Here is a 57671-nt window from a genome sequence, read left to right as displayed (position 1 = left end):
GGAACTTAGTAAGACGCTTCTTTTTCGAGTACGAGTGCGTTGTAACGCTCGAAGCCAGCTTCAAGATCGGCAATGAGATCTTCAACATCTTCAAGACCGATGTGCAGGCGGACAAGTGTCCCTTCGAAGTTCGGATTCGCCACTGTGCGCAAACTATTAAAGCTCTTTGGCTCATTAGCTAAAATCAAACTCTCAAAACCACCCCATGAGTAACCCATACTGAAGTGTTTCATGCCATCCAAGAATGCTGTGGTTGCTTTCGGGTACGAGCTTTTCAATACGAATGAGAACAAGCCATTACCACCGGTAAAGTCGCGCTTAAAGAACTCATGACCAGGGCAGCTTTCTAGGGCAGGGTGACGAACGTGATCGACTTCAGGGCGGCTTGCCAGCCACTGCGCGACTTTCAGGCTGTTCTCTGCATGCTGGCGTAAGCGAACATCCAAAGTACGAATACCGCGCAGGCCAAGGTATGCATCGTCAGGAGAAACGCATTGACCCATCAGGTAGCTTTGCTCACGTAATTGGTCCCAGTATTTCTCAGAAGCAACCGCTGTTCCCAACATCACATCAGAGTGACCAACAATGTACTTGGTTGCTGCCTGGATAGAGATATCGACGCCGTGATCAAATGGGGAGAAGTTCACGCCCGCGCCCCAAGTATTATCCAGCATCACGATGATTTCACGCTCATGGGCGATGCTTGCCATCGTTGGCACGTCCATCACTTCCATTGTGATTGAGCCAGGAGACTCTAGGAAAAGGATTTTGGTATTCGGTTGAATAAGATCGCGAATACCTTCACCAATCATAGGATCAAAGTAAGTCGTTTCGACGCCCATCTTCTTCATGATGGTGTCGCAGAAGTCGCGGGTCGGTTCGTAACAGGTATCAACCATCAAGATGTGATCGCCCGTCTCAATAAAAGACAGGATCGCATTAGAAATTGCAGCGGTACCACATGGGTAAAGGGCACAGCCCGCACCGCCTTCCACTTCAACCATGGCATCTTGAAAGGCAAAGTGTGTGTTTGTGCCGCGACGCCCGTAGAACAGAGTTTTGTTGGTGCGATTGATCATCGCTTGGTTTTTTTCTGCAACGGTATCAAACACGATGGTGGAAGCTCGCTGAACTGGTGGGTTAACCACACCGTTAGTCCACTTCTTGTCACGACCAGCGGTGACGAGTTTGGTCTTTTTGCCTTCTGACATAAAAATTCCCTGTCTAAATTACGATTTTCAATATTTAAAACATGGAGCAAGGGTGGTTTGCAAGGGAAAAATAGAAATGAAACGACTTGTCCGAGCATCACTCAAAAAACAGTGGTATAGGGCGTAAAAAAGAAAACCGACAGCATGAATCTGTCGGTTTTATTGAGATTTAGCGGCTTTATCTTATTTATTACAGTAATGGGTTAAATAGATAGAAAACGCGCTCTAAAAAGCGGGAGAAGATACTGCGCTTTGCCCACTCTTCTTTGTCGACTGTATGTGACTGTTGGACGTAAGCGTCTTGTAGTGATGACATTTGTTTGGTGAACTCTTCATCATCTACCGCAAGCGTCACTTCAAAGTTCAGCCATAAACTGCGCATATCCATGTTTACCGTGCCAACCAAACAGAATTGCTCATCAATAACGACGGACTTAGTGTGCAGCAAGCCACCATAGAACTCATAGATTTTCACACCCGCTGCCATCAGCTCACTGTAGAAGGCACGTGATGCCCATTGCACCATCATGGAGTCGTTTTTATGAGGAATGATAAGCTCTACATCAATGCCTCGTTGTGCGGTCATCTTCAATGTTTCAAGTAGGTCAGAACTTGGAACAAAGTAAGGTGTCGTGATCCTCACAGAACGATTCGCTTGGTTGATTGCCAAGGTTAACACTTGGTAAATCAAGTACTCCGGCATACCCGGACCTGATGGTACGACTTGAATCGGGTGTTGAAATTCATCATTATCGACTCGGCATTCAGGGTGAGTCGGTAGCTGGCGCTCGCCAGTTTCTACTTCCCAATCCCAACAGTGGATAGCACTCAATACGTTCACTGTCGGGCCAGTAATACGCACCATGATATCAATCCACTGACCGACTCCGCTGCTTTGTTTAAAGAAAGCAGGATCGACCAAGTTCATAGAACCTGTATAGGCTATCTCGTCATCAATAACGATGATCTTACGATGCTGACGCAAGTCCAAACGGCGCAGGAAAATACGCCACATCTTTACTTCTAATGCTTGCACCACATCGATGCCCGCATCTTTCATCATCTTGTACCAAGGACTGCGGAAGAAGCGCGGGCTACCAGCTGAGTCGAGCAGCAGCTTAACATCCACGCCACGCTTTGCAGCTTGAATCAATGCAGAAGCAACAGAATCGGCTAAGCCGCCCGGATGCCAAATGTAGAACACCATGCGGATGCTGTGTTGCGCGTTTTCGATGTCTTTAATAATGGAGTGAAGGATCTCATCCGGTGACTGTTGAAGCGAAAGCGTGTTGCCACTCAGAGCTGGAAGGCCCAAACGGTTGTTACACAATTCATCAATGCGGTAGATATGACGCCCCATTGCTTCTGGAACATGTGCGTTACAATCATTTAACTGAGTGAACCATTGTTGGAACGGTGTGAACATCACTTTGGCCCGTTCTGCACGTTTTCGGCCAAGGTTAAGCTCGCCAAATAAGAAATAACAGGCAACACCTAGCACTGGCAGGATGTAGATGATCATCAGCCATGCAAGTGAGACGCTAACAGCACGACGCTTTAAAACGACGCGAATAGTAACACCAGCAACGAGAAACCAGTAAAGCCCGATGCCAGCGAGGGTGATAAAGTGATAGAACTTGTCCATATACGCCAAAAGTAATAAGCCCAATATGGATATTAAGCGTAAATGCCGGAACGGGAAACTATTTTCATACCATCACGGATAAGTGATTTTGTGTTGTGAAATGAATTTTATAACGGGGGTTTGTGTTACTGAGGTGTGAAAAGTTGGATGAAACTTTAACTTTTGCGCAAAAAAGCAGCATTTAGCGTGAACAATGATACATTTGTGCGATAAATGTGCTGATCGGGGTTCCAATTTTAAATTGAAACTGCTTTACTTGCCATACATAGAGCGTCATACAAACATCTTATAAAGTGTACATTATTTTTTACACGAACATATTCTAGACGCCTATCTCTATGCAAACACAACAATACATTTTGGAGAAAAAGCGTGGCTACAAATACAGCAGCACCACGTGATACGTGGGGGTCTAAACTAGGCTTCGTAATGGCAGCAGCGGGTTCCGCTGTCGGTTTAGGCAATATATGGAAATTCCCTTACACAGCTGGTGAGAGCGGCGGCGGTGCGTTCGTTGCAATCTACCTTCTATTTGTTATTTTTATCGGCTTTAGCGTAATGCTTACTGAATTCGCTATTGGTCGTAAGACAGGTCTTTCAGCAGTAGGTGCTTTCAAATCTACTGACCGTCGTTGGACATTTACGGGTGTTATCGGCGTACTAAGTGGTCTACTGATCATGGGTTTCTACCCTGTAGTAGGTGGCTGGGCGCTAGCGTACATCTTTAAAGTAGGTGGTGGCCTACTAAATGCTCCTGAAGCCATTGGTGACAGCTTCGGCGGATTCATTTCTGATCCAGTTCAACCGCTAATGTGGATGGGTGTTTACCTGTTCCTAAACATCGTTATCGTAATGAAGGGTATTTCTGGCGGTATCGAGAAAGCGGGTAAAATCCTAATGCCTCTTCTATTCCTTATCCTGATCGTTGTATCAGTGAAAGGTTTGATGCTACCGGGCGCAATGGCAGGTCTTGAGTTCCTATTCATGCCAGACTTCTCGAAAGTAGACAGCAATGTCGTTCTAGCGGCGCTAGGTCAGGCATTCTTCTCTCTAAGCCTAGGTATGGGTTGTATGATGACTTACGGTTCTTACCTGAAGAAGAAAGAGAACCTAGTTCAAACAACTGGTATGGTTACGGCAATGGACACGGGTGTTGCAATCCTAGCGGGTGTAGCAATGTTCCCAGCAATGTTCGCATTCGGTATGGAGCCAGCAGCAGGTCCAGGTCTGGTATTCGTAGTTGTACCTCAACTGTTTGCTGAAATGGGCGGCGTAATTGGTCTTCTATTTGCTCTGATGTTCTTCATCGGTCTAACAGTAGCGGCACTGACGTCTTCAGTATCTCTACTCGAGGTTGTGGTTTCTTACCTAATCGATGAGAAAGGTCTGAAGCGTTCAACAGCGGTTATCTCTGCAAGTGTTGTAATGGCGACACTGTGTGTGTTCGCATCGCTATCACTGGGTGGTGTTGGTCCAACACTATTCGGTACGGGCGCATTTGATATCTTCGACCTACTAACGGATAAGATCTTCCTAGCAGTTGGCGGTATGTTGGTATGTATCTTCGCAGGCTGGCGTCTAAACCGTGCTGACCTTGAGAAAGAGATCACGAACGACGGTAAAGTATCGTTCCCACTATTTGGTCTTTGGTACAACCTAGTGAAATACGTAATCCCAGTTGCTATCGCTATCGTAGCCTTCATGGGTATCAAGTCTGGTTTCGACAGCGGTAAGGGCGAAATCATGCTACTAGGTATCGGCATCATTGCTCTAGCGGGTATCTTCTCTAAGAAGCTATAAGCGAACAGCAATCAGCCAAATTCGAAAATTAATAAGCGGGAGTCTTCATAGACTCCCGCTTTTTTATATTCATTATTTATAGGATTGATGGAATTAATATCAATAATGGGTATTAATTGTGAGATAGCTCGCAGGGTGAGGTGGATCACAAAAGTTTGTACTCAAGTTGCATAAGTTCGTTCCGATAACCCTTACAAAGCATGTGTAAATATGTGGATTAACTAAGTTAGAAATAAGAAATCAGAGTAAGGAAGGTTATTAGTGACAATGTCTGTTCGTAAAAAACTGTACGCGAGTTTTGGTGCCATTTTGGCAATCATGCTAGTGATGACCGGGATTATCATGCTAGAGGTATTAAACTCGCACGAAGTGGCTGACGAGGTGAGAACGGACGACGCTCCTGAAACAGTGCAGTATCTTATTTTGATCGATGAAGCTGGCGATGTTTATCGCGATGCGTTGGGTAGTATCGTTGGTGTTGCAGGGGCCCAAGCTGAGTATCAAGTTAATAAAAAGGAGTTTTCTGCCGCTATTGCCGAAGTTAAACGCTTAGAAACGGTGGGTGGTGAAGATTACCGTAACGTTGAAAAAGCCGAGCGTTACATGAGTAACTTTACCCGTGACTTTGAATCACAAGTTCTGACCAACCTCGGTTTGGAAAATGCTGAGGAGAACGTTGCTCGCCTTCGCTCACTTTATGATGCGAATCTAGCACCACTTGAATCCATTCTGGATGCCGCATCACTCGATGGTCGCCAAAGCACCAGTGAGGCATTACTCGATCTTTCTGATTCGTTTAACAGTATTGAGCTGACGATTTCTGTGTTGGGTTCGATCGCTTTGATTGCAACAGGTGTGATTGCGTACTTATTGTCGAACTCAATCACCAACCGTTTGAGTAAGTTAGATGAATTAGCACAGCGCGTTGCAGAGGGGGATTTAACCGTCGATCCGATTGAGGATAAATCGGGTGATGAGCTGGCTAACCTCGCGACGTCACTAAATAAGATGCAAGCGTCTTTGACGAGTCTTATTGGTTCGATTTCGCTCGTGTCAGAAGAGGTGAAATCTGTTACCGGTGAGCTTTCCGTTGTGAGCCAAGATATTGTGTCTGGTGCTAGCAGCCAATCTGATAAAGCAAACTTGATTGCGACTGCGGCAGAAGAGCTGAGCTTGACCATTTCTCAAGTTGCCGAGCAAGGTGCTGCGACGTTTGAAGAAGCACGCAAGTCGGAATCAACCGCTGAACAAGGTCGCACCGTGATTGTAGAGATGGTGGAAAGCATTCAACAGGTATCTCAGCAGATGTCGGATATGTCGGTGCAGATGAACAGTCTAGGCTCTCATGGTGAGAAGATCGGCGCGGTTATCAAAGTGATTGAAGATATCGCAGAGCAGACAAACTTGTTGGCATTGAACGCGGCGATTGAAGCAGCACGTGCAGGTGAGTTTGGTCGTGGTTTTGCTGTGGTTGCAGATGAAGTACGCGCTCTGGCTGAACGCACAACAAAGGCAACACAAGAAGTTGGTGAGATCATCCAAGCTATTCAAGTCGGTACTCAAGAGGCCGTGACTTACACGGAAGATGGCTGTCGTTTGGTTGAAATTGGCGTGAGTCAAAGCTCGGGTGCGGTGAACTCATTGGAAGAAATCGTTTCTGGTGCGGCGCATGTTCAAAGCATGGTGAACTCAATCGCGACGGCAGCGGAAGAGCAAACTGCAGTGACGAAAGAAATTGCGGCTGACATTACTTCGATCAGCGATATCTCAAACCGTTCATTACAATTGGCGAATGACAGCTCGCAAAGCGTAGAAGGTCTGAACCGTAAAGTTCAAGAGCTGGAAGCGCTAGTGGGCAAGTTTAAGCTCGCCTAATTGCTTAGAATCGGTATACTTCTGGCTCCAAACGTGGAGCCAGTTTTTTATGTTCGACATTCTACACACCCATCCAGATTTTCTGATCATCAATAAACATCCCAACGTCTCAGTACATAAGGACGATGGTGATACCATGTTGCTGCAAGAAGTAGCGAAACAGAGTGGTGATGAGCAGTTGTATCTTATCCACCGTCTCGACAAAATGACGTCTGGAATTTTGCTTTTGGGTCGCAACGCAAAAGCAGCAAGTGCGTTGTCGCAAGCATTTGCAGATCGTGAAGTTGAGAAGTTCTACCTTGCGATTGGTTCGAAAAAGCCTAAGAAGAAGCAAGGACTGGTAGTGGGTGACATGGAACGCTCGCGCCGTTCTTCATGGAAGCTGGTTAACAGCAAAACGAATCCTGCGATTACTCAATTCTTCTCCCTCGCAGCAGAGCCGGGAGAGCGCCTGTTTTTATGTAAGCCACACACTGGCAAAACGCACCAAATTCGCGTGGCATTAAAGTCAGTGGGTTCAGGTATCGTTGGCGATCCTATTTATAACTCGGGCAATGAGGCCGACCGTGGCTACTTGCATGCATTTTCGCTGTGTTTTCCGTATCAAGATGAGATACATTGCTATGTTTGCGACCCGCGTGAACACAAAGCACTTGGCAGCAAATGGCACAATGAAACGGTATCCCAAGGTATCGACACTTGGCTCTCTCCGTGGGAGCTGAACTGGCCTACGATTAAATAACCATCACAAGAAAACGAATAAGAGAATTCGATGCAAGCATCACAACTTCCGCTGTTTTTTCAGCATTTAGAAGCCGAGCTAACACAAGCTCCCAACGAAATCCGCCGACTGTTTCACGGTCGCGGTCGCCGCTTCGAAGGTTTAGAGCAAATCACGTGTGATTGGTTACAAGGTCAGTTGATCATCAACCTATTTAAAGAAGTGGATGAGACGTTTCTTAGCGAATTAAAAGCAGGATTGAACGCGCTTGCTGAATCTGATCTGTGGGCAGAGAAACAGGGGCGTACGATCGTGATTCAACACCGTTATGCTGACGGCGCACCTTCAGAAATTCTGTTGGGTGAGCTAGATGCTCGACCTGTGGTTGAAGAAAGTGGCTTAAAGTACCAGTTAGACATCGGTCGTAACCAGAACTTCGGTCTGTTCCTTGATATGCGCTACGGTCGTGACTGGGTACGTGAAAATGCGAAGCACAAAAACGTACTTAACCTGTTTGCTTACACGTGTGGCTTCTCGGTTGCTGCAATTGCTGGTGGCGCAGATAAAGTGGTTAACGTGGATATGGCGAGAGCATCGCTATCTAAAGGCCGTGAGAACCATAAGCTGAATGGTCATAACATCAACCAAGTGAGCTTTATGGGACACGACATATTTAAGTCGTGGGGCAAGATTAAGAAGTCCGGTCAGTACGATATGATCATCATTGATCCGCCGTCATTCCAGAAAGGCAGTTTCGCGTTAACCAAAGACTACAAAAAGATTCTACGCCGTTTGCCAGATTTGTTGGCAGAAGGTGGCCAGGTGTTAGCATGTGTTAACTCGCCATCAGTGACCAGTGATTTCTTGATTGAAAGCATGAAGGAAGAAGCTCCTGAGCTGACATTCCGCGAGCGTTTGGATAACCCGCCAGAGTTTATGGATGTGGATAGCGAAGCTGCACTGAAGGTTTTGTTGTTTAGCTGAGTTTAGATAAAGAAACTTCTGAGTTTAATAACATTTTTTTATAAACAAAAAGCGCCAGTACGGCGCTTTTTTAATGTTCGTAACAACGGCTTTAACCAATCTGAACTTCAAGATCGGATTCAATCGTCGAAGAGCAGGCGAGTACATAGCCTTGCTCAATTTCTTCTGGGGTCAATGTCTCTAGGCTGGTTGAAGAAACGCTGCCTTTGCGAACCTTACACTTACAAGAGCCACAAATGCCGCTTCGACAAGCGACGATCAACGGTAATCCAGCACCTTCCAACACATCGGCAAGGACTTGGCCTTTTTGCGCATCGATCGTTTGGGCAAAGTCTGGAACTGACACACTGGCCGTTTCATCTGACACTTCAGTTTCTTCACTGGCTGCAGGAGTAAAGCTTTCTTGGAAGAAGTTCGCCATATCAAAGCCAAGTGCACTCAAGTAGCCTTGAACATCAAGCATAAACTGGTTTGGACCGCAGAGATAAACCGTGCGCTGTTTAAAATCGGGCACCAGTTCTTTTAACCACTCGGTATTCAAACGACCTTCTGGATAAAGCGTTTCACCACGGTTTTTCAGTAGCAGTTTCAAATTGAAATCTGGATAAACCGAATGGTAGGTCTCCAGCAAATCAAAGTAGATGGTTTCCGGCTTAGAACGGGCAATGTGCAGGAACTCAATATCAACACCAGCGTCGTTGCCTAGCCATTCTTTTGCCATCGCGAATACAGGCGTAATGCCACAGCCCGCACTAATGAGCAGTGCTTTCTTTCTACCGTTGACCTCGATTGGTGGATGATCAATGCAGTTGAAATCACCCGTTGGTGGAAGCGCTTGAACCGTATCGCCAATGAGAAGCTTATCGATGATGTAGTTGGATACCTTACCGCCTTCGACACGCTTTATCGTCAGTTGCAGGCAACCGTCACCAGAAAGAGAGCTGAGAGAGTAAGCACGAAACTCCATCTTGCCATTGATTTCAACGCCAAGGTTGATGAACTGACCGGCTTTAAATTCAAACAAGAGCGACTCTGACAGGTCTGCCAACTTGAGGCTCACTGCATCAGCAGTTTCATGGTATTTGTCTACACAACGTAATGTGACAGGTTGACTGCCTTGCCATTCAAAAAACATAACAATCTCTTTGGTTATCGAGTACTCAATAGATAGAAGCGCCCCCAATTAAGGAGGCGCGTGATAAGCGAGGCGATTACGCTGCTAGGATGGTTTTAAGATCATCCTGAACATTACCAATGCTACGCATATCGAATTTCTCTTGGATAATCGCAATCAAGTTTGGCGTTAGAAATGCAGGTGCTGTTGGGCCTGTGTAGATGCCTTTCACACCTAGTGCGAATAGCGTAAGTAGGATCACAATCGCTTTTTGCTCGAACCAAGACAGAACAAGCGTTAGAGGAAGCTCGTTGATATCGCAATCGAACTCTTTCGCAAGCGCCAGTGCAAGCTGGATTGCTGAGTACGCATCGTTACATTGGCCTACATCCAATAGACGAGGGATGCCATTGATATCGCCAAATGTGTTCTTGTTGAATCGGTATTTACCACAAGCCAGTGTTAGGATTAGCGTATCTTCTGGCGCTTCTGCAGTGAAGTCGGTGTAGTAGCTACGTTCTGCTTTGTCACCATCACAACCACCTACTAGGAAGAAGTGTTTGATGTTACCTTGCTTCACTTGGTCGATAACCGCTGGTGCTGCGTTCATTAGTGCGTTGCGACCGAAACCAACAGTGATGTTGTGTTCGATTTCGTCATGCTGGAAGCCTTCTTGCGCTAATGCACATTCAACGACTTGGCTAAAATCATCACCTTCTAGGTGAGCGACACCCGGCCAGCCAACAATGCTACGAGTGAATAGACGGTCTGCGTATTGGCCAACATTCGGGTTCAATAGGCAGTTTGATGTCATCACAATCGCGCCAGGGAAGTTAGCGAACTCTTTCTGTTGGTTCTGCCAAGCGCTACCGTAGTTACCCACTAGGTGAGGGTATTTCTTCAGCTCTGGGTAACCGTGTGCAGGCAGCATTTCACCGTTGGTGTAAACGTTAATGCCTTTGCATTCAGTCTGTTGCAGGATTTTTTCTAGGTCGTGAAGGTCATGACCAGAAACAAGAATACATTTGCCTTTCACTGGCTTAACGTTAACAGTGGTTGGTTCTGGGTGACCGAACGTTGCTGTTTCACCATGATCCAGCATTTCCATCACTTTGTAGTTCATAAGACCGATGCGCATTGAGCAATCTAGCAGTTCGCCTAGATCTTCTGGGTCAGTACCTAACCAAGCCATGATTTCGTGGTATTCGGCGAAGATGTCATTGTTGGTTTGCTCTAATACTCGTGCGTGCTCCATGTACGCTGCAGCACCTTTTAGACCGTACAGGCAAAGTAGGCGCAGGCCGATGACGTCTTCGTGTACTTGGTCCTTACCACGGTTTACTGCCACTTGAGGAGCAAATGCTAGGATTTCTTCTGCACTGTTTGGCAGCTCGAAGTTCGCAACGTTAGGTACGTTCAATACGACTTCGTCAGCAAGTGTTGCGGCAGACATGACTTGGTCTTTTAGCAGTGCTTTGTATGTTGCTGCTTGAGAAGTTAGCTCAAGGATACGCTCAGGATCGAAGTTTACGTTAGTCAACGTAGAGAAGAATGCTCTTGGAGCCCATTGGTTGATTTCATCATTGATGATGTTGAATTCAAGCGCGCGTGCTGCCCAAAAAGAAACCCCTTGCAGAGTGTAAACCAACACGTCTTGTAGATCGGATACCTCTGAAGTTTTGCCGCACATACCTTGTGCGAAAGAACAGCCTTTTACAGCTGGGGTTTGGATTGTCTGTTCACATTGAATACAGAACATATTGGGTTCTCCAGTGATTGTAGTAATAGTCGTTTTGTTTTTCCTTCTACAGCAGAATGCGTGCCAATTGTTATGTTATTGATTTTAAATGATTTTGCTTCTTTTGAAGTGCGTGATTGATGTGATTGTGACAACACGAATGATGTGCAAATGACAACGAAAATACAGATGTGATGAGAAAAGCAACGCGCGAGAAACGTTTTAACGGGCGATAGTGGAAGTGCTTGTTAAACAGGAGAAAAGTTAGTGTGGTTTTGTGTAGGCAAGAGATTCCCGATTGAGCTCTTTCGTCGGCTCACTCTGCTTCGGGCTAGGAGTCATTCCGGACAAGCCTAAGCGAGCCATCCGGAATCTATCTTTTTAAGACGTAAGTTTCTGTCCCTTCAAGAGAAGAGAGCGAAGTAGTGGCTTCTATTTGCTAATGCCGAGCTTTTTACCCATGCGATATAAGTTGCCTCGATCCATTTGTAAAAACTCCGCTGCTTTTGCCCAAACCCCACCGGTTTGACTTAAAGCGTGTTCAATTAAGTCACGCTGATAGTTCTCTACTAGCTCTCGCATTGGCTGACTCTCTTTCGGCAAGTAATGTGATGTGTTTTTTACATCATCCAGTGCCAGTGAAGTATCAAAATGACTGAGCATAATAGTGCTCGCGCCTTGTTGAATGGCATGTAACGCCGCGCGCGTTAAGGTGTGCTCAAGCTCACGAACATTACCGTACCAAGGCAGAGATTCTAGTTGAGTCAGTACCTTAGGGTGCACGTGAAGGTTTGGCGCGTTAAATTGCTGGCGTACTTTTTCCAACAAATACCCTGCAAGTACTGGAATGTCGCCATCACGAGCACGCAATGGTGGTACTTTAATTGGGAATACGTTTAAGCGATGGAACAAATCTGCTCGGAATGTACCTGATTCCACTTCTTTATCTAATTGGCGGTTGGTGGCAGCAATGATGCGAACATTGACCATTAAATGTTGGTCGCTGCCCACTCGTTGCAACTCGCCCTGCTGGATAACACGCAGTAGTTTTGCCTGTAAAATCAATGGCAATTCACCGACTTCATCGAGGAATATTGTACCTCCGTCAGCTAGCTCAAACTTACCTGCACGATGACTATTGGCTCCTGTAAAAGCGCCCTTTACGTGGCCAAACAGCTCGCTTTCCGCCAGACCTTCGGGTAGGGCTGCGCAGTTTACGTAAATCATCGGTTTATCATTACGGTGAGATTGAGCATGGACGGAGTGAGCAACAAGCTCTTTACCCGCTCCTGTTTCTCCTGTTACTAATACTGCGTAATCCGACTGAGCAACGGTCGCAATGTTGTTTCGTAATTGATTGATTTGTGGGCTTAAGCCAACCATGTCACCGTGTTGTGAGCGTGCCTGTTGGATCAGGGTTTGCGTGACGCTCTTTTGCTTCTGGTTCTGCGCTTTAAGGGCTTTTAATTGCGCAATGTTACGTAGTGTTGCCGCCGTTAGTGCCGCGAAGGTTTCGATAGCTACTGGGTCGATATGATCAAACGCGCCAACAGCAAGCGCATCCATGGTTAACGCGCCAACAAGTTGTCCTTCGACGTACAAGCTAAAGCCCATGCAGTCATGGACATCAATGCATTGATCTTCGGTCAATAATGTCCCGTCAAATGGGTCGGGTAGGGCGCAGTCGGCATCGAAGCGAACGGGCTCACGACTGTGGATAATGGCGTCTAAGCGTGGATGAGCTTTAGGAAAGTAACGGCGACCGAGTACTGAGCTCGACAGGCCTTTTACTGCGACTGGCGTCAGGAAGCCATCTTCATCGAAGATAAACAAACAGCTTGCATCACAAGGGAACACTTATGCTACCCCATCAATCAGGTTTTGGTATTGCTGCTCATGAGAGCGATTTGAGCTCAAGTTGAGTGCGATATTGAGAAGTACATGGTCGACAGTAGGAGTCATAACAAGCCCAGAGTTATCTTGAATGGGCTCATGCTAGCAACCTGATGTCATTTGAACATCAAAAGGTGCGAGAGATTGATGTTCCATTGACGACGATCAAACTCGATACAGAAAGAAACGCGCAAGCCTATGAGTAAGTAACGTATGCTTGCGCGGATTAGCCATTGTTGAACCAAAACAGCAAACCAACAGAGCGGACGAATCGTGCTCTACTCAGCGAGGAACAACCCTTGCGTCATTACCAGACATGTTAATTTGGACGGCTTGCCCTGGCTGGAAAATCATATTTGGGTTTGCTTCTTGAACGACAGATATGATCTTTCCATCCTCTAAGCGAATAGTCAGGTTCACACCATTTCTTTTTGCGGTTGCTTCGGCGGCTTTACTACCTGCGTAACCACCTAACAAACCACCACCAATGGCTGCGATATCCGAGCCGGAACCACCCCCAATTTTCGACCCCAAAATACCACCCACAGCGGCGCCCGCGATTGTGCCGATGGCGTTGGATTGGGTAGAGGCATCAATGGTCACTGGTTCAACTTTTTCTACCGTTCCGTAGTAAACCTGCTGAACTTTACGAGTGTCGGACGAGCCGTATGCATCTCCGTATGGGTTAGGTGAACTACAGCCGCCAAGTACGACCGCACAAGAAATGCTGAGTAACATGCCTAGCTTAATGTATTGTTTCATATAGCCTCCGAAAAAGAGTATATACCTCAATTTTGCATGTGCTTTGATGCGTTGAGAAACAGTGGCTTAGTGATGTTCTCCCTCTAGAAAACGTAGATTTTTGATCGATGTTAACGGTTTTTGAGTGTATGAAACCCGGAATAAATACGCGTCAACGTGGTAAACCAACACGCCGCACCAAAGATATACGCAATCAAAGCAAAGTGTTGTGGGAATAAACAGAATAAAACGAAACAACCGATGGTCTCTGTGCCTTCGGTTAGGCCACTCATGTAGTAAAGCGACTTGTGTTTGTAGACCGGGTTATCGATACCACGTTTACCCGCCATGATCGCAAATGCTAAGAAGCTGCTTCCTGTACCAATAAACGAGAAGATCAAGAACGCGCCCGCAACGGCGTTCTGTTCTGGGTTTACTAGTACAAAGCCAAATGGAATCAGAGAATAGAACAAGAAGTCTAAGCTAATATCAAGGAAGCCACCCGCATCGGTGATGCCTTGAATTCTTGCCAACGCACCATCTAATCCATCACAAATTCGGTTTAGCAGAATAAACGCTAATGCAAGCGTGTATTGCTCTGCTACCAAGGCAGGAAGCGCAAAGCAGCCAAGGGCGAAGCCAAACAAGGTGGTTTGGTTAGCTGTCACGCCACATTTATCAATCAATTTCGCACTCTGTGCCAATGGCCACTTAATGATTTTGATACTCAGGCTATCAAGCATGACTTGTCTCCCAAGGCCAGTTCAGGCAGCGACTGCCTTCTGGAATATCGTCTTCATCGTGAGTCACCATTAAAGCAGGAATATTGGCTTGTTGAAGCTGCTCCACGACCCAGTTACGAAACTGTACGCGAAGATCTTTATCCAGCTTGCTGTATGGCTCATCGAGCAATGCAACTTTCGGTTTCGCTAACAACATGCGAGTGAGAGCGATACGCGCGCGCTGGCCGCCTGAGATTTGGTCAGGGAAAGACTCTGCAAGTTTAGTTAGCGAGATGTGCTTCAAAGCCTGCATCGCGCGCTCTTTACGCTCAGCCCCTTTGATTGAATTGGGTAGTGCGAACGCAAGGTTTTCCCACACGGTAAGGTGCGGGAAGAGCAAGTCATCTTGGAATAGGATACCCACCTGACGTTTGTGCGCAGGTAAAGCATCCAGCTTTTCATTATCGAGTGTGATTGAGCCTGAATAGTCGAACTCGGAAGACAGGTGACCAGCAATGGCATCCAACAAGGTGGATTTGCCACAGCCACTTGGGCCCATCAGTGTAACAATTTCACCTTTCTCTACCGTCATGTTGAAGGCAGAGAAAAGTGTGTCGCCATTGGTTTTACGGATGGCGAGGTTTTCGAGACAAAGACTCATTCGGTAGTAAACCTTTAATAGACAACCGGCGATACTTAACGTGTAAACGACTAAGTAGAATCGCAAAAGAGAAGAACATTAACGGCAAGAGCGCTTGCCAAATTGCGTAAATCGCGGTGACACGACGGTCGAAGCCACTTGATAGGGCGACTGCTTCTGTTGTTATGGTGCTGATGCGACCGGCCCCCAGCACGAGTGTTGGTAGATATTGCGCCAAGCTAACACTGATGCCCACCGCCCAAGCAAAAGCGATTGCTGGCAGAAGAATCGGCAGTTTGACTTTTAGCCAAGCCTGCATCGGTGATTTACCAAGGCTTAGGGCAACACGAGTTAAACCGTTGTCGAAGCTGCGCCAAGGACCATCCAAGGACAGATAAACAAACGGGAACGCAAAGAACACGTGAGCCCAGCATACCCAGAAGAAGTACGCGTTGCTGTCGAGATACAGCGTGACGACTTGCATACCAAACAACACCGATAGCTGGGGGATCAACATTGGCACGGCAATGATGTATCCCGGCACCTGCCAGCGGTAACGTAATCGGTATTCATGAGCAGTCAGCGCCAGTACAAGGGCAATAGACGCACAGATCACCGCAATCAACATGCTTTGCTCGAGCGTGCCAAGAATACTTTGCCACTCGTATTCCCAAAAACGTAAGCTATAACGGCTCGGCAATAAGTCAGGGAATCGCCAACGTTGAGTGAAGCTCCAAACCACCATAAGTGGCACCATTAACAGTGCGAGCAAGGCAATCATAGAGAACAAGGTTTTGCCCGGTAAGTGGAAGCCGCTACGACCAGAGTATTGCCAGCGTTTAAAGCCTTTAGTGATGGTCCATTCAACGAGTCGAGCAAAACCAATTAAGGTGCTCGCAATGGCAAATAACACCACTGCACCTGCCGCCGCTCTTGGTAGCAGGGATAAGTCAGGATCGTTAAACCATTGCCACACCAACACTGCAAAAGTAGGAGGGTTGGTTGGGCCAATAATTAGCGCCACATCAACAACCGATAAGCTGTAAGCTAGAACGGCCAACATAGGGAAACGCAGCTTCGCTAACCATTGTGGGAAAACGCATTTCCACCACGCTTGCGCGGAGCTGTAACCCATCGAATGGCTCACTTTTTCAATCTTCTCAACTTTTAATTGCTGAAGAATAGGAATGCTCATCAATAATAAAAACGGCACTTCTTTAATGGCAAGCATGATGATCAAACCCAGTGCGTATGGGTCTTTGATCAGCAGTGCTAAGTCATTCACTGTTTGGGCATTTGGATCGTAACCAAACATTTGGTTGAGTACGCGAACACCCATGCCAGTCGGCGCAAATAGGAAAGCAAAACCAATCGCAAACGCCACATGTGGCATAGCGAGAAGTGGGGAAAGACTGACTTCGATCTTACGCCAGAATTTACTCCCCCAAGAAGCTTGCAGAATCGCAAACGTCATTAAGCAAGCAAGGTAACTGCTGAAAATGGCGGAATAGAAAGTCAGGCCAATGGACGTCCATACGCCTTCCCAATCGAAGACGGCGCTAAAGCCATCCAGCGAGAAGTGGTGAAGACCAATCGGAGGGACATAGCCGAGCGCAGAGACCACCACTCCGAGCAACCCCGGAATGGTTGGTAATATACAAACTGCGATAATAACTAGATACAGCGCTCTTAACATGGGTGTGTATTAATTCCCGTAACGTTTCAGCCATTCTTTTTCTAGCGCGGCTTGCCAACTAGGATGTGGCTCCTCGATAGATTTGAATTGCTGGGTATTCTTAGCCGTACCCGTTAGGTATTGACTGCTTAGCACTGAAGGGTCACCCCAAGTATTAATGTCACCTTTGCGAGATTGCGCTTCAGGGCTTAATAAAAAGTTTATAACAACTTGTGCACCTGCATTGGCATTTGCGTTCCAAGGAATCGCCAAGAAGTGGATGTTCGACAGTGCCCCTGCATCCATCGCATACGCTTTCGTACTTTCTGCAAGGTTGCCGCTCGATTGCGCAGAGAAAACCGCGTTCGGGTTGAAGGTCACCGCTAGGTCGATTTGACCGTCATCCAACAGTTGAATGGACTCGGCAGTACCGCCAGGAAATTGCTTACCACCGCGCCATGCCACTTTATGGAACTCATCTAGGTATGCCCATAGTGGTTGTGTGACGGCTTTAAATGATTCTTCCGTTACTGGTTTTTGCAGCACTGGATCGTTGTGACTCAACTCAATCAGTAGAGACTTGATGAAGCTGGTGCCATGAAACTCAGGCGGGCGAGGGTAAGTCAGACGGTTCGGAAACGCTTTAGCGTAACTCAGCATTTCTGCATAAGAGCGAGGCGGGTTATTCAGAGTTTCTTCATCGTGAATAAATACGAGTTGGCCGACACCCCAAGGTGCTTCTAGGCCATCGGTTGGCTCTGAGAAGTCGACGTCAACAGGTAGAGTTTTATCTACATATTGCCAATTTGGTAAGCCTTCTACGAAAGGACCAAACAGCAGTTGGTTGTCTTTCATTGATTTAAAGTTTTCACCATTAATCCAAACCATATCAACACTGCCGCCGCTGTTTTTTCCTGCGGCTTTTTCAGCAATAAGACGAGTAGTGGTTTCAGAAATATCAGTGACTTTGACGTGATTAAGCGTCACGTTGTAGCGAGATTTAAGCTCTTTGCGTGCCCAATGGAGATAGCGGTTGATCTCTTGGCTGCCACCCCAAGCATGAAAATAAACGGTTTGACCGTCAGCTTGTTGTTCGATTTTTTGCCATTCTTCTGAGTGAGAAGCGGCGAAAGAGGAGGTGGCAAAAGTGGTGGCTAAAATGCCAATGGTGCTAAGTAGCTTTTTCATACGTAATCCGTGTTTATTTATCTTTGTTTTCATTTTGGAGCTCTGTATACCCATGCGATGAAAAATGCGATGAAAATCGTTTGTTTTCAGCACTAAAACTATGGGTATAAACCACGCTGGAAGCTCCGTTCCCTCTAGATGGATAGTAATCTATCTTGCTCCATTATCAACGCGAAATTGATAATAGATTCAGAGAATTACTCGCCTTGTGAGGTGATACCAATCCACGTCAGTTTTTGGTCTTAAGAGTCACCAATTTAAGGACAAAGTGTGAGCAAATCAGTAGCAATGAAAAGAGTGCAACTCCTGAAAAGTCACACTCTTTTGGCTTCAATAATGGATAGACCGGATTACTTCGCTAATTCTTCCATGTTGATGCCTTTTTTCTTCGCGATGTATTTTGGAATCAGCGACATACCAAACAGGATCAGACCAGCAGCGGCAAACTTAACCAGCAGCATCGCAGATACACCGTTTGTTGCGATATCACCTGCCATGTAAGCAAAGATGAAAGCACCAGGTGCCATTGTTAATAGAGAAACGATAGCGTAAGTACCTAAGTTTAGGCTTGTTAGACCATAAGCGTAGTTCTGTAGGCTGAATGGGAATACTGGAACAAGACGAGTTAGGATCAAGAAGCTGGTACCGTTTGCTGCTACGCCATCATCGATTTTCTTGAAGATTGGGTTATCGCCAAACTTCTTCATGATGGTGTTGCGTAGTAGGAAACGAGCAACGATGAACGCAACAACTGCGCCTAGCGTTGCTGAGAACAGCGCTAAAACACCACCTTTGATAGGACCGAATACGATACCTGCCACGATGGTGAATGCGCTGCCTGGCAATAGGAACACACATGCAAACACGAATGCTGCAACAAATACTGCGTAACCCCAAACGCCAAAGCTTGCGATCCAATCTTGTAGGCTCTTGATATCTGTGATGATCTCAAGAATGCCAGTTTGTTTTGCCGCGAACAGAGCAATAGCTACAACAGCGACGATAAGAGCGATTTTTACGAGTTTCATAAGTTCAACTTCACTTAAACCTAGTAATTAAAAAGATGTAGCTACAAAAACGTAGCTACAGAGACACAGCTACACAGACATGCACTTGATCAGACCCGCTTTTGATTTGTAGCGGTTGAACCAAGCTTTCACAGGGCTTGCAAGTACGTTGACTGGCGGTTCATCGCCTTGCATGATCACGGGGCCAAACATCAGATCCAGAATGTGCCAAGATTTCGTACCAACACCCATCATGGATGCACGACAAGCTGAGCAATAAACTACGACGTAGTCAGTCTCGAACTCTTCAACTCGGCGCTTGATTACACGAGTGGCCACGTCTGGGTTTGCTGGCACAACCATGCCGCCGAAGCCACAACAGCGCGTGTTTTCGCGTGTGTGTTCTGGCTCAGAGGTTTTGTAACCAAGCTCGTTTAAGATCCAACGGATGCCGTCTTGCAGCTCTTTCTCGTAGCGAGTTGAACAAGAGTCGTGAATGGTAAACACCACGTCGCTGTTTTTGGCTTTGCCGCGCAGTTCTTCCGGTAAACCAATTTCAGGAAGTAGCTTCCACAAAGACACTGGTTTTTGTGTGCCGCCAGATTTTTTGATCATGCCGTAGCAGCTTTGACACGCCACAATCACTTCTTGTGCGTCTAGCTTATCGAAGTCTGCTTGAAGCTGGCCGTAACGCTCTTTGAACTTCTCAGTCTGACCGATAGCAGCGGTTGGTTTACCACAACACTTCTGCACTGCGCCCATGTCTGGGTACACTTCTTTTAAGTAGCTCGCAATTGCTGCTACGCCTTCTGGTGAGTAGGATGGCAAGCTGCATCCTGGCATAAATACTTTATTACTCATTTTGTCGATACCGCTCGTTTTGCCATAGTGAAGATTTTTGAGAAGCCCAGCTTCTGGTGCATGTTGATTGCTTTGTGACCCGGCATTGGTGATTCACCATTGTTTGCCTTAACAAAGTCAGCACGTGCGCCTAGGAACATTTCTTTCATTGGGAAGTCTTTCGGACACACGATGGTGCATTGGTCACACGCGTTGCATGAATAAGCCATCAGTGGGTCCATCGACTTGTTGTTCACAAAGTCAGAGAAGATAGTCTTCGGACAATCGCTGAAGTCATTCATCATGATGCACTCGGTCATACATAGCTTGCAGCTACATTGCAGACAGCGAGAGGCCTCTAATTTGATTTGCGCTTCAGTAAAGCCTAAGTCCACTTGGGCAAAATCTTGCTTACGCTCTTCAGCGTCACGTAATTCACCGTGTAGGCGAGGGGTATCTACCGTACCTTTTGGTAGTGGTACGTCTAGACGAGATGTGTAGCTGTATTCTTGCTCGAAGTCGCGACCTTCAGTCAGTGGGCGAGTCGTTAGGAAACGCTCAACACTCATTGCTGCTTTGCGACCTAGTGCCATCGCTTCAATCACGATGTTACCGCCACACGCGTCACCGGCTACGAATACGTCTTCTAGGCTTGATGCTAGTGTTTGTTTGTCGACAACGTAACGACCGCCGCGAGTTTGTTCTAGTGCGCCGTCAGTGATGTCTGCCACGATTTGGCCCGTCGCGAAAACAACCGTATCCACAGAGATGGTTTTGCTTTCTTCGCTGTATTGAGGAGCAAAGTTGCCTTGCTCGTCGAAGATAGACAGTACTTTTTTGATAGTGATGCCGGTTACTTTGCCGTTCTCGTGTTCGATAGCAACTGGGCCCCAACCTGCGTTGAACTCGACGCCTTCTTCTAGTGACTCGTCGATTTCGACTTGGCTTGCAGGCAGGTTTTCAAGACTCTCAAGTGAGCATTGGTAAACGTCGCTTGCACCAATACGCCATGAAGAGCGTGCACAGTCCATTGCAACGTCACCACCACCGATAACCATCACGCGTTTACCTGCACGAGGGAATTGGCGAGTTTCAGAAATCTCTTTTAGGTACTCAACTGCAGAGAACACACCATCGTTGTCATGACCCGGTAGAGGGATGATTGAACCTACGTGTGCACCGTGAGCCAGAATCACAGCATCATGCTCGCTACGTAGAGTGTCGAAGCTAATGTCTTTGCCGATCTCAACGCCAAACTGAGTTTTAATACCCAGCATCGCTAGGTAGCTGTATTCGAAATCGATAACATCGCGTGGTAGACGGTATTCAGGGATACCCACACGCATCATGCCGCCGTATACGTCTAGCTTTTCGTAAATCGTTACTTCGTGGCCTTGACGACGAAGTTCGATCGCCGCTTGCGCGCCAGCAGGGCCAGCACCTACGATCGCAATGTGTTTGTTGGTTAGAGGGGCAATGTTGAGATCCCAGTGATCTTGGTTATCCATTTTCTCCGCGACGAAACGTTTGATGCCCGCTACGCTGATTGGTTGACCGAACTCTGTGTTACGACGACAAGACGCTTCACAAGGGTGGGCACAAATACGACCAAGAGTTTGAGGAAGGAATAATTTGCTGCGGATCAGATCCAGAGCGCCTTGGAAATTCCCTTCGCCTGCCATGCGAACGTACTGCTTTACGTCCGTGTGCATTGGACATGCGGTTTGACATGCCGGATCGGCATCACCCATACAACCATCGACAATCGTTTGAGCGGTGTCGAATAGCTTTTGGCTAAAAATTACATTGTTCATTCACTGCGGTTCCGTGTTGATTAGCTCTTGCCGTTGATAACGTTCACTTCAGGATTCTTTTGCTCGTAGTGAGCGTGGCTGTATTCGATCCATGAGCCGTCGTAGTTGTAGACGCCTTTTGCACCGAGGACTTCAGTAAGAATCATGGTGGTGTGGGCAGAGCGAACACCAGATTGGCAGTAAGCGATGACTTTTTTGCCTTTGATGATGTCGCCGTAAAGGGCTTGCAGTTCTTCTGCTGATTTCAGCGTTGTGTCTTCGTTCAACGCTTTGGTCCAGTTAATGTGAACACTGCTTGGGATTGTGCCAGGGCCGTACGCGCCGGAAACTGCAACCTCACCGTTGAACTCGTCGTTGCCGCGAGTATCTAGGATCACCCAATCAGGGTTGTTTTGCGCAGCAATAACCATGTCTAGCGTGGCTAGGGCATTGTTATCTTGTTGTGCGTTAGGTGCGTTGTATTCAACCGCTGCCACGCTTTGGTTTGCAGAGCCTGTCGGATAACCAGCGCCCATCCAAGCGTTCAAGCCACCGTCAAGGTAACGAACGTCTTGGTGACCAAGATTATGGATTTGCCAGTACAGGCGAGCTGCATCGTGGTGAGAGCCCGCGGCATAAACCACGATTGTGCTGTCTGCTGTCGCGCCGAAGCTGCCTAGAATCGTTTCCATCTCTTCTGTGCTGTTGCTCATACCACCGAAGTCGTAGGCGTCTTCAGCTGCTGAGTAATCGTTACGCCACATAGTGTAAGAGCCAGAAATAGGGCTATCTGGCTTGATAGGATTTAGCGCACCGATCACAACCACGTCTTTGTCACCGTCCATCAGCGATTTCAGTTGTTGTGCAGAAATGAAGTGTTCTGGGTGAGCGTACTGTGTGAACTTCTGCTCTTGAGCAGCAGCATCCACAGTCACAGCCTCAGCCGAAAACATCGTATTGTAAGCTGAGTAGCCAATCGCTGTAACAGCGGCGAACACACCCAACGCAATCGTCGATTTTTTCATGAGTTGCTTCCATATATTAATTTAAAGTTTTGCTGCCGAACCTTCGATGGTTCGCCAGATAGAATGCTTTTGTAGGGGGAGTACAGGCATGAACCTTTTTTATTCATTTTTGGTGTTCATGATTTAAAACAGGTGAAAATGCGCTCTACCCCTTTATAGGTAAGGCATTCTGAGGAAATCGTTTAAATGGCGATATTGTGGTTTCCCACAATAATGATGTGGTATTGATCTAAAGCAACAAAGTAGCAGGGGGGAATGGTGGTAAAATGCGCCACAGCCGTATTTTGGTAGTATTTTGTAAGTGATTGATAATTATTCTCAAAAGTTTATTCTTTTCATTTTTGCTCTCTCTTTTTTCTTCACCTCTTTTAGCATTGCAAGCGAACCACAAGTACAACGAAAAGACTATGATGTTGGCGTTTTGGCGTTACGTGGGCACGCACATGCGCGCGAGGCATGGCAACCGACTTTGGATTGGTTAGAGTCACGCAATCCTGACTATCACTTCAGTTTACATACCTACGATTTCGACCAACTTGAAGATGCATTTTTGCACGGTTGGCTCGACTTCATTCTGACCAGTCCAGGGCAGGCGACCAAACTTGCTCGCGAATACCCAATCAACTGGTTGGCAACGCAGAAAACGGCTTACAGTGATTTACCAAATAAGTCGATTGCCTCGGTGGTGGTTGTACGTGAAGAATCGCCTTTTAAAACACTGAAAGACATCAATAAAGCCAATGTTGCGGCGGTATCGGAAAAAGCGTTTGGTGGTTTTCTCGCACTGCGTTACGAGCTCGATAAACTGGGCTACTTCAAATCATCATTCTTTGAAAAGATCCACTTTACTGGCCCACCGACGGATCAGCTGATTTTGGATGTGATCGAGAACGATCTCGATGTGGCGATCGTTCCTGCTTGTACTTTGGAGAACATGGCGAAAGAGGGGCGTATTCAACTGCATAACCTACGTGTATTGAATGAGAAGCGTCCTGCAGATTCAGTTTGCGCGGTGAGTACGCCACTGTACCCGAACTGGACGATGGCGATGACGGAACGCGCACCAGTCGATGTTGGTCAGATGGTGGCACAAACCCTATTCGCAATGCCAGAAGACCATCCGGCAGCGGTTGCTGCAAACAATGTCGGTTGGATGTTGCCAGCGCCGAGCATCAATGTAGATAAAGTTTACAAGCACTTAGACATGCATCCGCTGCAAAAATCTTGGGGACAAAAAGCGCAAGAGTGGCTGCATAAGAACCAAGCCATTGCGATGGCGTCTTTACTGACTTTACTGTTGTTGACGGGCTATCACTTTTGGCTGGAGTGGAAGTTTCAGCGCAGTCGCGAAACACTAAAAACCACCATGAACGATTTGCGCCGCAAGAGTTCCATGCTTGAGCACGCGCAGCGAATCACCATAGTCGGTGAGCTTGGTAGTAGCCTCGCGCATGAAATCAATCAACCTCTGGCCGCGATAAAGAACTACAGCCAAGGGGCTAAGGTACGTATGGAGCGAGGTGCGACTGCGGAAGAGATGGCACCAATCCTCGATAAAATTCAACAGCAGGTCACTTCTGCAAGTGACATTATTCAGCGCCTTCGTAGCTTGATAAACAAAACGCCAATTGAAAAGAGCTGGGTGGATTTAGCTTCGTTAATTGAAGAAGCAATGAAGCTGGTGGATTACGAGTTTCAACGACACCGAATTCAATTGGGCGTGCTTTACTCTGGTGAGCCACAAAAAGTCTTTGCTGACGCCACTGGTTTGCAGCAAGTCATTCTCAATGTTCTGAACAACGCAAAAGACGCCTGTTTGAGCCATGTGCCGAAGCGCGAAGACTTGTATGTGGATCTCCACGTTAGCTTTTGCGATGAGATGGTGATTATCGATGTGATGGACAATGGCATTGGTATCGAAGAGCAAGAGACACCATTAGATCAAGCCTTCTACACCACCAAAGAAAATGGACTGGGCTTAGGTTTGGCCATTTGTCGTGATGTGCTTGATGCCCATCAAGGCAGTATTCAATTTAGGTCAATTGATCCTACAGGATGTCAGGTGACCGTCGTTTTACCGTATCAGGAGGCTAGTCATGAGTCGTAACCTTTGTTCGCTTTATATCGTTGATGATGAAGAACCAGTATTAGAGTCCATGGCGTTTATGTTAGAAAGTTATGGCTATGAGGTTGAGACTTTCTCTAGCGGGATAGATTTTCTCAATGAGGTCAATTTGTCTGCACCTGGCTGTGTTTTGCTCGATAGCCGCATGCCAGAAATGCGCGGGCAAGATGTTCACCAAATGATGAATGAGAAACTCAGCCCAATTAGCGTGATTTACCTGACTGGACATGGTGACATTCCAATGGCAGTGGATGCGCTAAAAGATGGCGCACTCGATTTCTTTCAAAAACCAGTCGATGGTAACGCCCTTGTGATGGCGGTGGAGAATGCGATGGCGCAGTCACTCAAAAATTGTGAGAAGTTGGGTGCTAGGCAGGTTTTACAGAGCCTCACTAAGCGTGAGAGAGAAGTTCTCGGTTTGGTCGTCAAGGGGATGAAAAACCAAGAGATGGCGGACTTATTGTGCGTATCTTTGAGAACGATTGAGGTGCACCGCTCTAACGTGATGAAGAAGCTCGAAGCAGAGAGCTTAGCGGTGTTGATCCATAAAGTGGGGCATTTAATTTAGCTTCAGTGTATTTTTGTATCGATACATGAAAGTATTTAGGTCGAAATATTCATTGTAACCTAATGATATTTTGGGAAAGGTTTGCTCAATGGATGTCAGGAATATAACATCAGCAACCAGAATAAACCTTAATCTTGGCTAGAACTTAACTATGTTTGTCGATACTGTTAAAAGCGCTTTTTCTTCTCTGAGTACTCATAAACAAGCGATCGCAAAAGCAACCGCATTACCCATCCTTATCTCAATTATTCTGGATCTTCTATTAAGCAAATCAGAAGGTGACGGTGCTACTGTCTTAGTGCAAATCTTGATGGCGTTACTGTCTGCCATTGTGGCTATCAACGTACACAGCATCATTTTGAAAGGCCCTCAATCGGTACCTCAGTGGGGACGTTTCACCTTTGGAAAGATCGAAATGTGGTTTGTTGGCCACTACTTGGCAATGACAATCGCAGTTGTCGCGGTTGCGGCGCTTTTCGCCATGATTAATGTAGCACTTGCCGCTATCGCGTTGCTGGTGTTAGGTGTTATTTGCTGTCGACTGGTACTTGTGTTTCCAGCGATTGCTATTGGTAAAGGTGTCTCTTTCCCTTATGCATGGAATCTGACCAAAGGCCATACTTGGTACATGATGAGCGTGGTTATTTTGGTGCCGCTTCTGTTTGGATTGGCGATGTCGCCATTGGCGTTTTTGCAACTGCCTTTCTTAATGAGTCTACTGAGCTTTGTAGTCACCATCATCGGGATTGTAATTCTGTCTAAAGCGTATGAGCAATTGAGTGGTTTTGACGGGGAATCTTATTCTCAGCAGTCATTCTGATGATAAAAACCGAAAGCAAAAAAGCAGCCATTGGCTGCTTTTTTAGAGACTTATTCTGTCAGAGACCGATTGCCTCAAAACGAATACGGGATTAGTTTACCCAGTCACGCAATTCGAACGTTAGTTCGTGGTCTGCGTTTTTCAATACTAGACCTTCGTTAGTCAGAGTAATGTCGCTCCAATCAGAAAGCGTTTCAGACATTACTTTTTCAATCTTCATTTGGTCTTCCATACACATCTTCATGGTCATGCCCATTTTCTCGATGCGTAGTTGGTTGTCTTTCAGTTCTGCTTGACCGAAGAAGTTGTTACAACCAGCGTTGCCGTTTGCAGTTAGGTTTTCACCAATCTCTAGGCGAGGAGCTTGACGCTCTTCTGCAGCGATGTTTTTGCCATCGATTTGAACCAACTGCCAGTTGTGGTGTTGTAGATCTTGAGCCGTAATTTCTTTCACATTGTCACCGTTGCTAGCGCATGCAGTCATTAGAACTGGAAGTGAAATTGCTGCTACTAACGTTTTTAGGCTAAGCTTCATTTTATTGACTCCGTTTTTAGAAAACGTGGTAAGTATAGGTAATAAAACACTGTTTTTGTCAGCATACGGTTATGGTTTCGTATGTTTTTAAACACGGCGTATTTTATAACAGAGATCCCATTCTCGGTATTGAAATTCACCGAAAACTTCGAAATTTCTTATGGTTATTTGATTATAAACGTATCGGACTCAAATAAGTGAGCGGAAGAACGGGTTGAGCATGGAGCAATTGGAGTTTTTTACCGTCCCAAGTCCTTGTGTTGGAGTTTGTACGTCTGACGAAAAAGGTTATTGCAAGGGATGCATGCGTAAAAGAGAAGAGCGGTTTAATTGGCTGAGCTTTACTCCTGCGCAGCAGTTGCACGTAATTAAGCTGTGTCGTCAGCGATACAGAAGAAAGGTATTAGCAGGGAAGGGGAAAACAGAGTTGCCTCAAGATGATGCTTCACCGCAACAAGATCTGTTCTAGTTATTCATCCTATCGTTCTCGTTTCATAAAGATTCCCGGCCCAGTTTGAAATGATTATCCAAAAGAGAGCCGGGAAATTCCTATCCATTTTCTCGCCCAACAATATGAGCGATTGGCGTTATTTTAATGACCATTGGTCGCTTACCCAGCCTCCTGCTTGTTCGTCGAAGTGACTCCCAGCGAAGCGGTGATTTTGTTCTACCTCTAATTTACTTGTGGGCAATTCATCCATCAATTGGTGAATGTATTTTGCCATTGGGTCAGTACACGCTTCACGCTCTTTACGGGTGACCACTTCTTTAATTATCTGCAGTCTATAGCTGTTGCTGGCTCGTTTCATTTTTGACCTCCAGAACTCGATGGCAGCAGTTTGAACACATTGGCGTTCAGATCGCTGCTCATTAGCGAGAGCGTAGAAGCCCATCGCTTTCGTTTGAAGTCCGAGAGACAAATTGTTTGAGAGCAGTGTTTGTAACGCCATTCACATCTTTCCCAGAATCATTTTCTGCGTGAATCAAAAAGATTCCTAAAACTCAGTTAATGAATCTGCTTATTTGAAAGACCTTATCAAACATAGAAGTCTCGAACAGGGGCGTCAATAACACAAATGAACAATTTTTGAACGATTTTTGAAGGTGGCGTTTTATCAGAGATTTAGCGCCAATAAAAAAACCGGAGCCGCTTGGGCTCCGGTTGGTCTTAGAGTCAGTCTGACACGCCTTTGGTTCGATTGTTATGCAACCGAATGGCTGTCAACATCTAAGTGTAGACAAGAATAGTGCAGATTAGCTACCTGTCGCAGGACAGCCTTTCACCGCTTCACCGTTGCTAAAGTATTCGATGTTGCCTAGGTTCTTGTTGTAATCTTCTGCAGAAATCTGAGGGTTCTTAACGAAGAATTCACGTAGTACAGATGCATCTGTCATTTGAGTAGACTCAACATCAATAATTGGGTAATCATCACCACCCGCAGCGCTGAAGCTGATTACAGAGAAGGTGTAAGTTTCTGCTAGATCGAAACCTTTACCGTTGATGTCTGTAATCGTTACGTCGCTCGCATCACAATCGACAGTTAGTTTGATGTTATCAAGTTGAGCGTAAGCACCAGAACCTGCTGACTTAGTCGCTACTACGTCTAGGTACTCTTTCACTTCTGCACCCGTCATGGTTGCTTTAGTCACGAAGTTACCGAAAGGTTGTACCGTTAGTACGTCGCGGTAAGTGATATCACCTGCTGCGATTGAATCACGCACGCCACCTGAGTTCATTACACCGAAGTCAGCGTTAACTAGCTCGTAAGTCCGGTACGCTTCACCCAATAGGTGGCCAAGGTTTGTTTGTTGAGAGCGAACTACGCTACGGTCACCTTCAAGTTTACCGTCAGTCTCAGAAACTTTTACGTCTAGTAGTTCTTGACCTTGGTCTTGGTATGGCTGCAGTGTTGATTTCACTGTTGCGTCAGGTTGGATCTCTTCACCGATGAATTGGTAGTCACCATTTTCATCTTTCGCTTTAAGGTTAACTGGAATCAGCTCGTAGCTCGCTAGGTGAAGCTTGTCATCGTAGTATTCAAAGTCCGCACGACCTACGTATTTACCCCACTCATGTGCTTGCATGATCCAAGTACCGTTTTGGCGGTCAGGCATACAGTCGTCGCCAGGTTTGAAGTCTGCGTAGTCGTTAGTACCTGGTTCCATACACACAGGGTTCTGTGAGTGACCACCGATGATTGCATTTAGCTTACCGTCTTTTACTGAGCGAGCCAATAGAACGTCACCAGGTGCTTCGCTACCGTGTTGACCATCTTGGTAGTGGCCCATGTGCGTGGTTGCAAATACTAGATCAACGTCTTCATTTGCTTCAATTTCACCTAGTACTTTTTGAATCTCTACTTGTGGGTCTTCGAAGTAAATAGTTGCTACGTTATCTGGGTTTACCAGTTTCGCTGTGTCTTTTGTTGTCAGACCGATTACGGCAACTTTAAGGCCGTTAACTGTGAACACTTGGTAAGGGTCGAAGTAACGCTCGTCGGTAACATTGCCATCAGCATCTTTTTTGTAGATGTTCGCTGCTAGCATTGGGAAGTCTGCTAGCTCTGCTTGCATGTCTAGTACAGACAGTGCGTTATCAAATTCGTGGTTACCAACCGCCATTGCGTCGTAACCTAGAAGGTTCATACCTACGAAGTCTGGCACTGCATCTTGCATATCTGACTCTGGAACACCTGTGTTGATGTCACCACCAGACAGCAGAATGGTTTCACCACCGTTTGCTTCTACTTCTGCGCGAATAGAGTCGATAAGCGTTTTACGTGCAGCCATGCCGTACTCGCCTTTGCTGTTTTCCCAAAAACGACCGTGGTTGTCGTTAGTGTGAAGAACCGTGAACTTAGTACATGACTCAGCGGTAAAACACGTGTTTACGTCACCATCAGGAGCTTGAACGATAATGGTCTCATCATCAGAACAACCTGCCATGGCAATACCGACCGAAAGTACCAAAAGGGATTTGGAAAACTTCATAAGGGATCCTTTCTTTGTGATTTTGTTATTGTTACGGCGTGAAATATACGGAATTAGTGTGAAACTTTAGTGATCTATATCTTATTTACAGTTCTATCGGATACAGGAATTAACAGGGCTGCAAGGCATGTCGCCAAATAAACAGAAATCGTATTTTGGAAGGTGGTTATTGATTGCTTGTCTAAATTCGTGAGCAGTTTAACTGAAAGTGTTTTATTTTTGTGAATCAATACGGATTTTGGTGAGATATAAAGCAAACTTTGATGATTATTTTAGCAAAATCATGTCTTCTTACTGCTTGAGAAATAAATAGTTATAATTTTCTGTACGCTGTATTGAGAGAAAGGGATGCTCAAAAAAACAACCGCACTTTCCGCGGAAATCGATTGCTCTTGGCAAAAGCAGTTCAAAGTGAGCTGTAATTTGTACAATGGCTATTCATATGATCCTCACTATTGGCAAAAGTTCTCCGATCTTTGTGCTGTATTTTTATACCAATCTGACGACTGCACGTTTATATCTTGCCCCGAAAATCTATGGGACAAAATTAAACATGTTCAGCCAAGTGAACTCGAGAGAACATTAAATAATAAGCAATTGTTCTGTGAATACGACGATGTCGACTACTATTTATTTAATGACGGCAAAATCAATCAAGACGATGGGATAATTTCTCTCTCTATTGAGTCTGATCTCGAGTTACTTGAATCGTTTGCAAGTCGAATGAGTGAAGAAGATATCCTCAAAGCGGATTTTGACCTCGATAGCCATTTCTTTTATGGCATTTTCGATAACAAAGCGTTGGTCGCTGTGCTGGCTTCTTATTGTTATAAAGGGAAAGAACCGTTTGAGTCTTTATCCATATTGGTTTCTCCTGAAGCAAGAGGGAAAGGATATGGGAAACGGCTGCTTGCTCATTTAGTTAGTGAGGTGAAGTCGAGGCAGCGTAAAGTTAGATATCGAGTAAATATTGAAAACACGCCTTCAATAAAGTTGTGCCAATCTTTGGGTTTTGAAGCGTACAGTCGTCAAAGAGTATTTACTCCGGAGTGATAAGAAAGGCAGGCAATGGGATATACAGTTAGAAATGCAGTGAGAGACGAGGCGAATCAGATCGCCAAAATACACGTTGATTCATGGCAGGTTGCCTACAGAGGACTGATGCCACAGAGCTATATTGACCAGTTTACTCGAGAGCGTCGAGAGCGAATGTGGACGCGAGTAATGACAGAGCAACTGGCAAACCTCATTGTTGTAGAGAAGCAGAAAGAGATCGTCGGCTTTCTAAGTTATGAACTGCCTAATCACTCCAGCGAAGACAAAACTGCGATTGTGACCTGTTGTTATGTGTCGCCTTTGTATTTTGGGCAAGGAGCAGGCAGTGCGTTGTTTGATGAATTGGAAACACGATTACTCTCAACGCCTGTGATGCAAATTAGCCTTAAGGCACTAGATACCAATAAGCAGGGACTCAATTTCTACAAGAAGTGTGGTTTTGTGCGCTCTGGTGAGGAAGAGTCGGAAGTGATTGATGACATGACGTTGAACGATGTGACGCTGGTGAAGTACATAGCGCGTACCTAATTGTCTCAGCTGAAATTCGTTTTCACTGAAATACTCAATGCAAAACTTGGTCGATTCGAGAGTTGTTTATCAGATTCGAAGAGTAGGGGACATTTGCTTCTGCCCTAAATAGTAAAACCCCGGAGGTGGTAAGTCTCCGGGGTTTTGAAATTTTTTAGATGTCTCGGTTGGTAAGTCCGATAATCTTTATGCAAAAGGTTTGGATTTTATCCGTTAATTCCTTGGTAGGGAATTAGATACGGATGAAGTCCATGTGCTCAACTTTTGGCTTGAAAGCGTGACGTTGAACGTCTTGTGGCTTAACTTTAACTTCAGCGCCGTCGATCACTAGAACGATACCTTCGTAGAACTCAGGCTTGTCCATTTGGTTAACGATGTCGTCGTGGTTAAGAACGATAGCAACTGCTGCTTCTTCACCGCCGTATACAACTGCAGGGAATTTGCCAGCGTGACGTAGGCGGCGGCTCGCACCTTTACCTAGTTCAGTACGTACTACTGCTTCGAATTTCATAGTATTTACTCTCAAATTAGTAAAAAATAAAACTTTACAAACACAATGCGACCTTGTGTTCGTAGTAAAGCTTGAAACAGGAACTGTTCAAGCGAGCGCGGATACTATCATCCTGCTCTACATTCAGCAACCAAAATTGTACCTAAATCACCAAAAAGCCAGTAATTCTTCTTTAAGAAGAGTGTCTGTTTTGTGGTGTCGGCAAAACTTTGTCCGCATTGCGCTGATTTTAACCTATTTGGCTTTTTGTCAGCACGTTTTTATTTGCCTAGGACTCAATCCTCTTTCCAAGTTAATTCATTCATTAACGACATCTGTTGTTCACAAAATGAACGCAAAATGAATGTTGACCTCAGTAACCGTTAAGTCAGTCGGTTCTATTCTCCATCGTACATAAACGGACAACCTCAATGGAGCACATTGTGAATCCTATCAGTATCGTGATTATTACCCTCAATGAAGAAAAACGTATTGGTCGACTACTTGAAGACTTAACCAAACAAACTCACCAGAACTTTGAAGTGATCGTGGTGGATTCGAACAGTGAAGATTCGACACGTGAAGTTGCACAAGCTTACGAAAGCTCATTGCCAGAACTGACAGTGCACCGCATGGATACGCGTGGTGTCAGCTTAGGTCGTAATACAGGTGCAGAACTGGCGAAGTATGAACGTATTCTTTTCTTAGATGCGGACGTGCGCTTACCAAGTGATTTTCTGAGCCGTGCAATGAGTAAGCTTGAGGATGCGAAGTTGGAAGTTGCTGGTGTTTACATGGGCTCAAAAAATCTGCCAATGGCACATAAGTTAGGTTATGGCATGTTTAACGCGGGACTGTTTATTACTCAGTACACATTCCCAACGGCGGTAGGTGCTTGTATTTTCTCTACCAAACGCGCACACAAAGAGATCAACGGCTTTGATGAGTCTATTACACTTTGCGAAGATTGTGATTACGTAAAACGCGCTTCTAAAACATGGCGTTTCCGCTTCTTACCGATGACGTTTGAATTCGATCCGCGCCGCCTTGAGCAAGACGGCTTCTTTAAGATGGGCATGACCTATTTCAAAGCCAATGTACGTCGATTCTTCTTTGGCGAGATGCGTAACAACGAAATGGAATACAAATTCGGTCACTACAAAGATCAACATTCGTAATCGTCGGAGGCTGCATGCTGGAAGCAATCAGTCTGTTTTTCGGAGCATTTCTGGATGCGACGATTGGACCTAATCTCTTTGTCCCGGGCGAGCCGTTTTTGCTCGCTGCGGGCTATCAATTGCACCAAGGTGTGATTTGGGGCGTTGTCGCCGTTTTGTTGGGCGGTTGGATTGGCGATCAACTCAGTTACTTTATTGGTAAGCGTTCTGGCTCTAAAGCACAGAAGAAGCTGATTCGTTGGCAAGCCAAGACAAGGCGTCCAATCGCTCGTTGTCGTTTGTTGATGAAAAAACGCGGCAATGCCATTTTGATCTTTGCACGCTTACTCGGACCTGTTGCTTGGGTCGTGCCATTTATGGCGGGTACTGCGAATGTTAGTTGGAAGCGTTTTACTGTCTGTTCATCAATTGGATTGATACTTGGTGTTGGGCAATTTGTCGTTGCTGGGTATTTGCTTGCTGCGGGTCTTAACACATGGATTCCACTTGATTCCATAAAGTTCATCCTTGTTGAGCATAAGCTTCTTATTGCCTCAGTACTCATCGCTTCTGTATTCGCTCTTGTGGCTTGGAAGAAAAACTGGTCACGTAAATGGACCAAATCCCTAACGGCTTTAGTGTTATGTTTAGTTGCTGCGAATTATGGACACTTTTTCTATCTAGCAGATGACAATATTGAACAACCCGGCGTTACAGAAAATCAATCGATAGTCCTTAATGATATCGGCTTTAAGGTTTATCCGGGGCGCTCGAATGTGTTTGACGCTCAGGCAGTCAACTTGGTGTACATCGGAGAATCCCCGCGAAGCCTAATGCAAGAGCTCGGCTGGCTAGAGAATCAAACCTTTTCAAGAAACGACATTGAATTGGCAGACTATGTGAGCTTATTGAAGCAGAAGCTGCCGCCCGTTTCTGATTTGTTTTGGAATGGCAAGCCACAGTCGATGGCATTCCAAGAGCCCGGAAGTTTGTTAAAACGCTCTCATGTTCGCTGGTGGCAAGCAGGGTTAGAATCAAAGTCTGGTCAACCGATTTGGGTCGGAGCGATTAGCTACGATGACGGTCTCAAGTTGGCGCATTACTCGGGTATTGTGACGGTGTTGCATCGAATAGATCCTAATGTGGACAGCGAAAGAGACCGTCTAGCGAATCAAATTGAAGTCAGTCATTTAGCGCTAGTAGGAGAGTTACATTCGTTAGCGCAACCTGTCGCAATGGATAGTAAGCACGACTATTATTCGGATGGGAATGTGCTGTTGATTAGTGAACCATCGCTAGCATTAAACTTACCCAATCAAAGCGCTATTTAGATATACCCAAGCATCTTGAGGTTACTTGGGTATATAAAAATGGCACCTAGCGAATAAATCGATAAGTGCCATTTTAAAGTAATACTGTGAGTGACTGATGTAAGCTGACTTAAGCGCGGCTCTTTTGCAGAATCAAGGTGGCTTTTAACCCTCCCATTTTACTCTCTGATAATTCAAGTTGACCGCGGTAACTGTGCGCCATTTCACTGACAATGTTTAAACCTAAACCGGATCCTGGCGTTGTTTCATCCAGACGGTAGCCACGCTTTATTACTTGGCATAATTGCTCAGGAGGAATACCCGGACCGTCGTCTTCAACAATGATATGAATGTTGTCTTTATCTAACGTTGAATGAACACGAATGATGCTGTTCGCCCATTTGTAGCCATTTTCCAGTAAGTTTCCCACCATTTCATCCAGATCGGTTTTCTCTACGGCGACGTTCAATTCAGAATCAAGCTCGTTAATCAGTGTGACGTCACGATGTGCGTAGACCTTGTCAAACGCCATGGATATGGCATCAACGCGCTCTGAAGGGTTCGATTTCACCGAAAGAATGTTCATTGAACCAGCCATACGAGCGCGACCTAAGTGGTAATCGATGTGTTGTTGGATCTGTGTGATTGGCGCGTTCAAGCGTTCTTGTTCTTCAGGCGTGAAGTTTTGCACTTCGTTTTTTAAAACCGAAAGTGGTGTTTTCAGCGCGTGAGATAAGTTTCCTGCATGATTGCGTGCACGTTCAAGTAGCTCTTGATAGTGAAAGAGCAGGGCATTAAGGTCAGAAATCAAAGGTGAGATTTCTTTTGGGTACTCTTCTTCCAAGCCTTTCTTGTTGCCTGATTTCAGTTCGGCTAACTCTCTTTGCAGCTTGGTTAGCGGACTCAATGACCAGGCGATTTGCAGCAAGATAACCGCAAGAACACCAGCAAAGAGCAATCCTAAAATGATCCAAAGCTGCCCAGTTAAAGACTGAATCGTGCCTTCAATTGGATCTTCGTCAATGCCAATGATGACATCAATGGGACCATCGTAATCCGGTAGATAAAGGGTCTTTTTCAACGTGATAAGTTTTTCATCACGTGCGCCAAAGGCGTCTTTATCCAATCCTTTGTACTCAATTTTCTTATCCCACAACGATCGCGAACGTTCTAAGCTCGTTTTGGTGGAAGCACTCCAATAAAGGCCACTGTAAGGGCGAGTGAATCTAGGGTCGGAAAGTTGGGTAGGAAGTGTGAGTTTGCCTTTGCTGTCGACTTCAAGTTGAGCTGCGATTTCGTCCATGTAAACGTTAAGCTGTGAACGCGTATCGTCCACCATGTAGCTATAAACTTGAGTCGGGATTGTTACGCCAGCAGCAAGGATCATTGCGGTCAGCCAAACGACCGCAGCTAAAACTAAGCGACTCTTGATACTGAGCCGCTTAAGTACATGTATGGAAGGCCTTGCTTTATTCGGCATTCAGTTGATACCCCAAGCCACGAACGGTCTTGATGATTTTCGGTGCGATTTTCTTACGAATACGACCAATGAACACTTCAATGGTGTTTGAGTCGCGGTCGAAATCTTGTTTATAGATGTGTTCGACCAACTCGGTACGGGAAATGACTTTTTCAGGGTTGTGCATGAAGTACGCCACCACTTTGTATTCTAGCGCGGTTAAGCTGACAGCTTGGCCTTGCCATAGAACTTTTGATGAGCGCGTATCTAAGCTTAAATCACCAATCTGCATGACAGGTGATGCGTTACCTGAAGCACGACGCAGTTGAGCGCGAAGACGTGCAGTAAGTTCCACCATTTCAAATGGCTTAGTTAGATAGTCGTCGGCACCTGCATTCAAACCTTCAACACGTTGAGATAGAGTGTCACGAGCACTCAAAATCACCACGGGCGTATTAATGTTTTCGTCTCGAATGCCTTTTAGAACCGTCAAACCATCGAGCTTCGGCAAGCCTAGGTCTAGCACAATAGCATCCCATTCTTCTGAGGTAGCGCGGTAAAGCGCATCGATGCCATCTTGGGAAAGTTCTGGCACCCAGCCATTGTTTTCCAACGTTTCTAAAATCTGTTCGCCTAGGCGAGGCTCATCTTCGACAACAAGTATTTTCATATTCTTTCTTCTTATTATGCTTAGTGATTATTTATGATTGATCAGGTTATGAGTAAGCAGTGCTTGTGATTGATTACTGTGGCTTGAGTGCTTTATTAAAGTTACGGCCTTTGATTTCGAGCATTTCCAGTGTTGCTGCGTCGTACTCCACTTTGATTACGCTGTCATTGAACAGGATTTTCAGCTCGTATACCCACTCATCATCGTCTTCTTCAAGTTCTACTTTAATAATACGCCCATACAGATCATTCTCCACTGCTTCATACATATCAGAGAAAGGGCGAATATAGCCTTTCTGAACGGCGCGGTAGACTTCATCCTGATCTTCATCGAACTCGATTCGTGTTCCTGGTTTTTCGACGTCACGAACAATGGCATGACCGTCTTTGTCATCATGATGATCATGGTGAGACGCAAAGCTTGGTGCAGACAATAAAAGCGGTACTAAACCTAGCAGCACAGGCAGCTTGCGTGGTGTGAAGGATGTAGACATAGCAAAGCCTTTTTTGGAGAGTTAGCAAAATTATATCGGCTCGTACATGAATGGAAAGTGAATGTGTGGACCAATGTATCAAATCAGTTCGCTAAGCAATTGCTTTTCGTGGAGGGCGACTAGGCATAAAGAGCGCTCACTAGCTTATAGGTGCCTATTACGTCTTTTGTGATACAGGTATATTTTCGCCCTACCGTTAGTCGGCTTGCACACAACAATAATTAACGGAATACATTATTCAAAATAGGCGCAGTGTAAGGAAAGTTACTACCCAAATAGGTGTTGAAAAATAAAGAATGTTTCTTCTAAAGTTATCCCGAAAATCATTTTCTATTTCCTGCTTGATCTATATGATGGTCGTTGCAGTAATGTCTACGTTCGCTATGCGACAAAGTGAGAAAGACTTTGACTCCATAGCTAATTACTTCGAGCTTTATAAGAGCTCGGCAATACTTTCCGGAATGCTGATTGAGGCCAAGCATAATGATAGTTCTTACACCTCGGTGTCAGAAGACGATCTTAAGGCATCTCATCGAATTTTATCATTAAACGATTCCGCTATTACAAGAAGTGAACTTGTAGCATATAAAGTAATGGGGGATCTTTCAGAGTACAACCATAAATTTACCGAGCGTCCAAATATCAGTATTTACTATCGGTCATATACTGGCAAAAAACTCATATTTGCAAAGCCGGATGAAAATTACGATATATCAGAGACAACGTTTGATCCCATAAGTTGTGGTTTAGCTCGTATATGCACTCTCAATATGCATCAGGCAGAGCTAGCGGATAGAGTCGTAATCTCTGATAGCTATAAACAAGGTAGTTCACAAATTGATACGTTTACAATATCAAGTCCGGTTTATGAAGGTGGCGAGATCATTGGTGATGTCGTTGTCGATATTCGCGTAAACTATTCGTACCTTAACGGGCGAAGTGTGAGAACTGAGCTCAAAAATGGCTTTTATTATATCGCCATTGATTACGATAATTACCCATTATCTAGCTTCTCGGGAGATCTGGTCCTACCAATAGATAACAATAGTGTTATTGCCTACCAATTACCGTTTGTGAAGGTGATGGTTGACAATCTTTGGATTTTATTTGCCTCATGGTTTCTAGTATGGACTTTTCACAAGCTTTATTTATCCAATATTCAAAACCGTGATCATTTAGTCGATGCAATAAATAACGCACAGAGAGATGAACTCACGAAGCTTTATAATCGTAAGGTTTTTGAAGACGATAATTTTAACGTGGCGATTAAAGATGGTCATTACTCAGTCATTTTAATCGATGGAAAAAAATTCAAACAGATCAATGATACCCATGGACATAAAGTAGGTGACTTGGCTCTAATTCATATTGCTCGTATGATGCAGTCAACATTTAGGCAAACTGATTGGCTAATACGCTTAGGGGGAGATGAATTTGTTGTTGTTATGCCATTGTGCCCAATTGATACTGCTGAGAAGTTAGCTGCAAGTTTGCGAGAAAATATTGCAATGAAACCGTTGAAACAATATGGTGTCGATGTAGGAGTTACTACAGGTGTTGCAAAAGCAACAGAGAACGATACATTGATAGATGTGATTGAACTGGCCGATCAAGATATGTATCAGTACAAGAACATTTGAATCTAATTCTTAAAGTGAAACAGCGCCGAAGTGGGCGCTGTTTTTCGTTTTATGGCTGGGTGATGCCTGAATTTTTACTGTTTGAGTTCGTCATCAAAGATCTTATCGCGTAGCTTCCAGAAACGACCTGATTTTCGGGCAATAACAAATTGCGGCAGACGGAAACGATGCTGGTTGGCCACTACTTTAGTTGGCGACGCTTCTTCAAACGGGCGATGTTTATCTGCAAGGTGGGGACGAACAAACTGGTCTTTAAAGGTTTGCTTCTGTTTCTTGGTATTCAGTGACCAGAATTCGTGCACCAATGCGTTCCCTTCGCCTTGATAGGTTTCACCAGAATACGTCACTTTCAACTGTGACTTGCCATCACTAGATTTAAACACCGACAAGTCCATCTCTGTGCATTCAAAGATCAGCGCATCTTTTAGATTCAATGCCTCTTTGAGCTTTTTGTCTGGGTCAACCAATGTCGCGTCGCACTCATGGCAAATACGCGCTGCAATATCGTTATCAGCACCGCACTCACCGCAGTATTTGGCTCTAAAACGGTAACCGCAGTGTTCACGCTCTCCTGTCTCATCGTCCTCAAAATATCCTTGGCAGCGACGACCAAAGTGCTCAAGCAAAAAGCCATTGCTGTCTAACTTGCCCCAGAAGTTGTTATTAAAGCCGCAAGCAGGGCAAGGGATGGTGATGATCTCGCTAGTGGAATCTGGCTTCGGATCGCCCACTTCAGGCTGATATAAATCGTAGCTGTTACCAGCGTAATCCAGTACGAGACATTCTGATTTGCCTTCCGAGAGACGCAACCCACGACCAACAATTTGCTGATACAAGCTGACCGACTCGGTAGGGCGAAGAATCGCGATTAAATCTACATGTGGTGCATCAAAGCCCGTGGTCAGAACGGATACGTTGACCAAGTACTTTATCTCACGATTCTTGAACGATTGAATAATGGCATCGCGTTCGGGTGTCGGCGTGTCACCAATCACTATCGCGGTTTCGCCTTCTGGCAACAGGCCGTGTATTTCTTGCGCATGACGAACCGTGGCTGCAAACACCATCACGCCTTTACGTTCTTTGGCGTATTGAATGATTTGTTCAACGATCTGTGGTGTCGCACGTTTAGCTTTGTCGATCACCATGTCCATTTCGGCTTCTTTGTAGCGACCCGTATTGGCTGGCTTTAGCTGCGAGAAGTCATAAGATAAGACGGGGGCGTCCATCATACGAGCAGGTGTTAAGAAGTTTTCATCCAGTAAGTAACGAATAGGGAGCTCGAAGATGCAGTCACGGAAAAAGCGTGACTCTTCTGTTCGAACCTGTCCACGGGTATGGTACTGATAAATCCATCCCATACCCAAGCGATAAGGCGTGGCGGTTAAGCCTAATACTTTGATGCCGGGATTGAGCTCTCTTAGATGAGTGATCACTTTTTGATAGCTACTGGTTTTCTCGTCTGGCACGCGATGACATTCGTCAATCACCAGTAAAGAAAACTGGTTCTTGAAAGAATCCAGGTTGCGCACCACGGATTGAACCGAGGCAAACACCACTTGCTGATCGGTCTCTTTACGTCCGAGACCTGCCGAGAATATTGAGCCTTTTAGTCCGTAACCTTCGTACTTGGCGTGATTCTGTTCCACCAGCTCTTTTACGTGAGCAAGTACCAGTACTCGACCTTTTGCAAGCCTTGCTAACTCTGCAATGACCAAGCTTTTACCTGCACCAGTAGGCAGTACAATGACCGCTGGTGTGGTGTGTTTACGAAAATAGTGAATCACCGCTTTTACAGAGTCGGCTTGGTAGGGGCGAAGGGTGTACATGAAAATCTGTGAAATTGCTCAACTATTCGAATTAGGATCGCTATAATACCCGACCTTAAACATTAGAGGTATTCATGCGTTTAGATAAATATTTGTGTGATGGACTGGGTGCGACTCGCAAGCAGGCAACGAAGATCATCAAAAGTGGTGAAATAACGGTTGATGGTGAAGTACAAAAGAGTGGTGCATTCAAAGTACCAGAAGGTGGTGTGGTTGAATGGGAAGGGCGCGAAGTTGGTGCTCCTGGCCCTCGTTACATCATGTTGTACAAGCCTGCGGACTTTGTGTGTTCGCATGAAGATGGGCACAACCCAACGGCATTCGTTCTACTGGATGAGCCAAAGGTAGAAAACTTGCACTTTGCTGGTCGTTTGGATGTGGACACTACCGGTCTTGTGCTGATCACAGACGATGGTCAATGGTCGCACCGTATTACGTCACCAAAACACAAATGTGAGAAGACGTACCGCGTATGGCTAGTGGATGCGATTCAACCTGATTACGTTGAGAAGTTTGCCGAAGGTATTGAGCTACGCAACGAGCGTGAGCCAACACTGCCAGCACACCTTGAGATCGTAAACGAAGCCGAAAACGAAGTGCTGCTAACGATTGTGGAAGGCAAATACCACCAAGTGAAACGTATGTTTGCTGCGCTTGGTAACAAGGTTGAACATCTTCACCGTGAACGTATTGGTTCTATTGTGCTGGATGAAGCACTTGAGCCGGGTGATTACCGCTTCTTAACAGAAGAAGAAGTTGAATCAGTTGTAAAATAACTCAATCTGGTTGGAAATAATCACTGTTCTGGGAAATTGTTTGATTCCTGATAGGAACTAGTCTTTTGATGAGAAATCACTCAGAATGGTGGTTCCTACCAAATAAGTCTTAGTGTCTGAGTAAGATGCTTATTCGCCGCTCGTAAACGCAGGCAGAACTGTATTTAGTCTGAGAAATCCTTTTCTCTTGTTGGTCCTTACTGACGATAAGTACAGACGGTGTTCATATTACCGCCTCTTCGTTTTAGCTCGGTTACTTTGTCGTTCTGCATACTGATCATGCAGTTTTTAGCGTCGAGTTAGTCAAGACCATCTTGGTATACTTTCGTCTTTTATGATCTTCTCAATAGTAAGGAGACTATGCGCTGTAATTCGTGACGGTTACGGATTCAGGGTGAGAGAAGCGTCAATCATCTATCTCAATCAATGTGGAATGTTGATGGGAGGACACAACAAGAGGTAAGGCAATGACAGAAAAAGCCCAAAGTGCTCCCCAGTCACAAATCAGTTTTTTATTGTTTCTTGTACTCGGTGCAATTGGTGCGTTGACGCCACTTGCTATCGATATGTACCTACCAGCTATGCCAACCATCGCGAAAGATCTTGGTGTAACCCCAGGTGCGGTACAGATTACGTTAACGGCTTATACGGCAGGTTTTGCAATAGGTCAGTTGATTCATGGTCCGTTAGCGGATAGCTATGGTCGCCGACCTGTACTCATTTTAGGTGTGCTCTTTTTTGGTTTGGCAGCGGTAGTCAGTGCGACCACTAACGGTATCGATGCGCTAACTTATGTGCGTACGGCGCAAGGTTTTGCTGGTGCGGCAGCGGCTGTGATTATCCAAGCGGTTGTACGAGACATGTTTGACCGTGAAGATTTCGCGCGTGCTATGTCGTTCGTGACCTTGGTGATTACGATTGCGCCTTTGGTAGCGCCGATGATTGGTGGCCATCTAGCGATTTGGTTCGGCTGGCGTTCGATCTTCTGGGTACTCGCTATCTTCGCTGTTGTAGTGATTTTGCTTGTTCTGTGGATGATCCCAGAAACGCTTAAGCCAGAAAACCGTCAGCCACTAAGATTCAGAACCACGATTCGTAACTATGCGCGCCTGTGTTCTAACCCTGAGGCATTGGGCTTAATGCTTTCAGGTGCGTTCTCGTTCTCAGGTATGTTTGCATTCCTGACTGCGGGTTCGTTTGTTTATATTGATTTATATGGTGTTCGACCTGACCAATTTGGTTACCTATTTGGTTTGAACATCGTAGCGATGATCATCATGACCAGTCTAAATGGTCGCATGGTGAAAAAGGTCGGTTCGCACTTCATGCTACGTTTCGGACTAACCGTGCAGTTGATTGCGGGTATTGGCCTGTTTGTCGGCTGGATGCTTGATCTTGGTTTGTGGGGCATCGTGCCATTTGTAGTGCTGTTTATTGGAACCTTGTCTACGATTGGTAGTAACTCGATGGCGCTGCTGTTAAGTGGCTACCCAACGATGGCAGGCACTGCATCTTCACTTGCTGGTACTCTGCGCTTTGGCACAGGTTCATTGATTGGTGCGCTTGTTGCAGCAATGCCCGGTGGCGTTGCGTGGCCGATGATCGTTGTTATGTTTGCTTGTTCAGTGCTGTCTGCACTGTTTTATTGGACTTTAGGAAGAAAGGCGTAATGTCTAATTACACCAAAGAAATTCAAAATTTAGTTAACGCTGCTTTGGCAGATTTAGACCAAGAGCATCGCTCAGGCAAATTGGCCAATGCGCCAGTTGCTAACAACCACTACTTGGTACGTTGGGTCACAAAGGCGCTGAAATCACAACGCTTTGGGCGCACAGTGGGTGATGACCTAACACGTTGGCAGAAAGCTGGTCGTTCAAAAGGTAACGATGCCGGTTTGCTATTCATCTTCAAACGTATCTCTGGCTTTTACGCGCAGTTTTTCCCAGAAGGTGAAGAGCCTAAAGTTATCAAAGACTCTGACATTGAAGCGTTCTTGGATCTTATGGAACAGGCTGGCTGGGAAGTGTCTACATCTGAGCAACTAGTCGGTTGCGGTAAAGTACAAATCTTTACTGAAGGGCAGAACTCATTGGCATTGTGTGCAGACCAATGTGAAAGCTGTTTTGATGGTGAGCGACTGGTAAAACCGATGAGTTGGTTTGTTCGTGGTAACCATGCGGAGTTTGTTGAGAAAGCATCGCAAGCAGGCTACATGGTTCACAAAGTAACCGACTACAAATCGATGGTGAAATACCACGGTGAGTACCTTATCTTCCCTGCGAACGAAGGCAATCAATTGGCAGAGATTCCACTGTCATTTAAAGCAGACTAATTCATCTATCGCATCATAAAAAATCGGAGCCTGTGCTCCGATTTTTTATATCCGTGACTTATCGATCTTATTTATGGCATGTACATGTCATTCAGTTTAGTCACTTGCTTATGCTTTCTACGCTTGATGAAGTAGTTAGAAACCACACCGAACATCAAGACCAGACCACAGAACCCGTACACTTGCATGATAGTCGGATCGCTTGAGACAAAACCGAAGTCTGAGAACATTACGTAAGCGCCCAATACCATGTAGATGATGACCGCTGATGCTTCAAAGCGGAATGACCACGGCGTCACATCGATATTCTCATTTACAGGCATTACGTAGTCTGTTTCACGTGGCATGAAGTGACCAATCGCAAACATCAGAGCAGTACACACGACGAATAGAATCGCCAATTGGTGTAGGAAGTGGATTGGTGTACCAAAGACCAATTGCATCGCAGCGTAAGAGCTAACAAATACGACCAAAGCAACTTTAGCGGCAATAGCAGGAACACGTTTTGAAATGTAACCCACAAACACGATGGTGAAGATAGGCACACTAAAGAAGCCCGCAACCATTTGTAGGTATTGGAACAAGCCTTCTGGTGCGTACATGATGAAAGGGGCAATACAGACCGAAATGATCGCAATGATAACACCGAAGATACGACCTTTACCGACCAACTCCTCATCCGATTTGTCTTTGCCAAATAATGGTTTGTAAACATTCAAAGCAAACAAGGTTGTTGAGCTGTTCAATACGCCGTTAAAGGTACTTAAGATAGCGCCAAACATGACCGCAACAAAGAAACCAACAAGCGGCTTAGGCAATACCTCGTTCACCAAGCGTGTGTACATCGTGTCTGGGTTGCCTGCATCTGCGCCAAACATATGGAAAGCAATGATGCCCGGAATGATTAGGAAAAGTGGAGAGATAACTTTAATCGCACCCGCGAGAATCACACCTTTCTGACCTTCTTTCAGGTTCTTCGCGCCAAGTGCACGTTGGATAATAGATTGGTCAGTACCCCAGTAGTACAAGTTCACCAACAATAGACCTGTGAACAGGGTAGAGAACGGCAGTGGATCGGTTTCTTTACCTACGGATTGCAGCTTTTCTGGGGCGGCAGTCAGCAATACGTCTAAACCTTCCATAAAGTTACCGCCGCCTAATGCCATCAGACCAAATACAGGGATCATCAAACCGCCAGTGATCAAGCCTACGCCATTGATCGTGTCTGCAATTACCACGGCTTTTAGACCGCCGTAAATCGCGTAAAAGAAACCCAGCAAACCAATAGTGGCAGAAATAAGGGCGATAGAGCTGAACTCAGAAATACCCAATAAACCTTGCACATCAAAGATTTCGCCCAGTACCACTGCGCCAGCGTAAAGAGTGGTAGGTAGAATGTTGATGACGTATTGGCACAAGAACAACAGGGTAACGAACTTCTTCACCGACATGTCGTAACGGCTTTCTAAGAAGTCAGGAATGGTGGTGATACCTTGCTTGAGGTAGCGAGGGACAAGCAGCAGCGCAATGATAACCAGTGTGACGCCAGAGGCCACTTCCCAACCCATCACACTCATGTTGTGGGTGTAGGATTGTGCACTCATGCCAACAAAGCTGGTGGCACTCAGGTTGGTCAGAATCAAGGAGCTGGCAATCAGACTGCCTGTTAAGCTTCGTCCACCAAGGAAGAAGCCATCTTGAGAGGTGTTTTTATCGTTTTTAACTTTGCTGTAAGTGAACACCACAACAAAGCCTGTAAACAGCAAGAACGAAAGTAATACTGTAATAGACATTTTGTTTCCTTAACAAGTTAAGCAATTAAGTTTTGCTTGTTAGTTGTAGGGTGTCCCTCTAGCGCGTATAGGAGTGTTTTATCAGGAACAACGCGAAGTTGAAACCCGGTCGCTAGAGGGCACAGATAGAGGTTTAAATTTTCTTAAGGTGTACAATCAGTGCCGATTCAGGGTCGAGAATCGGAAGCGTCAACCCAATTTCCTTTAAGTTATCGCCACTTAACGTCAGGGTTTTGTCTAGCCATTGCGGACGTTGCTTCATCAACTGGAAGCTGGTTTTTGGCATTTCAACAATCTTGACTTCGTAACGGGCGTTTTCATCCGCACAGCTAACGCGAAGTGGAGATGGCAGCGCATGATTTGGCATTGCCAGCTGACACACCGTAATCAGCATTTCTTGTCCGTTCTCAACGCCATAGATGTTCTGGTTTTGATCGGCAGGATCGATGCGGAAAGTACGTCCTGAATGAAGCAAATCGCGATACTGTTTGTGCAATTGAATGTAATGAGCAAACGCTTGTTTTTCTTCCGCGCTTTCTTTTACTGGATCGAGCTCCACACCCATGTGACCACTTAACGCCGTCACGCCACGCATGTTGATCGCATGGCGACGATTGGTTGAGTGACACTCTGCTGGACCAATGTGAGCACCCATGACTTCAGGTGGGAAGAAGTAGCTCATACCACGTTGAATCGCTTGACGTTCCAGCGCATCGTTACAATCAGAAGCCCAGAAACGGTGAGTGCGTTTAAGGATTTCAAAATCAATACGACCACCACCCGAAGAGCAAGACTCAATTTCAACCGCAGGGTGCGCTGCTTGAAGCTCGTCCAGCAAGCGGTAAAGCGCTTTAGTTTGACCATGCACAGCAGGTTTACCTTGGTGCCCCGGTTGAACCAATTCACGGTTCATGTCCCATTTCAGATAGCCGATGTTGTAGCGAGTCAGTAAGTCGTTCAAACGCTCAAACAGGTAGTTGAAGCAATCTTGGTTTTGCAAATCCAACACGTATTGCCAACGACCAGAAGGCTGGTGGTAGCCTTGTAGACCCAATACCCAATCTGGGTGTTGTCGATAGAGGTTTGAGTCTTGGTTGACCATCTCTGGCTCTACCCAAAGACCAAACTCCATGCCTTTGTTGTTTACGTGCTCGATGACAGGCTCAAGACCATTTGGGTACTTTGTTTCATCCAAGTACCAGTCACCGAGTGCAGCGCGTTCGCCATCACGACCTATGAACCAACCATCATCAATGATGAAGCGCTCGACACCCATCTCAGCAGCTTCAGTTGCCATCTGCATGATGTATTCAGGTTTATGATCGAAGTAGATGCCTTCCCACGTGTTTAAATGAACAGGACGAGGCTTGTTGTTTGGAAATTGAATAATATTGGCACGAACGAACTCGTGGAATCGCTCTGATATTCCATTCAAACCCGAGTTACTGTATGTCGCGTAAAGCCATGGTGATTGGTAGGTTTCACCGCTTTGTAGGCGCTTTTCACCAGACAGCAGTAGTTCACCTGCTTGAACAAAACGGCGACCGTCACTACGAACATCGGCACGCAGTTGATGGTTACCACTCCAACCAAGGTGGAAGCCCCAAACTTGCCCCAATTGCTCACTAAAGCCATTGGTGCCCGTGAACAAACCTGGGAAGTTTTCGTGAGAGGTGCGACCGCGGCGGTTTTCTTGCATAAAGCCACCATGCTCAAAGCTCAAACGCTGAGTTTGAAACTCATGACACCAGCGTCCGTGGAACGTCATCAGCTCGTTTGCATGGTTAGGAAGTGGCAGAGTAGAGGAGAGCTTACCCAAGCAATACTCACCGGCAGTTGTGTTTGTTACGGTGATGCGTTTTTGTACCACATCACTGTTAAAGTCGAGTTGTAGCTCAATCAATAATTCAAGACCAGCAATGTCATCTTGCAGAGTAAATGTCGCGCTGTTGTCATAGTGCTCTATGGATGTGGTTGTGAACACGGGAGCCCAGTCTTCGCCATTGCGATGCCCTTCAATCCCAGGCGCATTAAAGTGACCACTACCAAGCTCAGGGCAAAGTGATAACGGTACGTCGACATCAAGACGAGCCTGCGAGATAGGACGCTCGGTTGAGAGCATTAAATCGGGATCGATTTGCGCGATCTTTGCTCCCCAATGAAGGATTTCAGGAACACGATCCACTTTAATGATCATGCTGTGATTCTTGGATTTTAAGTGAACAATTTTTTGCATGTTGTTTCTCTGTTTTCGCAAACATTTAATCTGCAAATAATCATGCGCTTATTTGGTTTTATTTCGATTAAATAGCCGTTTAAATGTGACTTTGAACAGGTTTTAGAACGTGGTTTTGTGTGCTAGATCTGCTGTTTTCGGGAACATTTTTTCATGTTTTTTACGACATTGTTCACGAGAACATTCGAATGAATTTGGTAGAGTGAACAGCAAATCAGAATAGGAGAACGCAGTGGCAGTTACGTTTAAAGATGTTGCACGGTTAGCTGGAGTATCGACGCAAACCGTGTCGCGCGTAACCAACGGCGCGGATAACGTCGCAGAAGAAACACGAAAGCGAGTCAACGACGCAATCAAAAAGCTTGGCTATGTGCCGAACAAAGGGGCACAAATGTTGAGCCGAGCGAAGTCGCGGATCATCGGTATTGTTTCTTTGGATATCTCACTGCACGGTGTGGCTCTTATTGCTAATGGTGTTCGCAACCAAGCGCATGAGATGGATTACGCGACGGCGCTGGCAGTGTTAGGTGACAACTCCGTTGAGGAATTCCGTAGTGCAATCCGAGAGCTCATTGCCCAGCAAGTTGATGCCATTATCATCAACGCCCCGGTAACCAGAGAGATGGCAGAAAACCTTGTGGAGCAGTTCAGTCAGCTCACGCTGGTTTTTATTGATGTACCCGAGGGGACGCCCGTCAATTCTCTCAGTTGTGATCATAAATCTGGGGCAAATTTGGCGATCTCTCATTTGATCGAACATAAGCGCGAATCCTTCGTGTGTATTTCTGGCCCCAAGGCATCTACGGCTTCTCAGATTCGTTACCAAGAATGGCAATCACAGATTCAGCAACATGAATTGGTGCAAGCGGCATACTATGAGGGAGATTGGCAAGCAGCCAGTGGCTACAACGCTATTAAAGACGCCGTGTTAAAAGGTGTGCCTTTTGATGCTGTATTGGTGGCGAATGATCAGATGGCGCTTGGCGTGTTATGCGCGCTTTCGGAGGCGGGTATTAATGTACCTAAAACCGTCTCTGTGGTTGGGTTCGATGGCATTCAAGACAGCCAGTTTTTCTCACCCCCTCTGACAACGATTAAGCAAGATTTCAATGAACTTGGACGTAGGGCGGTCAAGTTAGTACTGAGTCAGATGGAAAAAGGGCAAGGCGTTGTGTCAGAAGTATTGCCAATCAGCTTGGTTGAACGACAAAGCACATCAGCAAAGGCGGACACGCTTTATGACAAGCAAGAAATACTCGCTCATCTAGAAAATATCCGCCGATTATTGACTTAACCGTCAGGTTGGACTTTGCTTTGGCTTCCTAGCACTTCTGCTTCTTTGGCGATGGCTTTCACCATTCCTTTAAAGATAAATAGGTGTGCTGGCATCATCGCAAACCAATAAAGCAAACCGGGGAAGCCCTGCGGGTGCCACCATGCGGTGATATCAAACTCGCGCTCTTCGCCATCGTCTTTGATTGTAATTTCTAAACGACCAAGTCCCGGCCCTTTCATACCGAAAAACAGTGAGAGGAACTGGTTCTCTTCGCAGCGAATCACCTTCCATGAATCAATGAAATCACCCACCTTGAGCTCTGGCCCTGGTGGTGAAACTCGAATGGGTTTACCTCCACCAAAGAAGATATCAAGCCACTCTCGGGTGCGCCAAAGGATGTTGGCAAAGTAATAGCCTTTTTCGGGGCTCCCGATCTTTTGTGCGACCTTCCAAAGTGATTCTGCAGAAGCTTTTGTCTTAATGCTTGCTCCTGCCTGTTTTGGGTAATAGCCGTAGCCCGGTTGCCAACGTTTGAGTGCTGCTGGTTCAAACCCCCATACATTACTGCGCACAAAAGTTCCTTCCGTAGCGATGGTGTCCGCTACGGACTGCTCATAGCTGATTAGCTCTTGTGGAAATCGTTCGTGAATGGCTCTGGTATCGGCAATGTAATCGTGCTCCAAACCAGCAAGCAGCGCTTTACCAATACTTGCAGGAACTGATGTCACAATGGCTAACCAATACGATGCCATTTTAGGTGTCAGCAGTGGGGTTGACCAAAGTCGGTAAGGTTTTTTCGTGATTTTACAAATGACTTCAAATTGCTCGCGATAACTTAATGTGTCCAGCCCACCAACTTCATAGATCTCACTTTCTGTCGGTTTAGTTTCTGCCAGTTTAAGCAAGTAGTGATTGAGGTTGGGTAGGGCGATTGGGTTGGCTTTGGAATCGACCCACTTAGGTGCTATCAGAATTGGCAGGTTATAGACGAAGTCACGCATGATCTCGAATGCCGCAGATCCTGGCCCAATAATCACGCCTGCACGAAGCTCGGTAACAGGAACGCCAGCTTGACGAATGATCTTCCCCGTCGCTTTGCGTGCCGCTAAGTGTTGAGAGTTGCCGGTTTGGGGCTGAATTGCACTCAAGTAGATCACGTGTTCTACGCGACTTTTCTCAAGCGCATTTTTGAAGTTCTCTGCGAGGTTTAACTCGTATTCAACAAAGTCGTGACCTTGTGCCATACCGTGCACAAGGAAGAACACCAAATCAAAATCATTTACGACTTCGAGTGTCGCTTCTGCATCTGCGAGGTCTAAATAAGTGAGAGTGAGATTCTGGTGTGGTTGAGTTCGGGATTCTAAATAGTCAATATGACGCGCTGCTGCTGTGACAATGTAACCTTTGTCGAGCAGTTGTGGAAGAAGCTGTGAGCCAATGTATCCGGAAGCCCCAAGTACCAACACCTTTTTCATTCTGAGTCCTTTTTATTGCTGGTGGATTAGTCACCACTGGGTATAATCATGAGACACTTTTCTCGTTCTATCAATAAGTTGTCGTCGGAGCGTGCATGACTTTTTTTTCACAATTGATTACTCATGCTGATAAGTCGTTTTTACGTCGACTGTTTGCCATCGCATTACCTATTACTTTGCAGAGCATGATGTTCTCTAGTCGAAGCTTGGTGGACGTTTTGATGCTAGGCCAGTTGGGTGAAGCGGAAATTGCAGCGGTCGGCGTTGCTGCAAGAGCGACCTTTGTAACCACGATTATGCTCCTCGGTGTGACAACGGGTGGTGCGCTGCTAACGGCACAATATTGGGGAGCGGGCGATAAAGTCGGTGTTCGCCAAAGCACGTCATTGACTTGGATGATCTCCATGGTGTTCGCTGCTTTCACTGTCGTGTTGTTCGTACTTTTTCCTGAGCCAATTATGCGCCTAACGACGGATTCGGAAGAGGTGATTCGCCTTGGTGCTGATTATCTCGTTATTTCATCGGTTAGCATGTTTGCTGTTGCCTGTGTCGCAAGTATGGCTGTGGGTCTGCGTGCTATGCATCAACCGGGTCTAAGTACGTTTTTTAGCGGAATCGGCATTCTGTCTAATATCTTCCTTAACTGGGTGCTTATTTTTGGCCAATTCGGCTTTCCTGCTATGGGTATTAAAGGGGCTGCCATTGCAACCGTCATCAGTGGTGCTATTGAAGTAACCTGTTTATTCAGTTATCTGTGGTTTAAAAAGCACATCATTGCTTTTGGTTTGGACGACATTCGTGCCAGCTTAGTGTTGGATAAAATCACCCGTTTCTTAAAACTTTCCCTTCCGACAACATTTAATTTCCTAGCATGGGCGGGTGGCTTGTTTGCTTATCACGCGATTATGGGGCAAGCAGGCGTGCAAGGCTTAGCGGCATTGTCAGTAATGACGCCGGTAGAGTCGATTGCTCTTGCTATGATGATTGGTTCATCTAACGCTGCTGCGGTATTGGTGGGCAATCAATTAGGCGCCAAGAACTTTGGTCCGGTTTACTACCAAGCGTGGGCAACGGTGTTCCTGAATGTAGCCATCGCCATCGTTGTCGCTATTTTGCTTCTACTCTCCAACCAACTTATTCTCGATGCATTCAGCGCACTGACACCAGAAACTCGGCACCTTGCTGAGCAGTTTATGGTGATTCTGGCTATTGGTGTGATTCTGCGCTCCGTGCCTATGATGGCCATTGTTGGTGTGCTACGCGCAGGTGGGGATGTGAAGTTCTGTTTGTATCAGGATTTGATCGCACAATGGGTGATCAGTATCCCTCTCGCTGCCTTTGGTGCAATCTACCTTGGTTTTGAGCCGCAATGGGTTTATCTCCTGTTTTTGACCGAAGAAGTGGTGAAGTGGGGAACGTGTTTTCAACGTATGGCGAGTAAGAAATGGATGAAAAATTTGATCGAAGCTTGAGTGGTGTCTCGAGACAAGTTGCATTTGTACCCTGATAGTGTGATCAACTATTCAAAATACTTCCTACCAACAGCATTTTAGTGTAGATTCTGATTCCAATTTTTAAACACCATTTGAGCGGCAAAATCAATGTTAAAACTGTCAGACCTATGTAAAGGCTATGTAGACGGGGGAGAGTTTCATCCTGTACTACAAGGGGCAGAATTAACATTACAACAAGGTGAACAAGTCGCATTAATGGGTGAAAGTGGATCGGGGAAAAGTACGCTCCTTAACCTTATCGCAGGTCTTGATACTGCCGATTCGGGCGAGATCCAATACCCTAGCTTTGCAATGCACAGCGCACCTGAACATCTTAGAACACTCTACCGCCGCAACAACATTGGTAATATCTTCCAGCAGTTCAACCTGCTTCCTACCTTGAATATCGCTGACAACATCCGTTTCTGCCGTCAATTAAAAGGCTTACCAGAAGATAAAGGCTTGTGGCGTCAAATTCTTTCTGCTCTCGATCTTATGCCGCTTTTAGGTCGTTACCCTGAAGAAGTGTCTGGTGGTCAGCAACAACGTGCTGCGATTGCTCGTGCTTTGTATATGGAGCCGAAAATCCTGCTTGCCGATGAGCCGACAGGTAGCTTGGATGAGCGTAATGCTGAAGCGGTAATGCGTCTACTAACCAGCCTAGCACGTCAATTAGAGTGTACGCTGCTCTTGGTTACGCACAGTGAGAAAGTTGCAGAGCACATGGAAGGTAGAATTCGTCTTCAAGGAGGACAGCTGCATGTTATGGCCCGTAGTTAAGGCACTACTCGGTCATTACCGTCGCTATCCACTTCAAATTATTCTTGTTTGGCTTGGTTTAACCTTAGGTGTATCACTCCTTGTTGGTGTGACATCGATTAACCAACACGCAAAACAGAGCTACGAAACTGGTGAGAAACTTTTTTCAAACCCTTTGCCTTACCGTATTCGTACTAAGCATTCTGCTAACAAAATTCCTCAGGGCTTTTATATTCAATTGCGTCGCGCTGGTTTCAACCAATGTGCGCCTTTTGATATTCTTCATCTCGATACGAAAGCCGACTTAAGCCTGATGCTAGTAGGCGTTGATCCTGTAGCGCTGTTGCCGCTTCACCAAGGTAAATCACTTAAAGACCTTCCTATGTTGTCTTTAATGAAGCCTCCGTATCCTATCCTTGCTAGCCAAGATCTGGCTGCGCACATGCAATGGAATGATGGCGACTTTATTGAGCTCAATGATGGCAGTCGACTTGGACCGCTAAAAGTCGATACGGACAACTTACTCTCTGGCACTCGCCTCGTTACCGATATTTCTCTTCTTCGTATGCTTAAGCGCAGCTCCGGTTTGTCCGCTATTGCTTGTGGTGAAATGTCCGAAGAGAAAATGTTGGCACTAAAAAATATGCTGCCAAACGGTATGACACTGGTGCGTAACAGCCGCTCCGAATTAGAGTCACTGACAAAAGCATTCCATATGAACTTAACGGCGATGGGTATGTTGTCGTTCTTAGTTGGCTTATTCATCTTCTATCAAGCAATGTCGTTGTCTTTTATTCAACGTCAGCGCTTGGTTGGTATCCTCCGTCAAACGGGGGTGAATGGCATGCAATTGGCGCAAGCGCTCATGCTTGAACTGACCATCCTTGTTCTTGTTGCTTGGGCGTGTGGTAACTTCTTTGGTCTTATTTTGGCAAATGAGCTTATCCCTGCTGTCTCTTCAAGCTTGAGCGATCTTTATGACGCAAACGTCGGTTTGACGATTGGCTGGTCATGGAAGTCGAGCCTGTACAGTTTGGCAATGTCAGCGATGGGCGCTTTGATTTCGTGTCTGTGGCCGCTGATTCGCTTGTTAAAGTCACAACCGATTCGACTTTCTTCTCGGTTGTCTCTGATGCGTTTTGCTGGGCGAGAGTTCTCTTGGCAGGCTTTCGCGGCGTGTGCGTTCTGTGTAGCTGCAGTTGCCGTCTATCAAGCGCCAAAAACTCAAGAGTCGGGATTTGCGATTATCGCACTCATGCTGATCAGTGTGGCGTTGTTTATGCCGTTTTTGATGTGGCATATGTTCCAAAGCTTCTCTTACTCACTACGTTGGGTTCGTGTACGTTGGTTCTTTGCCGATGCTGCAGCAAGTATGAGTTATCGTGGTGTAGCAACCATGGCATTTATGCTCGCATTGGCTGCGAACATTGGTGTGGAAACCATGGTGGGCAGCTTCCGTGATACAACGGATAAGTGGCTGAGCCAACGCCTTGCGGCTGATATCTATATTTACCCAACTAATAACTCAGCAGCACGCATGAGTGCTTGGTTAAAAGAGCAACCCGAAGTGGATGCTGTTTGGTGGCGTTGGGAAAAAGATGTCCCTACTGAGCGCGGTGCATTACAAGTGGTGAGCACGGGTTCTTCAGAAGGAGAGTTGGGCTCTCTTACTGTGAAGCTTGGTGTGCCGAACTATTGGTATCACTTGCATCATTCGAAGAGCTTAATGGTGAGCGAATCCATGGCTTTGAAGCTCGATATTCGCCCGGGTGACTATATTGATCTTCAGCCTCCATTAGGTGGAGGGTGGCAAGTCGTTGGTGTGTATTACGACTACGGTAACCCGTACAACCAAGTTATGATGTCGCATCGTAATTGGCTGTACGCGTTTGCAGGCTCAGGTAATGTAGGGCTTGGCGTTTTGGTGAAGGACAACGTTAACGGAGAGGGCTTGAAGCGTCGTCTAGAAAACGTGTTCCGTTTGCCTCAGGACCGAGTGTTCGACAACAACAATATCTATAACCAAGCCATGCGCGTGTTTGATCATACTTTTGCTATTGCGGGAACGCTAGGTAACATCACTTTGATTATCGCCGTATTTGGATTGTTCTTCGCAACGCTAGCGGGCGAGTTTTCTCGTCAACGACATTTCTCATTGCTACGTTGTATGGGCGTTTCCGGTAAAGAATTGGTGATGTTAGGAGGCCTTCAGTTGTTTGCCTTCGGTATGATCTCCGCCATTATTGCTGTACCACTGGGTTTAGCACTGGCACATCTGATCGTTGATATCATTATTAAGCAATCATTCGGTTGGTCGCTGGAGCTGCAAACCATTCCTTGGGAGTACGCTCAAACTATCGCTTGGGCAATGCTGGCCATTATGATCGCTGGTGCGCTACCAGTGATTAGAATGATTAAGAGCACGCCAATGAAGTCATTGAGGGATGCGCTGTAGTGAAAAACATGAAACCCAAAAAGCGATTATCTCTCTCGGTATTGTTGTGTATCGTTGCAATCACGATGACTGGCGTAGCATTGTATTTGACACTTTGGGCGGAAGCGACCGCAACTGAGCAAGGTGAGATCAGCGATGTACTCAAACGTGAAAGTAAGACGGTTTTCGAACCAGTCCTACCTGATGAGCATGTATCGCTACCCGATGATTTCCGTTTTCACCCAGATTACCAGCATGAGTGGTGGAACTACTTTGCTAAGGTTCAGGACAAGCACGGCAAAGTGTACAACATTCAATGGAGCTATTTCCGCGTAGCGACAGACGAACGTGATACTCGAGGTTGGCAGAACCCACACTTATTTATTGCCCACATTGTGATTAGTAATGGCTCTCACGTATGGAAAGAGCAGCGCGTCGCCCGTGGTGGTATTGGCCAAGCTGGGATGACCAATCGTCCGTTCCGTTTGTGGATTGATAACTGGAATTGGCGAGCGTTGGGCTCTACTCCATTTCCGGGTAACCTAGACGTCGCGACCGACACGTTTGCGCTTGATTTGAACACCACAACCAATGGTCCATTTGTAGTAAATGGTGATCAGGGCTTCCAAGTTAAACACGCTCTTCAATCCATTGCTTCTTTCAGCCTCAGTGCGCCGTTCCTTAATGTAAAAGGTACACTGACCTTAAATGGTCATGAAATTCCTGTCTCTGGCTCTGGATGGACGCAGAAAGAGTGGGGAAGCGGTCTGATTGGTGAAGGGCAGCAAGGTTGGGATTGGTTTGTATTTAATCTTGATGATGGCCGTGCATTGACAGTAAGCCGCTATCGACACAATGGTCGGGTGCCACATCTATTTGGCACACTATCAACACGTTCTGGCAAGGTGATTAACCTTACCGAAAAAGATTTAACCATGACGCCACTACAGGTGACCAACTTGTCTAATGGACGACGTTTACCGCTGCAGTGGATCATTAATGTTCCCGAGCAGAAGATTAATTTGACGACGAGGATCATAAAATCGGACATGTGGCTGCCATTTGTGATTCCGTATTGGGAAGGCCCGATCCTCGCTTCGGGGTCCAATGAAGCCTGGGGATTTATGCAACTCACCGGTTACTAGGATACGAAAAAAGCCATCCAGAAGGGTGGCTTATTAGTTAATGAAACACGCAGTTTTCGACGCAAAACCGCACGTTAATCACGAAAATTCTTCAGATATTATACTAACTTAATAGTAGTCTATGTTAATAGATTGAGCTTATAAGGAGATAGGCAGATCTTGTAAATAATTATGTTCTTGTTGAAAAATACGATGTTTCGTAAATGAAACATCGGAAAAATCGAAGTTTAAACTCTAAACAAGCGATTATTCTAAAATTTTCAGCAGCTATACACTCTCATCATTCTTTGTTAATCGTTTATTAAGATAATAAATATAAGGGCGAAATCATGAACGATGTCATTCGTGACTTTTTCAAAATGGAATCCGCTGGTGGTATTCTTCTGGTAATTGCTGCGGCAATTGCGATGACCATTGCTAACACCCCACTTGGCGAAACTTATCAAGCTATGCTGCATACTTATGTATTTGGTATGTCAGTTTCTCACTGGATCAACGATGGCCTGATGGCTGTGTTCTTCCTACTAATCGGTCTTGAAGTAAAGCGCGAGCTACTTGAAGGCGCACTAAAATCGAAAGAAACCGCAATCTTCCCTGCTATTGCAGCGGTAGGCGGTATGTTGGCTCCGGCACTTGTTTATGTTGCATTTAACGCCGGAGACCCAGAGGCGATTTCTGGTTGGGCAATCCCAGCTGCAACAGACATTGCCTTCGCTCTAGGTATCATGGCGCTTCTTGGTAAGCGTGTGCCAATTAGCCTGAAGGTTTTCCTACTGGCATTGGCTATTATCGATGACCTTGGTGTTGTTGTTATCATCGCGTTGTTCTACACAGGCGATCTATCGACAATGGCATTGGTGGTTGGCTTTATCATGACGGGCGTGCTCTTTATGCTGAACGCGAAAAACGTCACCAAGTTAACTCCGTATATGATAGTTGGTGCGATCCTTTGGTTTGCCGTACTGAAATCTGGTGTGCACGCAACACTAGCAGGTGTAGTAATCGGTTTTGCTATCCCACTTAAAGGTAAGAAGGGCGAGCACTCTCCACTGAAACACATGGAGCACGCACTGCATCCATACGTAGCATTCGGTATCTTGCCTCTGTTTGCTTTTGCAAACGCTGGTATCTCACTAGAAGGCGTATCGATGTCCGGTCTGACTTCTATGCTGCCTCTGGGTATTGCACTGGGTCTGTTGGTTGGTAAGCCACTTGGTATCTTCACATTCTGCTGGGCTGCTGTGAAAATGGGTATTGCTAAGTTGCCAGAAGGCGTGAACTTCATGCATATCTTCGCTGTATCAGTGCTGTGTGGTATCGGCTTTACGATGTCGATCTTCATCTCATCACTGGCATTCGGTAACGTAAGTCCTGAGTTCGATACTTATGCTCGACTAGGTATCTTGATGGGCTCAACTACGGCAGCAGTGCTCGGTTATGCGCTATTGCACTTCTCTCTACCAAAGAAAGCGGCAGAAGAAGTAGCGGTAGAAAAAGCGTAAGAAAAGACGATTACATTTTAAAGCCTCCCATATCCTGTCTCTTGATCACAAGTCTAGTGATCAAGAGACATTGCGAGCTCGTAGCCTTCAAGGATGGTTTGCAGTTTAAACCATCCTTCCCAAAGTGCCTTTATTGAAGCTCTGCCCGTCCTCTTGGTATCTTTCCA

General features: G+C 45.9%; 46 protein-coding genes and 1 pseudogene. 22 read left to right on the top strand and 25 right to left on the bottom strand.

The annotated features are described in order from the left end of the window. Positions 1-5 precede the first annotated feature (5 nt). Both QTO06_RS16235 and cls read right to left on the bottom strand, forming a co-directional pair. Positions 6-1211, bottom strand: coding sequence for a cystathionine beta-lyase (locus QTO06_RS16235; protein ID WP_331408938.1), 1206 nt, complete (start codon positions 1209-1211; stop codon positions 6-8). A 190-nt stretch (positions 1212-1401) separates the two neighbouring features. Beyond that, the gene (cls, locus tag QTO06_RS16230) at positions 1402-2856 is read right to left on the bottom strand and encodes a cardiolipin synthase (protein WP_050910411.1); all 1455 of its coding nucleotides are present in this window, start codon (positions 2854-2856) and stop codon (positions 1402-1404) included. 372 nt (positions 2857-3228) lie between these two features. Here cls and QTO06_RS16225 point away from each other — a divergent pair, with 372 nt between their 5' ends. From QTO06_RS16225 to QTO06_RS16210, 4 genes are all read left to right on the top strand, one after another. Beyond that, a complete protein-coding gene (locus QTO06_RS16225) occupies positions 3229-4656 on the top strand; it encodes a sodium-dependent transporter (protein ID WP_331408937.1) in 1428 nt (475 codons plus the stop codon). A gap of 261 nt (positions 4657-4917) precedes the next feature. After that, positions 4918-6531: a methyl-accepting chemotaxis protein gene (locus QTO06_RS16220; RefSeq protein WP_331408936.1), complete on the top strand. Its 1614-nt coding sequence runs from the start codon at positions 4918-4920 to the stop codon at positions 6529-6531. Between the two features lie 49 nt (positions 6532-6580). Further along, the gene (locus QTO06_RS16215) at positions 6581-7273 is read left to right on the top strand and encodes a TIGR01621 family pseudouridine synthase (RefSeq protein WP_331408935.1); all 693 of its coding nucleotides are present in this window, start codon (positions 6581-6583) and stop codon (positions 7271-7273) included. Between the two features lie 30 nt (positions 7274-7303). Next, positions 7304-8236 carry a class I SAM-dependent methyltransferase gene (locus tag QTO06_RS16210; RefSeq protein ID WP_331408933.1) on the top strand — a complete coding sequence of 311 codons (933 nt, stop codon included), beginning with the start codon at positions 7304-7306 and terminating at the stop codon, positions 8234-8236. Positions 8237-8327: 91 nt separating this feature from the next. On the opposite strand, the gene QTO06_RS16205 is transcribed toward QTO06_RS16210, so the two are convergent. From QTO06_RS16205 to QTO06_RS16150, 12 genes and pseudogenes are all read right to left on the bottom strand, one after another. Beyond that, on the bottom strand, positions 8328-9371 hold the full coding sequence (locus tag QTO06_RS16205; RefSeq protein WP_331408931.1) for a hybrid-cluster NAD(P)-dependent oxidoreductase: 1044 nt from the start codon (positions 9369-9371) through the stop codon (positions 8328-8330). A gap of 76 nt (positions 9372-9447) precedes the next feature. After that, the gene (gene hcp / locus QTO06_RS16200) at positions 9448-11109 is read right to left on the bottom strand and encodes a hydroxylamine reductase (RefSeq protein ID WP_331408929.1); all 1662 of its coding nucleotides are present in this window, start codon (positions 11107-11109) and stop codon (positions 9448-9450) included. Positions 11110-11520: 411 nt separating this feature from the next. After that, a pseudogene (gene norR / locus QTO06_RS16195) lies at positions 11521-13050 on the bottom strand (nitric oxide reductase transcriptional regulator NorR). Positions 13051-13263: 213 nt separating this feature from the next. Beyond that, the gene (locus tag QTO06_RS16190) at positions 13264-13743 is read right to left on the bottom strand and encodes a glycine zipper 2TM domain-containing protein (protein WP_331408927.1); all 480 of its coding nucleotides are present in this window, start codon (positions 13741-13743) and stop codon (positions 13264-13266) included. 110 nt (positions 13744-13853) lie between these two features. Then, a complete protein-coding gene (locus QTO06_RS16185; protein ID WP_331408925.1) occupies positions 13854-14465 on the bottom strand; it encodes a CDP-alcohol phosphatidyltransferase family protein in 612 nt (203 codons plus the stop codon). Beyond that, a complete protein-coding gene (locus QTO06_RS16180) occupies positions 14458-15105 on the bottom strand; it encodes an ATP-binding cassette domain-containing protein (protein ID WP_005425724.1) in 648 nt (215 codons plus the stop codon). Before QTO06_RS16180 ends, QTO06_RS16185 begins: the two co-directional genes overlap by 8 nt. Continuing rightward, complete coding sequence (locus tag QTO06_RS16175) at positions 15071-16780, bottom strand: ABC transporter permease (RefSeq protein WP_331408922.1); 1710 nt, start codon at positions 16778-16780, stop codon at positions 15071-15073. The genes QTO06_RS16180 and QTO06_RS16175 overlap by 35 nt, the downstream gene beginning before the upstream one ends. A 9-nt stretch (positions 16781-16789) precedes the next feature. Further along, positions 16790-17947 (bottom strand): ABC transporter substrate-binding protein, encoded by a 1158-nt coding sequence (locus tag QTO06_RS16170; protein ID WP_038889474.1) that lies wholly within the window; start codon positions 17945-17947, stop codon positions 16790-16792. A 350-nt stretch (positions 17948-18297) separates the two neighbouring features. After that, a complete protein-coding gene (locus QTO06_RS16165) occupies positions 18298-18975 on the bottom strand; it encodes a TVP38/TMEM64 family protein (protein ID WP_331408920.1) in 678 nt (225 codons plus the stop codon). Positions 18976-19044: 69 nt separating this feature from the next. Further along, a complete protein-coding gene (locus QTO06_RS16160) occupies positions 19045-19815 on the bottom strand; it encodes a (Fe-S)-binding protein (RefSeq protein WP_050921545.1) in 771 nt (256 codons plus the stop codon). Continuing rightward, a complete protein-coding gene (locus tag QTO06_RS16155) occupies positions 19812-21608 on the bottom strand; it encodes an FAD-dependent oxidoreductase (RefSeq protein ID WP_331408917.1) in 1797 nt (598 codons plus the stop codon). The genes QTO06_RS16160 and QTO06_RS16155 overlap by 4 nt, the downstream gene beginning before the upstream one ends. Positions 21609-21628: 20 nt before the next feature. Beyond that, positions 21629-22612, bottom strand: coding sequence for a sulfurtransferase (locus QTO06_RS16150; RefSeq protein ID WP_331408915.1), 984 nt, complete (start codon positions 22610-22612; stop codon positions 21629-21631). A 301-nt stretch (positions 22613-22913) separates the two neighbouring features. Between QTO06_RS16150 and QTO06_RS16145 the strand changes: the two genes are divergently transcribed. From QTO06_RS16145 to QTO06_RS16135, 3 genes are all read left to right on the top strand, one after another. After that, on the top strand, positions 22914-24719 hold the full coding sequence (locus QTO06_RS16145; protein WP_331408914.1) for a sensor histidine kinase: 1806 nt from the start codon (positions 22914-22916) through the stop codon (positions 24717-24719). Continuing rightward, complete coding sequence (locus QTO06_RS16140) at positions 24709-25305, top strand: response regulator transcription factor (RefSeq protein WP_331408911.1); 597 nt, start codon at positions 24709-24711, stop codon at positions 25303-25305. The genes QTO06_RS16145 and QTO06_RS16140 overlap by 11 nt, the downstream gene beginning before the upstream one ends. A 151-nt stretch (positions 25306-25456) precedes the next feature. Continuing rightward, positions 25457-26125: a hypothetical protein gene (locus tag QTO06_RS16135; RefSeq protein WP_331408909.1), complete on the top strand. Its 669-nt coding sequence runs from the start codon at positions 25457-25459 to the stop codon at positions 26123-26125. 91 nt (positions 26126-26216) lie between these two features. Here QTO06_RS16135 and QTO06_RS16130 read toward each other — a convergent pair whose 3' ends face one another. Continuing rightward, the gene (locus tag QTO06_RS16130; RefSeq protein ID WP_012128273.1) at positions 26217-26660 is read right to left on the bottom strand and encodes an META domain-containing protein; all 444 of its coding nucleotides are present in this window, start codon (positions 26658-26660) and stop codon (positions 26217-26219) included. 220 nt (positions 26661-26880) lie between these two features. Here QTO06_RS16130 and QTO06_RS16125 point away from each other — a divergent pair, with 220 nt between their 5' ends. Then, complete coding sequence (locus QTO06_RS16125; RefSeq protein WP_010646041.1) at positions 26881-27129, top strand: DUF1289 domain-containing protein; 249 nt, start codon at positions 26881-26883, stop codon at positions 27127-27129. A 118-nt stretch (positions 27130-27247) separates the two neighbouring features. Here the strand turns inward: QTO06_RS16125 and QTO06_RS16120 are convergent, their stop codons facing one another. Both QTO06_RS16120 and ushA read right to left on the bottom strand, forming a co-directional pair. Next, positions 27248-27469: a hypothetical protein gene (locus QTO06_RS16120; protein ID WP_038889567.1), complete on the bottom strand. Its 222-nt coding sequence runs from the start codon at positions 27467-27469 to the stop codon at positions 27248-27250. A 445-nt stretch (positions 27470-27914) separates the two neighbouring features. After that, complete coding sequence (gene ushA, locus QTO06_RS16115) at positions 27915-29651, bottom strand: bifunctional UDP-sugar hydrolase/5'-nucleotidase UshA (protein WP_012128270.1); 1737 nt, start codon at positions 29649-29651, stop codon at positions 27915-27917. Positions 29652-29999: 348 nt separating this feature from the next. Between ushA and QTO06_RS16110 the strand changes: the two genes are divergently transcribed. Beyond that, positions 30000-30704, top strand: coding sequence for a GNAT family N-acetyltransferase (locus QTO06_RS16110; RefSeq protein WP_331408906.1), 705 nt, complete (start codon positions 30000-30002; stop codon positions 30702-30704). Between the two features lie 15 nt (positions 30705-30719). Further along, positions 30720-31235 carry a GNAT family N-acetyltransferase gene (locus QTO06_RS16105; protein WP_012128268.1) on the top strand — a complete coding sequence of 172 codons (516 nt, stop codon included), beginning with the start codon at positions 30720-30722 and terminating at the stop codon, positions 31233-31235. A gap of 232 nt (positions 31236-31467) precedes the next feature. On the opposite strand, the gene rplY is transcribed toward QTO06_RS16105, so the two are convergent. After that, positions 31468-31746, bottom strand: coding sequence for a 50S ribosomal protein L25 (gene rplY / locus QTO06_RS16100; RefSeq protein WP_005529240.1), 279 nt, complete (start codon positions 31744-31746; stop codon positions 31468-31470). 422 nt (positions 31747-32168) lie between these two features. Here rplY and QTO06_RS16095 point away from each other — a divergent pair, with 422 nt between their 5' ends. Then, positions 32169-32903 carry a glycosyltransferase family 2 protein gene (locus tag QTO06_RS16095; RefSeq protein ID WP_005450620.1) on the top strand — a complete coding sequence of 245 codons (735 nt, stop codon included), beginning with the start codon at positions 32169-32171 and terminating at the stop codon, positions 32901-32903. A gap of 14 nt (positions 32904-32917) precedes the next feature. Then, positions 32918-34213, top strand: coding sequence for an LssY C-terminal domain-containing protein (locus tag QTO06_RS16090; RefSeq protein ID WP_187992351.1), 1296 nt, complete (start codon positions 32918-32920; stop codon positions 34211-34213). A gap of 109 nt (positions 34214-34322) precedes the next feature. Here QTO06_RS16090 and QTO06_RS16085 read toward each other — a convergent pair whose 3' ends face one another. From QTO06_RS16085 to QTO06_RS16075, 3 genes are all read right to left on the bottom strand, one after another. Then, a complete protein-coding gene (locus tag QTO06_RS16085; protein WP_331408900.1) occupies positions 34323-35672 on the bottom strand; it encodes an ATP-binding protein in 1350 nt (449 codons plus the stop codon). Next, positions 35662-36321 carry a response regulator transcription factor gene (locus tag QTO06_RS16080; protein WP_005442273.1) on the bottom strand — a complete coding sequence of 220 codons (660 nt, stop codon included), beginning with the start codon at positions 36319-36321 and terminating at the stop codon, positions 35662-35664. Before QTO06_RS16080 ends, QTO06_RS16085 begins: the two co-directional genes overlap by 11 nt. Positions 36322-36394: 73 nt before the next feature. Further along, a complete protein-coding gene (locus QTO06_RS16075; RefSeq protein WP_005442271.1) occupies positions 36395-36814 on the bottom strand; it encodes a PepSY domain-containing protein in 420 nt (139 codons plus the stop codon). A 368-nt stretch (positions 36815-37182) separates the two neighbouring features. Here QTO06_RS16075 and QTO06_RS16070 point away from each other — a divergent pair, with 368 nt between their 5' ends. Then, positions 37183-38454, top strand: a complete 1272-nt coding sequence (locus tag QTO06_RS16070; RefSeq protein WP_331408898.1) for a GGDEF domain-containing protein — start codon at positions 37183-37185, stop codon at positions 38452-38454. A 74-nt stretch (positions 38455-38528) separates the two neighbouring features. Here the strand turns inward: QTO06_RS16070 and QTO06_RS16065 are convergent, their stop codons facing one another. Beyond that, on the bottom strand, positions 38529-40283 hold the full coding sequence (locus QTO06_RS16065) for a DEAD/DEAH box helicase (RefSeq protein WP_331408896.1): 1755 nt from the start codon (positions 40281-40283) through the stop codon (positions 38529-38531). 74 nt (positions 40284-40357) lie between these two features. Between QTO06_RS16065 and rsuA the strand changes: the two genes are divergently transcribed. The 3 genes from rsuA (at position 40358) to QTO06_RS16050 (ending at position 43391) form a co-directional block, all read left to right on the top strand. Then, positions 40358-41059, top strand: a complete 702-nt coding sequence (gene rsuA, locus QTO06_RS16060; protein WP_005529225.1) for a 16S rRNA pseudouridine(516) synthase RsuA — start codon at positions 40358-40360, stop codon at positions 41057-41059. A 467-nt stretch (positions 41060-41526) separates the two neighbouring features. Beyond that, a complete protein-coding gene (locus QTO06_RS16055; RefSeq protein ID WP_331408894.1) occupies positions 41527-42729 on the top strand; it encodes a Bcr/CflA family multidrug efflux MFS transporter in 1203 nt (400 codons plus the stop codon). Beyond that, complete coding sequence (locus tag QTO06_RS16050) at positions 42729-43391, top strand: DUF2913 family protein (protein ID WP_331408892.1); 663 nt, start codon at positions 42729-42731, stop codon at positions 43389-43391. The genes QTO06_RS16055 and QTO06_RS16050 overlap by 1 nt, the downstream gene beginning before the upstream one ends. Positions 43392-43462: 71 nt before the next feature. On the opposite strand, the gene QTO06_RS16045 is transcribed toward QTO06_RS16050, so the two are convergent. Both QTO06_RS16045 and QTO06_RS16040 read right to left on the bottom strand, forming a co-directional pair. Continuing rightward, positions 43463-45184 (bottom strand): solute:sodium symporter family transporter, encoded by a 1722-nt coding sequence (locus QTO06_RS16045; protein ID WP_331408890.1) that lies wholly within the window; start codon positions 45182-45184, stop codon positions 43463-43465. 133 nt (positions 45185-45317) lie between these two features. After that, a complete protein-coding gene (locus QTO06_RS16040) occupies positions 45318-47420 on the bottom strand; it encodes an alpha-galactosidase (protein WP_331408889.1) in 2103 nt (700 codons plus the stop codon). Positions 47421-47652: 232 nt separating this feature from the next. On the opposite strand from QTO06_RS16040, the gene QTO06_RS16035 reads away from it, so the two are divergent. Beyond that, positions 47653-48714 carry a LacI family DNA-binding transcriptional regulator gene (locus QTO06_RS16035; protein ID WP_331408888.1) on the top strand — a complete coding sequence of 354 codons (1062 nt, stop codon included), beginning with the start codon at positions 47653-47655 and terminating at the stop codon, positions 48712-48714. Here the strand turns inward: QTO06_RS16035 and QTO06_RS16030 are convergent. Next, a complete protein-coding gene (locus tag QTO06_RS16030; protein ID WP_331408886.1) occupies positions 48711-50171 on the bottom strand; it encodes a DUF2867 domain-containing protein in 1461 nt (486 codons plus the stop codon). The two genes, QTO06_RS16035 and QTO06_RS16030, sit on opposite strands and share 4 nt — an antisense overlap. Positions 50172-50266: 95 nt before the next feature. On the opposite strand from QTO06_RS16030, the gene QTO06_RS16025 reads away from it, so the two are divergent. The 5 genes from QTO06_RS16025 (at position 50267) to nhaA (ending at position 57504) form a co-directional block, all read left to right on the top strand. Continuing rightward, on the top strand, positions 50267-51643 hold the full coding sequence (locus QTO06_RS16025) for an MATE family efflux transporter (RefSeq protein WP_331408885.1): 1377 nt from the start codon (positions 50267-50269) through the stop codon (positions 51641-51643). 129 nt (positions 51644-51772) lie between these two features. Then, entirely contained in the window at positions 51773-52444 is a 672-nt protein-coding gene (locus QTO06_RS16020) for an ABC transporter ATP-binding protein (protein WP_005428554.1), read from the top strand. Continuing rightward, positions 52425-54878 carry an ABC transporter permease gene (locus QTO06_RS16015; protein WP_331408884.1) on the top strand — a complete coding sequence of 818 codons (2454 nt, stop codon included), beginning with the start codon at positions 52425-52427 and terminating at the stop codon, positions 54876-54878. Before QTO06_RS16020 ends, QTO06_RS16015 begins: the two co-directional genes overlap by 20 nt. Next, positions 54878-56002, top strand: a complete 1125-nt coding sequence (locus tag QTO06_RS16010; protein WP_331408883.1) for a lipocalin-like domain-containing protein — start codon at positions 54878-54880, stop codon at positions 56000-56002. The genes QTO06_RS16015 and QTO06_RS16010 overlap by 1 nt, the downstream gene beginning before the upstream one ends. Positions 56003-56331: 329 nt before the next feature. Further along, positions 56332-57504 carry a Na+/H+ antiporter NhaA gene (nhaA, locus tag QTO06_RS16005; RefSeq protein ID WP_331408882.1) on the top strand — a complete coding sequence of 391 codons (1173 nt, stop codon included), beginning with the start codon at positions 56332-56334 and terminating at the stop codon, positions 57502-57504. The last annotated feature ends 167 nt before the right edge of the window (positions 57505-57671 follow it).

It is taken from the genome of Vibrio sp. M260121 (assembly GCF_036533715.1).
GTDB lineage: Bacteria > Pseudomonadota > Gammaproteobacteria > Enterobacterales > Vibrionaceae > Vibrio.
Note: the sequence above shows the minus strand (reverse complement) of the source record. Positions and strands in the feature narration are given on the sequence as shown.

Bases quoted from the DNA above. Each gene is read 5' to 3' on its own strand.
- QTO06_RS16235 (WP_331408938.1), bottom strand. From the start codon at position 1,211: ATGTCAGAAGGCAAAAAGACCAAACTCGTCACCGCTGGTCGTGACAAG.
- cls (WP_050910411.1), bottom strand. From the start codon at position 2,856: ATGGACAAGTTCTATCACTTTATCACCCTCGCTGGCATCGGGCTTTAC.
- QTO06_RS16215 (WP_331408935.1), top strand. From the start codon at position 6,581: ATGTTCGACATTCTACACACCCATCCAGATTTTCTGATCATCAATAAA.
- QTO06_RS16210 (WP_331408933.1), top strand. From the start codon at position 7,304: ATGCAAGCATCACAACTTCCGCTGTTTTTTCAGCATTTAGAAGCCGAG.
- QTO06_RS16205 (WP_331408931.1), bottom strand. From the start codon at position 9,371: ATGTTTTTTGAATGGCAAGGCAGTCAACCTGTCACATTACGTTGTGTA.
- hcp (WP_331408929.1), bottom strand. From the start codon at position 11,109: ATGTTCTGTATTCAATGTGAACAGACAATCCAAACCCCAGCTGTAAAA.
- QTO06_RS16190 (WP_331408927.1), bottom strand. From the start codon at position 13,743: ATGAAACAATACATTAAGCTAGGCATGTTACTCAGCATTTCTTGTGCG.
- QTO06_RS16185 (WP_331408925.1), bottom strand. From the start codon at position 14,465: ATGCTTGATAGCCTGAGTATCAAAATCATTAAGTGGCCATTGGCACAG.
- QTO06_RS16180 (WP_005425724.1), bottom strand. From the start codon at position 15,105: ATGAGTCTTTGTCTCGAAAACCTCGCCATCCGTAAAACCAATGGCGAC.
- QTO06_RS16175 (WP_331408922.1), bottom strand. From the start codon at position 16,780: ATGTTAAGAGCGCTGTATCTAGTTATTATCGCAGTTTGTATATTACCA.
- QTO06_RS16170 (WP_038889474.1), bottom strand. From the start codon at position 17,947: ATGAAAAAGCTACTTAGCACCATTGGCATTTTAGCCACCACTTTTGCC.
- QTO06_RS16165 (WP_331408920.1), bottom strand. From the start codon at position 18,975: ATGAAACTCGTAAAAATCGCTCTTATCGTCGCTGTTGTAGCTATTGCT.
- QTO06_RS16160 (WP_050921545.1), bottom strand. From the start codon at position 19,815: ATGAGTAATAAAGTATTTATGCCAGGATGCAGCTTGCCATCCTACTCA.
- QTO06_RS16155 (WP_331408917.1), bottom strand. From the start codon at position 21,608: ATGAACAATGTAATTTTTAGCCAAAAGCTATTCGACACCGCTCAAACG.
- QTO06_RS16150 (WP_331408915.1), bottom strand. From the start codon at position 22,612: ATGAAAAAATCGACGATTGCGTTGGGTGTGTTCGCCGCTGTTACAGCG.
- QTO06_RS16140 (WP_331408911.1), top strand. From the start codon at position 24,709: ATGAGTCGTAACCTTTGTTCGCTTTATATCGTTGATGATGAAGAACCA.
- QTO06_RS16135 (WP_331408909.1), top strand. From the start codon at position 25,457: ATGTTTGTCGATACTGTTAAAAGCGCTTTTTCTTCTCTGAGTACTCAT.
- QTO06_RS16130 (WP_012128273.1), bottom strand. From the start codon at position 26,660: ATGAAGCTTAGCCTAAAAACGTTAGTAGCAGCAATTTCACTTCCAGTT.
- QTO06_RS16125 (WP_010646041.1), top strand. From the start codon at position 26,881: ATGGAGCAATTGGAGTTTTTTACCGTCCCAAGTCCTTGTGTTGGAGTT.
- QTO06_RS16120 (WP_038889567.1), bottom strand. From the start codon at position 27,469: ATGAAACGAGCCAGCAACAGCTATAGACTGCAGATAATTAAAGAAGTG.
- ushA (WP_012128270.1), bottom strand. From the start codon at position 29,651: ATGAAGTTTTCCAAATCCCTTTTGGTACTTTCGGTCGGTATTGCCATG.
- QTO06_RS16110 (WP_331408906.1), top strand. From the start codon at position 30,000: ATGCTCAAAAAAACAACCGCACTTTCCGCGGAAATCGATTGCTCTTGG.
- QTO06_RS16105 (WP_012128268.1), top strand. From the start codon at position 30,720: ATGGGATATACAGTTAGAAATGCAGTGAGAGACGAGGCGAATCAGATC.
- rplY (WP_005529240.1), bottom strand. From the start codon at position 31,746: ATGAAATTCGAAGCAGTAGTACGTACTGAACTAGGTAAAGGTGCGAGC.
- QTO06_RS16090 (WP_187992351.1), top strand. From the start codon at position 32,918: ATGCTGGAAGCAATCAGTCTGTTTTTCGGAGCATTTCTGGATGCGACG.
- QTO06_RS16085 (WP_331408900.1), bottom strand. From the start codon at position 35,672: ATGCCGAATAAAGCAAGGCCTTCCATACATGTACTTAAGCGGCTCAGT.
- QTO06_RS16080 (WP_005442273.1), bottom strand. From the start codon at position 36,321: ATGAAAATACTTGTTGTCGAAGATGAGCCTCGCCTAGGCGAACAGATT.
- QTO06_RS16075 (WP_005442271.1), bottom strand. From the start codon at position 36,814: ATGTCTACATCCTTCACACCACGCAAGCTGCCTGTGCTGCTAGGTTTA.
- QTO06_RS16070 (WP_331408898.1), top strand. From the start codon at position 37,183: ATGTCTACGTTCGCTATGCGACAAAGTGAGAAAGACTTTGACTCCATA.
- QTO06_RS16065 (WP_331408896.1), bottom strand. From the start codon at position 40,283: ATGTACACCCTTCGCCCCTACCAAGCCGACTCTGTAAAAGCGGTGATT.
- rsuA (WP_005529225.1), top strand. From the start codon at position 40,358: ATGCGTTTAGATAAATATTTGTGTGATGGACTGGGTGCGACTCGCAAG.
- QTO06_RS16055 (WP_331408894.1), top strand. From the start codon at position 41,527: ATGACAGAAAAAGCCCAAAGTGCTCCCCAGTCACAAATCAGTTTTTTA.
- QTO06_RS16050 (WP_331408892.1), top strand. From the start codon at position 42,729: ATGTCTAATTACACCAAAGAAATTCAAAATTTAGTTAACGCTGCTTTG.
- QTO06_RS16045 (WP_331408890.1), bottom strand. From the start codon at position 45,184: ATGTCTATTACAGTATTACTTTCGTTCTTGCTGTTTACAGGCTTTGTT.
- QTO06_RS16040 (WP_331408889.1), bottom strand. From the start codon at position 47,420: ATGCAAAAAATTGTTCACTTAAAATCCAAGAATCACAGCATGATCATT.
- QTO06_RS16030 (WP_331408886.1), bottom strand. From the start codon at position 50,171: ATGAAAAAGGTGTTGGTACTTGGGGCTTCCGGATACATTGGCTCACAG.
- QTO06_RS16025 (WP_331408885.1), top strand. From the start codon at position 50,267: ATGACTTTTTTTTCACAATTGATTACTCATGCTGATAAGTCGTTTTTA.
- QTO06_RS16020 (WP_005428554.1), top strand. From the start codon at position 51,773: ATGTTAAAACTGTCAGACCTATGTAAAGGCTATGTAGACGGGGGAGAG.
- QTO06_RS16015 (WP_331408884.1), top strand. From the start codon at position 52,425: ATGTTATGGCCCGTAGTTAAGGCACTACTCGGTCATTACCGTCGCTAT.
- nhaA (WP_331408882.1), top strand. From the start codon at position 56,332: ATGAACGATGTCATTCGTGACTTTTTCAAAATGGAATCCGCTGGTGGT.